A 56,889-nucleotide genomic window follows, 5' to 3' on the forward strand; every position below is an offset into this window, starting at 1 on the left:
GCGGATCGATCCCCGCCTGAAGCCAGCCTGCGCGCGCTCCAAGMGGCTGCCGGCCAGCGGCCGGCACTACCGTGCCTGTCTGCCGGAGGAACCTGAGCCCCTCCGGCAACACAGTTGCTACACGGACGTACTTGCGGCGTCCCCGCACTCCGACACCGCCCCGCCAACCCACGGATAGCTCGCTGTTGCTGTTGCCGTTGCTTCGGCTTGAAGCAGGTGCAGGGCTGCAAGCCCTGCCGAACAACCCCTTACCTACGCGGCAGGTAGGTAACCAGTGACAGGTCGTGCCGGCTCTCCGGCACCAGCGCCACGTACTGCAGGTCCAGCAACCCGCGCGTGGGATGGTTCAACTTCTTCGCACCTTCATCGAACCGCCGCACGTCGTGCTCCGGCCACCACTTGCGGAACTCCTCGCTATGCGCCGCGATGTCCTCCACCAGCGCCAGGAACGGTGTCTTGTCCGGCGCCTGCGCCATCGCCGCGCGGAAGCCGGCCAGCAGGCCGCGGGTCATTTCTTCCCAGTTGAGGATCAGCGTGCGGTACGGCGGGTAAAGGAACATCAGCCGCAGCGTATTGCGCTCATGCGGCGCCAGCTGGCTGTAGTCCACGAACAGCTCGGCGATGGCGGGGTTCCAGGCCAGGATGTCGAAACGGGTGTTGCGCACGTACGCCGGGATCGGCTGCATCGCTTCCACCAGCTGGCGCAGACCATCAGTCACGCTCTCGTCCGGTGATTCCAGCGGCACGCCATAGCCCGAGAGCGCGAACGCATAGGCGCGCTCGTCATCGCTCATGCGCAGCACCTGCGCCAGGCGCTCAAGCACCTCGGGCGAGGCACGCACTTCACGGCCCTGCTCGATCCAGGTGTACCAGCTCACGCTCACCCCGATCGCCAGCGCCACTTCCTCGCGCTTCAGGCCCGGGGTACGCCGGCGCCCGGCCGGCAGGCCGAGCGTGGCGGGGTCGACACGGGCGCGGCAGGCCTTGAGGAAGCCGCCGAGTTCCTTGCGTTCACTTTCGCTGCGCATCATCGGCCCGTCCTACCCTTTGTAGCGTCGAGCCATCCTCGACGCATCTGCCACCGCGCGAACAGCAGCCGAGCATGGCTATGCCGGTCGTCCTGACCGGCACCCTGCGGGCCGTCGCAAGCAACGTTGGCAGCGGCTCCTGCCGCTGCCTTCGGCTCTACAGAAAGCCGGTTCAGCCGCCCTCGGCGTTGCGCACGAGGGCGATGATATCCGCGCAGGCGCGCCGATCAGGCATCGACGCGCTTGGAGCCCACGGCCAGGCCGGCCTTCAGGCTGGCCTCGACGAACTCGTCCAGGTCGCCGTCGAGCACCTTCTGCGTATCCGAGCGTTCGATGCCGGTGCGCAGGTCCTTGATACGGCTCTGGTCGAGCACGTAGTTGCGGATCTGGCTGCCCCACCCGATGTCGGACTTGGTGGCTTCCACCGCGTCCTTCTCGGCGTTGCGCTTCTGGATCTCCAGCTCGTACAGCTTGGCGGCCAGCATCTTCATCGCGTTGTCGCGGTTCTGGTGCTGGCTGCGGCCGGTCTGGCACGCCACGACGATGTTGGTCGGGATGTGAGTGATACGCACCGCCGACTCGGTCTTGTTCACGTGCTGGCCACCGGCACCGGACGAACGGTACACGTCGGTACGCAGGTCGGCCGGGTTGATGGTGATATCGATGTTGTCATCGATTTCCGGCGACACGAACACCGAGGTGAAGCTGGTGTGGCGGCGGTTGTCCGAATCGAACGGCGACTTGCGCACCAGGCGGTGCACGCCGGTCTCGGTCTTCAGCCAGCCATAGGCGTAGTCGCCTTCCACGCGCAGCGTGGCCGACTTGATGCCGGCGACGTCGCCACCGGAGACTTCCATCAGTTCGGTCTTCCAGCCGCGCGATTCACACCAGCGCAGGTACATGCGCAGCAGGATCTCGGCCCAGTCCTGGGCTTCGGTACCACCGGCACCGGCCTGGATGTCGACGAACGCCGCCGCATTGTCCATTTCGCCGGAGAACATGCGCTGGAATTCCAGCTTCTCCACGTGCGCCTGGTGCTTGTCCAGGTCGGCGACCACGGCCAGCGCGGTGTCCTCGTCCTGTTCGGACTCGGCCAGTTCCAGCAGCTCGGTGGCGTCGGTCAGGCCATCCAGCACCGAGGCGATGCCGCCCACGGTCTTTTCCAGGCTGGAACGTTCGCGGCCCAGGTTCTGGGCGTACTCGGCGTTGTTCCAGACATCGGGGCTTTCCAGCTCCCGCGTTACTTCTTCAAGACGCTCTTTCTTGGCGTCGTAGTCAAAGATACCCCCGAAGCGACAGCACGCGATCGGTCAGATCGGTGATGCGCTGGCGGACAGGATTCAGTTCGATCATGTCGGCGGTTATGCATTCAAAAGATGACTGCCAATGATACCGCAGGCCGGGCATGCCGGCATGAGGGGGGCCGGCCGGTAGAGTCGACTGTTAGTCGACTATCGCGCGCAGCGCGGGCTTCACCGGAACCTGAACGAACAGCAGTCGACTAACAGTCGACTCTACCCGCCGGCCCCACCCGCCCCGCCCAGCGCCTGCCGCAGCAGCGGCAGCTGGCGCCGGCTGCAGGGCACCTTGGCTCCGTCGGCCATGTGCAGCAGGGCCTCGCCCCCGTCCAGCGGCTCGATCGAGCGCAGCTGGCCGCGATGGATCAGCCAGCTGCGGTGCGGGCGGAGGAACTCGCCCGGATCCAGCCGCTGCTCCAGCACCGCCATGGTGATCCGCAGCGGATAGTCATGTCCGCGCACCCGCAGGTTCACGTAGTTCCCGGCCGCCTGGGCGTACTCCACATCTGCGGTGGCCACCAGGAACTCCTTGCCCAGCTTGCGCACCAGGAAGTGCTGGGGGCGCTCGACCGACGCGACCGGTGGGCCGTCGTCGGGCTCGGCCAGCAGGTGTGCTTCCCCCTGCCGCTGGCGACCGAACCAGGCCACGGCGTGCACGGCGATCACCAGCAGGCTGTAGGTCTGCACGTCCTTGAAGAACTCGTAGAACCATTGTGCCGGCCAGTCGCCGTAGGTGTAGTGCTGCCCGACCAGACTGAAAGCCAGCTTGCGCAGCAGCACCATGGCGCTGACGTGCAGCAGCCACCAGCCGATACCGCCCAGCACGTAGAAGCCGATGCGGCGCTTCCACGTGTCTGCGTGCAACGGCCAGCGACGAGCGGCGGCGTGCAGAAGCGCCAACAGGCCCAGGCTGGCCAGCGCACTGCTGAACTCCTCGATCGAGACAGTCCCTGCGGAAAAGGGCTGCGCGTCGCGCAATGCCCGCATCCACTGCGCCAGCACATTGCCTGCGGCGGTGCCCAGGAAAAGCAACGACCAGAATGCGACGGCAAGCCCGGGGCGACGCGTTCGTTCTGCAACTGGGGCGGTCAGCGCCGCCGAATCTCCATTCTCCATGCCTCCATTGTTGCCCATCCGGCTCCATGCGCATCAGCCATTGGTCCCAGCCACCCCACCACTGGCCCCTGAACGTCCGCCATCGCGCCCCATCCACTGGCATCCGGGCCTTGGCTGGCAGAGCGTGCAGCTTCCTCCCGAAGCCCGCCGCTCATGCACCGTCGCCACGACTTGGACACCCTGCGCATCGCCGCCTTCGCCCTGCTGATCCTCTACCACGCCGCCATGGCCTACGTGGCCGGCTGGGACTTTCACCTCAAGAGCACCTACACCTCCGAATGGCTGCAGTGGCCGATGATCGCGCTGAATCGATGGCGCATGCCGCTGCTGTTCGCCATCAGCGGTATCGCGCTGGGCCTGTCCCTGCCCGACCGGGGTCGGTTGCAGCACACCCTCCGCCGTGGCTGGCGCCTGCTTCTGCCATTGCTGTTCGGCATCGTCGCCGTCGTGTCCCTGCAGGCCTACTACGAAGCGCTGGACAAGGGCGACGTGGCACCGGGGCTGGCCCGGTTCCTGTGGCGCTACTGGCAGTTCCAGCCGTGGCCGGGCGCGCATTTCAGTGGTGCCGCCTACGGCTTCACCTGGAACCACCTGTGGTATCTGGCCTACCTGCTGCCTTACACCGTACTGGCGGTGGTACTGGCCAGCCTGCTGCGTCCACTGCGCAAGCTGCTGCCAGGCTGGCAGCCGAGCGACCGCCTGCTGAGCGCCTCACTGCTGGTAGTGCCAGTGGCCTGGCTGGCCTGGTCCCTGCTGGTACTGATGCCGCGTTGGCCACCCACCCACGCCCTGCTGGACGACGTTTATGTACATGCCGAATCGCTGCCGCTGTTCCTCGGCGGCTTCCTGGCGGCGCGCTGGCAGCGCGGCTGGGATCTGCTGGTGCGCGGGCGCCATGTAACCCTGGCCCTGGCGGTGCTGGGGCTCTGCCTGGAGCTGGGCATCCGCGCACTGTCCCGCCTGCCACATGTGGGCGATCTGGATGCCTGGGTGCTGGCCCTGCCCTGGGCCCAGACCGAACGCGTTGGCCGCGCGCTCTATACATGGTGCATGCTGCTGACGCTGTTCGGCTGGGCGCGCGTGTTGCTGGACCGTCCCTGGCCCGGCCTTGCCTACTGCCGCGAGGCGGTGTTCAGCTGGTACATCCTCCACCAGACCGTGCTGATCGTCCTGCTGTACGCGCTGCGACCGATGCAGCTGGGCCCCTGGCTGGAACCTGCGCTGCTGGTGGCCGGTACCGTGAGTGGCTGCCTGCTGATCCACGAACTGCTGATCCGCCGCGTGCGCTGGCTGCGTCCGCTGTTCGGCCTGCGCGCCGCAACCGCACAGTAGGCGCTGCATTGTTGTAGAGCCGAGCCCATGCTCGGCTGCTTCCTGTCCACCAACCGATAATCCGCTATCGTCACCGACGGTTCGCGTCGCGACGGCGCAATGAGGACAACGGATGTTCCAGACCCATTGGCACCTGTGGCTGCAACAGACCTTTGATGCAGGCTGGATGCTGGCGCTGATGCAGTTCATCAGCCTGCTCGGCTATGAAATGGCCTATACCGCGCTGATCCTGGTGTGTGCATTCGGGGCACGCCTTCGCGCTGGCCTCTGCGTGATGCTGGCGGTGCTGCTGATGGCCTGTGCCACGCATGCCATCAAACAGGCCGCCGCCCTGCCCCGCCCCTCCGACGTGGATGCGGCAGTGCTGGACAAGGGCGAGCCTTCGCACCCGTTCGTGGTGAATGGTGGCGGACACACCTTCTGGTCGCTTCCCGATGCGCAGGCCACGGCGATGCTGCGCGCCCAGCCGCATGCAGACTATGGTTTCAACAGCGGCCACGTAGGCATCACCACGGCCGCAGGTGTTGCGCTGCTGCTGGCGTTCGGCGTCCGCCGCCGCTGGCTGCGCTGGACGCTGATGCTGGGCTGGCCCCTGCTGATGGCAATATCGCGCATGTACCTGGGCCGGCACTTCCTTGCGGACGTACTGGCTGGCTGGTTGCTCGGCCTCGGCATCGCCGTGCTGGCCTGGCTGTTGATGCCAGGGCTGCGGGGTGCGCGGCGCTGGCAGCAGCCGGTACTGCTGGGCCTGGGCGTGGCGTTGGCATGGGCCTCGTTGTGGACGCACCTGGTTGCGCTGGGCGAAGCCTCGCGGCTACTGGCACTCACCCTGCTGGTGGCGTGGCTGCAGTGGCGCGGCTGGCCGGCCGATCCGCAGGGCATGGTGCAGCGGGTGCTTCGCGTGCTGGGCGTGGTGGTGATCTACCTGATGGCGCGGCCGGTCATTGATTGGCTCGCGGACAGGATTCCCCTGCCGGATGCGCCGGTTACAGAGCTGCTGTGGCACACAGTCGGCACGCTGCTGATCCTCGGCGGTGGCGTGGCACTGGCGCGGTGGATTCCGCGCCAGCGTCGCCCCCCTCAGTAGATCCACGCCATGCGTGGATAAACCGGGCACCGCAGCCACGCATGGCGTGGCTCTACTTCAGTGCCCCGCCGCGCAACAAGCTTCAGTAGATCCACGCCATGCGTGGATAAACTGGGCACTGCAGCCACACATGGCGTGGCTCTACTTCAGTGCCCCGCCGCGCAACAAGCTTCAGTAGATCCACGCCATGCGTGGATAAGCAGGCGAAGCAGCGCCGGGCCATGCCCGGCGGACGCGGAGGATTCCACGCAGCCACGCATGGCGTGTCTCTACTTCGCTGGGCATGGCCCAGCGCTACCGCACCTCGAATTCGCCCACCAGCACGGTTTCGGCGCGATCCTTCAACCGCATCGTCACCATCTGGTCCTTCTGCTTGGCCGTGCCCCAGTGGGTGGTCAGGCGCAGCATCAGCGTCGTCGCCCCCGTCACCAGCTGCTGGCGGCTGCCGAAGTAGTTGGCCTCCACCTTGTACTTGCCCGGCTTGGCGTTGCGCAGCGAGAACTGCTCCGGGCCATAGCCGCCGGTGAAGTCCTGCGACATCTGCCCGCCCTGGTAGGTCAGGCGGTTGCCGTAGTACGCGCGCTCGCCGTTCGGATCGGTCACCCACAGGTCCATGTCGCTGTTGTCGGCATCCCACGACAGCACCACGCGCAGGTCCAGCGGCATGGCCTGCAGCAGGCGCGGGTCGATGCTGCGGGTATCCAGCCGCGGCGTGCTGCGTGCCACCAGGTTGGTCAGCTCGTCCAATGCGATCAGGGCAATGCCATCAAAGCGGCTGTCCCACGGCCGCACCACCACCTGGTACAGCGGTGCCAGCGCCTGCTGCGGCTTGCCAGCCGCTGCAAGTGCCAGGCCAAGATCGCGGAAACTCTGCGGCTCTTCCTGGCCCATCGCCAGCACCTGCTCGAACACCGGCACCGCCAGCGCGGGGGCATCGGCCTGCATCAGCCGGTAGCCGAGCACGCGCAGCAGGTGGCGATTGTCCAGGTCCATCTCGGCCAGGTTCGACAGCACGCGCAGCGCCAGTTCGCGCTGGCCCTGCTCCAGCAGCAGGTCGGCCACGTCGAGGAAGAATGCGCTGCTGTCGGCATGTGCATCGCGCTCGGCCAGGTAGCGGTCATACAGCTGCGACGCCGGCCCCTGGCGCAGGCGCCGGGCGACGGTCGAATCCGGCTGCCAGGCCGCAAGCTGGATGCCGAGCTCGCCCTCGTTGGCGGCAGCGGGCGTGGCGACACGGCCGCCAGTGACCGTGATCAGATCCAGCGCCTTGTTGGACGCAGACGCCGAGCGACGTGAACGCGCGCTGCTGGCTTCCATGCGCTGCTCGGCCGCCGCCATCGGCGCGGGGGCGGGCGGAGCGGCGGGTGCAGGCGCGGCGAGCATCGCCACCGGTGCCGATTCCATCGCATAGTCCGCGGAGGCCACTTCCAGTGCCCTGCCCTTTGCCTGCGGCGGCGTGTCCTTCGGCCAGCTGCGGTTCCACCACTGCTGGCGCTCCTTCCAGCGTGCCGTCACTTCATCCAGGCGCTGGCGATCTGCAGCGGCGCGATCCGCCAGCTGCACTGCGAATCGTGCATCGTACTCGGCGCGCAGCTTGCCCGAAGGGCGGATCGCATAGCGCAGGTAGTCCTCCAGGGTCTCCAGCACGATCAGCGAGGTGTCCGGCCCGACCAGGCCAAACTGCTGCGACAGGCGCTGCATCGCCTCGCGGTTGCCACGACGGTCGGCGGCCAGCTGCTGCAGGCGCGCCTGCGCCCACAAACCGGCCAGCAGTTCACCGTCATTGCTCTTCTGCGTCGCCGGCAGCGCTTCCCACTCGCCGCCGCCCACGCGCACACGCATCGGCACGCCATCGGCGGCCAGTCGTGCGTGCAGCCACAGCCAGCCCTGGGCCTCACTGCGTCGATCGATCACCACGTCCTGTACGCCACGGCCCGCATCGACCTGCACGTCCAACGGCGACGACAGCAACTCACGCACGGCCGATTCGACATCCTTGCCCAGCGCGACGAAGCGACCGCCATGCGCCTCGCTCCAGCCACGCAGGCGCGTGCTGTCGGTACGGGCACCGGCGCTGCTGATCGCGAACAGGCGCTGCCCCGGTGCCAGCGTCGGCATTTGTTCCGGCCCATAGGTCAGCAGGCCATCGCTGACCAGCAGGTATTCCTTCACACTCGGCTGCGGCTGCCACTGGGCCAGCGCGCTGGCACCGTCAGGGCGCACCGCCTGCAGTGCTGCGCGCAGCTCACTCCAGTTGCCTGCGCGGATACGGAAGCGACGCACCGGTTCGGCGCGGTCGCGCAGCACGGTCAATGCCACCGTGCCTTCACCCATCGCGGCGAAGTAACGATCCAGCAGCGCGAACTCACGCGTGCGATTGCGCTGGCCCGCCGAGCCGGAGCCATCCCACAGCAGCCCGACCTCGCTGGGCAACGTGCGGGGCGTGCTGCTGGTCGACACCGGCAGCTGCGCCAGCAGGTAGTGCCCATCCTGCCAGGGCGCCACCTGCACCTGTGCCTGACGTGCTGCGGGCAGGATCCACTGCAGCTGCGCCGGCAACTGCGCGCCCTTGCCCTGCCAGTGCAGCCGGCCCGCGTTGATGCGGAACGGAGCCGCACCTGCGCTGGTCGTGGTGGGCGCCTGCAGTTCCAGTTCGACCGCGGCTGCTCCGGCCGCGAACTGCAGCGGCAGCGTCCACTGCCAGCCTTGGCCGGCGAAGGCCAACGGCTCGCGAATCACAAGCTGCACGCGACGGCTGCCACCGGCCGGCAGCGGATAGATGCGCAGGCGGAACTGGTTGCCGGCGGTCTGTTCCAGCAGGCCCGGGTCGACACCACGTCGGGCAATCTCTTCGAACACCTGGCGGCCACGGTCCTTGGGCACCGGCACGGCGTCGCGCAGTTCACCGTTGATATCCAGCGCGAAGCCGCTGATCTGCTGGCCATCGGCCAGCGGGAACTGCAGCTCACCCTCCAGTACGCGCCGGTTCGGGTTGTGGAATTCCAGGGTGATCCGGGTCTGGGCGATGCCGGCCTGCACTTCGCCTTCAATGCGTGCGCGCTGCAGCTGCACCGGTTGTTCAGCGGCCGGCGCGATCAGCAGCGGCATGGTGGCCTGCGGCCGGGAGATCCGTGGCGACTGCGCGCCAGCGGGCCAGGCCACAAGGGCCAGCAACAACACAGTGCAGCATCGGGCGAAGACCATGACAGGGCTCCAGTGGGATCGTGGACCATTGAACGCACGGACAACCGGAACGGGGTTGGACGATGCACAGCTTTTCTTTGCCCCCACCCACAGGCACCATGCCCCACGCTCCCACACGCGCAAGGATGCCGATGCGATTGCCCCTGCTGGCCACTCTGTTGGCACTGGCCTGCCCCCTGACCGCCCTTGCGGCAGCCCCGGCCAAAAGCCTGTATTTCCAGCACCACGACTGGGTCGTGGCCTGCGACAACACCCTGACCTGCCGCGCCGCTGGCTATGCCACCGACGATGACAGCACCCTGAGTGTGCTGCTCACCCGCAAGGGCGGCCCGGGCCAGGCCTTCCAGGGTCGCCTGTCGCTGCAGCCGGAAGAGGGCCAGCCCCAGCCCAAGGGCGCACTGCATCTGCGCATCCAGCAGCAGGATCTGGGCGTTCTGGCACCTGCAAAGGGCGAAGGCACGCACATGTTGAATGCCGCGCAGACCAGCACACTGCTGTCCGCGCTGGTGCGCGACGGTGGAGTCAGCGTGACTGATGGCGCCGGCCATCGCTGGCCGTTGTCGGACAAGGGGGCGGCAGCGGTGCTGCTGAAGATCGATGAGTACCAGGGACGCCTCGGTACACCCGGCGCGGTGATGCGCAAGGGCAGTACGCCTGAATCCGGCGTTCCCGCCGCGCTGCCGGTGCCCGTTGTGCGCAAGGCCGCTACCCTGGACTCGACCCCGGACGACCCGGCGTTTGCGAAACTGGCCGCCTCACCCGCCCTGCGCGCGGCTCTGCGCGCCACGCTGGAGGACGACAGTTGCGAAGGCCTTCAGGAAGCCGATGCCGATACTCCGCTGAGCAACTCGCCGCTGGAGGTCCGCCGCCTGGACGCACAGCACGTGCTGGTCAACGTGCCCTGCTGGCGAGCGGCCTATAACAGCGGCGATGGCTACTGGGTGGCCCGCCCACAGCCGCCGTTCCAGGCAAAGTGGGTGACCAGCGATGCCATCGACTACGACGATGGCCAGATCATTGCCGCGCAGAAGGGCCGCGGCCTCGCTGACTGCATTTCGCACGCAGCCTGGACGTGGGACGGGACGAACTTCATCGCGACGTCCGAGGTGGCGCCGGGTCTATGCCGCGGCGTGCCTGGGGGTACCTGGGAACTGCCGACGCTGGTGACCGAAGTCCGCTGATCCCCCAGAAAGGGGACGGAGGGGATTAAGTCGCAAGTGGCAAACAAGGCACAAGCGACTTAATCCCCTCCGTCCCCTTTTTCATGCGGGGAGGCTGTGCTCGATGATCAGCTGGATGGCGCTGCCGCCGCGGTAGTCATCGCAGGCCAGCCGGTAGGCGAGATGCACGTGGCGGCCCGGTGCATTGCCGTGCCAGCCGCCGAAATGGATCGCGTTGATCGTGCCGGGTACGCCTGGCAGGCGCAGTTCCAGCTTGAGGTGGCGCTCTTTCAACACGCGCCAGTTGGCCACTTCGAAGTGGCCATCGAACAGCGGTTCCGGGAAGCCTTGGCCCCATGGCCCGGCCAGGCGCAGCGCATCGGCGTGGCGATGGTCGAGTTCGTCCGCCGCCAGTTCACCGTCGCTGAGGACCTGCTGCTGCAGCGCGGCCGGGTCGAGCATTTCCAGCACGACGGCGACGAAGGCCGCCTTGAAATCATCGACATGATCGAGCCGCAGGCTGAGGCCGGCCGCCATGGCATGTCCACCGAAGCGTTCGATCAGGCCCGGATGGCGTGCATCGACCAGTGCCAGTGCGTCACGGATGTGCAGGCCGGGAATCGAGCGCGCCGAGCCACGCAGGGTGTCGGCACCCGGTTCGGCCGGGGCGAAGGCGATCACCGGGCGATGCAGGCGATCCTTCATCTTCGACGCGACCAGGCCGACCACGCCCGGGTGCCAATCGGCATCGAACAGGCAGGCCGCCACCGGGCGCTGGCCGGCCATGTCCAGCACCACGCGGGTCAAGGCCTGCTCGGCGTCGTCGGTCATCGACTGCTGCACGGCGCGGCGTTCCGAATTGATCTGTTCCAGCGTCTGCGCGATCTCGCGCGCCTGGCGCGGGTCTTCGGTCAGCAGCAGCGCGATGCCCAGCGCCATGTCCTCCAACCGGCCCGCGGCATTCAGGCGCGGGCCGAGTGCAAAGCCGATGTCGGTGGCAGTCAGCCGCGCAGCGTCGCGGCCGCTGGCTTCGATCAAGGCACGCAGCCCGACACAGCCCTGCCCCGCGCGCAGCCGGCGCAGGCCCGCGCTGACCAGTGCACGGTTGTTCGGATCCAGCGCCACCAGGTCGGCAACGGTGCCGACCGCCACCAGGTCCAGCAGCGTGGTCAGGTCAGGCCCCTTGCCATCGGCAAAGACACCGGCCTCGCGCATCTGCCGGCGCAACGCCATCAGCACGTAGAAGATCACGCCGACACCGGCCAGCGACTTGCTGGGGAAGGCGTCGCCGTCGAGATTGGGATCGACGATGACATCGGCCGGCGGCAGCTGCGGGCCGGGCAGATGGTGGTCGGTGACCAGCACCTGCCAGCCACGCGCCTTGGCCTCAGTCACACCCGCATGGCAGGCAATGCCGTGGTCGACCGTGACCAGCAGGTCCGGCTGCAGCGCGGCCAACTCATCCACCAGCGAGGGAGACAGGCCGTAGCCGTGCACCATGCGGTTCGGCACCGCGTGGAAGACATGCTGCGCGCCGAGCATGCGCAGGCCGCGCACGCCGACCGCACAGGCAGTGGCGCCATCGCAATCGAAATCACCAACCACCAGGATGCGCTTGTCGTTGGCGATGGCCTCGACCAGCAGGCCCACCGCATCGTCGATGCCGGTCAGCAGATCTGGCGCGTGCAGATTGCTCAGCTTCGGCTGCGCCAGCTCCGGTGTACCGGCGCCACGGCTGGCGTAGAGCCGTGCCAGCAACGGCAGCGTGCCGTCCGGCCAGCTGCCGGGTGCGACCGCATCACGGCGGCGGATCATCGGCGTATCAGTGGACGGCTGCACAGCATCGGCGGCAAGGGACATCGGCATCGCCGGTTACGAAAGACAGAGGGATGATACCGCGCGCGGGAGAGGCTGGCGGGATCGCGCCCGGCAGCTGCGGTAGTGCCGGGCGCCGGCCGGCAACCCCGGCAAACATCGGGGGTCCGAGCCGTTTTCCGATGGAAAACGGATCCGCCCCCGATCAATCGTGAAGCTGGCGCGGCTTCTTCCAGAACTGCCAGCGCTGGCCACGGTCCAGCTGGAACTGCAGGCCGTCCTCGAAATCCAGCACCAGCCGCTGCAGCTCGCCACGCTTCAGCGCGGCCAGCAGCGGACGGATCGCATCATTGCCCAGCTGCTGCAATGAACGCAGCTGGCGCAGGTCGACCAGCGCATCCACCGCCTGCTCGCCATCCACGGCGACGCCAGCCGCCAGGGCCAGGCCCTGCAGCAATGCATCGCGGCTGCGCACCTGCGCGTGCGGCGTGCTGACCGAGACCGGCATCACGCCGCCACCCCAGAACCACAGCGAATTGATCGGCTGCTGGCCCTGCGCGGCACGCTGCTGGTTCCAGGAATGGTTGTGCAGCACCACCTGCGCCTCGGTCATCAGCGCCCGCCAACGGCGGCCGCCCTCGCCTTCGGGCAGGTGCGAGAACAGATCATCGCCCAATACTTCGTCCGGACTGTCGAAGTCCGGCAGGGCCAGGTCGATCGGAAGCCGCAGGTACCAGCGCGAAGGGTCCGGTGCGTCAAGCACGAACCCGGCATCGGCAAACAGCGGCTGCAGCACCGGCAACAGCGCAAGGCAGTCCGCCAAAGTCGGCCGCAGCGTCTCGCCGTAGGCCATCATCCGCGCGCCGTGCATGTCCGGCACCATGCAGGCCGGGTCGGCACGCAGCCAGCTGGCGCCGGCCGCATCACCGACGTCGCGCTGGCGGGTCAACGCGGCCACCGGCCAGTGCGGCGCGGCAACCGTGAAGTGGCGCGTCAGTTGTGCGCGTTCGCCCGATGCGACCTGCACTGTCGTGGCACGGCCGAGCGCACGCGCCACATCGTCCGGCAGCGCAGCCGCGGCAAAGCGGCTGCGTGCGGGCAACAGCAGGGTCGCCGTCGCCACGTGGTCAGTCCACGTAGCTGACGCTGACGATCTCGTACTCGCGCTGGCCAGCCGGGGCGTCGATCACGATCGAATCGCCTTCCAGCTTGCCGATCATCGCGCGCGCCACCGGCGAGGAGATGGCGATCAGGCCCAGCTTGATGTCCGCCTCCAGGTCACCGACGATCTGGTACTTCTTCTCTTCGTCGGTTTCCACGTCGGCCAGCGTCACGCTGGCGCCGAACACCACCTTGGAGCCGGCATTGAGCTTGCTCACGTCGATGATCTCGGCGTGCGACAGCTCGCCTTCCAGCTGCTTGATGCGGCCTTCGATGAAGCCCTGTTCCTCGCGCGCGGCGTGGTACTCGGCGTTCTCCTTCAGGTCGCCATGCTCACGCGCTTCGGCGATGGCCGCAATGACCTTCGGGCGCTTGACCGACTTCAGGTGATCCAGCTCGTCGCGCAGCTTCTGCGCGCCCTTCATCGTGATGGGGGCTCTCATGCATTCAACTCCTTGTGCAGCTCCTGCAGCGACCAGACGGGGCCGGTGCCGCGGAATTCCAGTGAATCCACCAGCGCCTTGGCGCCGGCAATGGTGGTCGAGTAGGTGACGCGATGCTGCAGCGCCTCGCGACGGATCGAGAACGAGTCGTTGATCGCCGAACGACCTTCGGTGGTGTTGACGATGTAGACGATCTCGCCGTTCTTGATCGAGTCGACGATGTGCGGACGGCCTTCGACCACCTTGTTGATGATCTCGCAGTCCATGCCGTGCTGCTGCAGCCATGCAGCGGTGCCACGGGTGGCGACCAGGCTGTAGCCACGCGCCAGCAGGGCCTTGGCCACCGGCAGCACGCGCTTCTTGTCCGGATCGCGCACCGACACGAAGGCCTTGCCGATCGGCGGGGTCTTGATGCCGCCCGCTTCCTGCGCACGCGCGAAGGCGGCGTTGAAGGTACGGCCCACGCCCATCACCTCACCGGTGGAGCGCATTTCCGGCCCGAGGATCGGATCGACGCCCTGGAACTTGGCGAACGGGAAGATCGCTTCCTTCACCGAGTAGTAGTCCGGCACGATTTCCTTGGTCGCGCCCTGCTCGGCCAGGGTCTTGCCAGCCATGCAGCGGGCAGCGATCTTGGCCAGCGGCATGCCGGTGGCCTTGGACACGAACGGCACGGTGCGCGATGCACGCGGGTTCACTTCCAGCAGGTAGATGGTGTCGGCACCTTCGTCGCTGGTCTGGATCGCGAACTGGGTGTTCATCAGACCGACCACGTTCAGGGCCTTGGCCAGTTCCACCACCTGGCGGCGCAGCTCGGCCTGGGTCTCAGCCGACAGCGAGTACGGCGGCAGCGAGCACGAGGAATCGCCCGAGTGCACGCCGGCTTCTTCGATGTGCTCCATCACGCCGCCGATCAGGACGTTGCCCTGGGCGTCGGCAATGATGTCGACGTCGCACTCGACGGCGTTGTCGAGGAAGCGGTCCAGCAGCACCGGCGAATCGTTGGACACCTTCACCGCGTCGCGCACGTAGCGGGCCAGGTCGGCTTCGCCATAGACGATTTCCATCGCGCGGCCACCCAGCACGTAGCTCGGGCGCACCACCAGCGGGTAGCCGATCTCGCGGGCCAGCAGCAGGGCTTCCTGGTCGTTGCGGGCGATGCGGTTCGGCGGCTGCTTCAGGCCCAGCTTGTCCACCAGCTGCTGGAAACGCTCGCGGTCTTCGGCCAGGTCGATCGAATCCGGGCTGGTGCCGATCACCGGCACGCCGTTGGCTTCCAGCGCGCGCGCCAGCTTCAGCGGGGTCTGGCCGCCGTACTGCACGATCACGCCCTTCGGCTGTTCCAGTTCGACGATTTCCAGCACGTCTTCCAGGGTCAGCGGTTCGAAGTACAGGCGGTCGGAGGTGTCGTAGTCGGTCGACACGGTTTCCGGGTTGCAGTTGACCATGATGGTTTCATAACCATCCTCGCGCAGGGCCAGTGCCGCGTGCACGCAGCAGTAGTCGAACTCGATGCCCTGGCCGATGCGGTTCGGGCCACCGCCCAGGATCATGATCTTGTCGCGATTGGTCGGCGCGGCCTCGCACTCGTCCTCGTAGGTCGAGTACAGGTAGGCGGTACCGGTGGAGAACTCACCGGCACAGGAATCGACGCGCTTGTAGACCGGACGCACCTTGTGCGCACGGCGCAGCGCGCGGATGGCCGCTTCGTTGGTGCCGGTCAGCTGCGCCAGGCGCGCGTCGGAGAAACCGGCACGCTTCAGCTTGCGCAGGCGCGCAGCGTCCAGCGCGTCGATGCCATCGGCGGCGACGGCGGTTTCCGCAGCGATGATTTCCTCGATCTGGTCCAGGAACCAATGATCGATGAACGACAGCGCGTAGATTTCTTCCACGCTCATGCCGGCACGGAACGCGTCGGCGACGAAGAACAGGCGCTCCGGGCCCGGGGCCTTCAGCTCGCGACGCAGGGTCTGCAGGTCTTCTTCATTGCCCAGGTCCAGGCCGGTCGGGTCGAAGCCGACCTTGCCGGTTTCCAGGCCGCGCAGCGCCTTCTGCACCGACTCCTGGAAGGTGCGGCCCATTGCCATCACCTCGCCCACCGACTTCATCTGGGTGGTCAGGCGCGCATCGGCGGCCGGGAACTTCTCGAAGGCGAAGCGCGGGATCTTGGTGACGACGTAATCGATGGACGGCTCGAACGAGGCCGGGGTCAGGCCACCAGTGATTTCGTTCTTCAGTTCGTCCAGGGTGTAACCCACGGCCAGCTTGGCGGCGACCTTGGCGATCGGGAAGCCGGTGGCCTTGGAAGCCAGCGCCGAGGAACGCGACACGCGCGGGTTCATCTCGATGACGACCACGCGGCCGGTCTTCGGGTTGATGCCGAACTGCACGTTCGAGCCACCGGTATCGACGCCGATCTTGCGCAGCACGGCGATGGAGGCATCGCGCAGGCGCTGGTATTCCTTGTCGGTCAGGGTCTGTGCCGGGGCCACGGTGATCGAGTCACCGGTATGCACGCCCATCGGGTCCAGGTTCTCGATCGAGCAGACGATGATGCAGTTGTCCGCAGTGTCGCGGACCACTTCCATCTCGAACTCCTTCCAGCCCAGCACCGACTCTTCCACCAGCACTTCGGTGGTCGGCGACAGTTCCAGGCCACGGCTGACGATCTCGACCAGCTCTTCGCGGTTGTAGGCGATGCCGCCACCGCTGCCGCCCAGGGTGAAGCTGGGGCGGATGATGGTCGGGTAGCCGACGCGGGTCTGGATCTCCAGCGCTTCGTCCAGGGTGTGGGCGACGGCGGCGGTCGGGCATTCCAGGCCGATCTCACCCATGGCCACGCGGAACAGCTCGCGGTCTTCGGCCATGCGGATCGCTTCGCGCTTGGCGCCGATCAGTTCGACGTTGTACTTCTCCAGCACGCCGTGGTCGGCCAGGTCCAGCGCGCAGTTCAGCGCGGTCTGGCCACCCATGGTCGGCAGCAGCGCGTCGGGCTTTTCCTTGGCGATGATCTTCTCGACCGTCTGCCAGTTGATCGGCTCGATGTAGACGGCGTCGGCCATCTCCGGGTCGGTCATGATCGTGGCCGGATTGCTGTTGACCAGCACCACGCGGTAACCCTCGTCACGCAGGGCCTTGCAGGCCTGGGCGCCGGAGTAGTCGAATTCGCAGGCCTGGCCGATGACGATCGGGCCAGCACCAATGATGAGGATGGTCTTGAGGTCAGTGCGCTTGGGCATTTTCTTCTCTAGGTCAGTACAGCGTGACAAGGGGGGTGATCGCACGCTGTCGATCAGGAATCTTGATCCGCAGCGCCGCGCCGGGGGCAGCAGCGATGCGGGGGCTTACGGTCCATCGCGACGCCACCGGCGGGCCGGCGGCGTACTGATCACGCCTTGGCCTGCTCCATCAGCACCACGAAGCGGTCGAACAGCGGGCCGACATCGGTCGGGCCCGGCGACGCTTCCGGATGGCCCTGGAACGAGAAGGCCGGCACGTCGGTGCGGGCGACGCCCTGGTTGGTGCCGTCGAACAGCGAACGGTGGGTCACGCGCAGGGTGGCCGGCAGGGTCGCTTCGTCGATCGCAAAACCGTGGTTCTGCGAGGTGATCATCACCCGGCCGTTGTCCAGGTCCTGCACCGGGTGGTTGGCACCGTGGTGGCCGTGGCCCATCTTCATGGTCTTCGCGCCCGAGGCCAGGCCCAGCAGCTGGTGGCCCAGGCAGATGCCGAAGGTCGGGATCTTCACGTCGATGAAGGTCTTGATCGCTTCGATGGCGTAGTCGCACGGTTCCGGGTCACCCGGGCCGTTGGACAGGAACACGCCATCCGGCTTCAGCGCCAGCACTTCGGCAGCCGGGGTCTGCGCCGGCACCACGGTCACTTCGCAGCCACGCTCGGCCAGCATGCGCAGGATGTTGGTCTTCACGCCGAAGTCGTAGGCCACGACCTTGAACCTGGCCGGCACGCTGACGAAGGCATTGGCATCCAGGTCCAGCTGGCCCTCGGTCCAGGTGTAGGTCTTCTCGGTAGTGACGACCTTGGCCAGATCCATGCCCTTCAGTCCCGGGAACTTGCGGGCGGCTTCCAGTGCCTTTTCCACGTCGATGTCGCCGGCCATCAGCGCACCGTTCTGCGCGCCCTTCTCGCGCAGGATGCGGGTCAGCTTGCGGGTGTCGATGCCGGCGATGGCAACCACGCCACGCTGGATCAGCCAATCCTGCAGCGACACCTGGCTGCGCCAGTTGCTGGGACGGCGCGGAACATCGCGCACGATCAGGCCGGCCGACCACACCTTGGACGCTTCATTGTCCTGGTCGGTCATGCCGGTGTTGCCAATATGCGGATAGGTCAGCGTGACCATCTGCCGGGCGTAGGACGGGTCGGTCAACACTTCCTGATAGCCGGTCATGGCGGTGTTGAACACCACCTCACCGACGGACAGGCCGGGCGCGCCTACGGATTCGCCCTCGAATACGGTGCCGTCTTCGAGGACGAGGATTGCGGCTTGGGTCACGGGAATCTCACTTTGGCTACCGAGGGGGCTGCCGAAGTCACGCCTGCGCTTCACGGAAATCCGGTTGCAAAAAAGCGCGGACGTACGGTCTGGGACCGGTCCGGCTTTCGTGATTCGGCGAGTGCGAATTGTAGCGCTGCCGGGGCGCTCGCGCCAGCGGTTATGTCGCTTTATGAACAGGCGATTGCGTATTCATTTCAATCCGGCGGCGTATGCGGGGTCCGCAGCCAGATCGTGCCGGACGCTGGCCGGCAATCTGCATGCCATCGGGCGCCTGGTAGTGCCGGCCGCTGGCCGGCAACCCCCATGCCTTCGGGCGCCCGGCWGCTGCCGGCCAGCGGCCGGCACTACCGCCTTACTGCAGCAGATCCCGCACCCGGTAGCTGCCCGGGGCGCGGCCCTGCAGCTGGCGGGCTGCAAACAGCGCGCCGCGGGCAAAGATGTCGCGGTTGGTGGCCCGGTGCACCAGTTCGATGCGCTCGCCCAGCCCGGTGAACTGGACCAGATGCTCGCCGACGATGTCACCGGCACGCAGGCTGGCGTAGTGAGGCTCCGCCCCGCCCCGCTGCGCGGCGGCGCCCAGGGTCAGCGCGGTGCCCGACGGCGCATCCTTCTTCTGGGTATGGTGCGATTCGACGATGTCGCAGTCCCAGCCGGCCACCGCCTGCGCCGCGCGTTCGACAAGTTCATCCAGCACCGCCACGCCCAGGCTGAAATTCGAGGCCCAGACCAGCGGGATGGTCGTTGCCGCGGCTTCCAGCGCCTGGCGCTGCGTGCTGGAGATTCCAGTCGTGCCCGAGACCAGGCCCGCGCCACGCTCCACGCACAGCGCCAGCATCGGGTCGAAACCCTCCGGCAGGCTGAAATCGATCGCCACGTCGAATGCTGGCGCACCGGACAGCTCACTGGCAGCGAAGAACGGTACGCCATCAACCACGCGCTGGGCCGGCGCACGACCGGTCACTGCGGCGGCGATCTGCAGGGTTTCAGGGTGTTCGGCGGCCAGCCGCAGCAGGGCCTGGCCCATGCGCCCGGAGGCGCCGTGAATGAGCAATCGCAGGGGAGTCTGGTTCATCCCCGCAGGCTAGCGGCAGCACGCCCGCTCCGGCAAGCGCCATCGCTGCTACGCTGCATGCCCTTTCATGCAATGGATGGCAGTTCCCTCATGCAGATCAGCGAACAGCTGGTGCTGGTCACCGGTGCCGGGCGTGGACTTGGCCAGCACATCGCCCGCGCCTTCGCCGCACAGGGCGCGCGCGTCATCGTCAACTACCACCGCAGCGAAGGCGCCGCGCGTGCTCTGGCTGCCGAACTGGGCGGACAGGCGATCGCGCTGCCGGCCGACGTCACCGATCGCGACCAGGTCGATGCGATGCTGCAGCAGGCACTGGCCCACTTCGGGCAAGGCGTGACAACCGTGGTCAACAACGCGCTGGCGGCGTTCTCGTTCAATGGCGATGCCCGCGACAGCGCCGCCGGCATCGGCTGGCCGGCCTTCCAGGCGCAGTTCGAGGGCAGCGTGCGTGGCGCACTGAACACCGTGCAGGCCGCCCTGCCCGGCATGCAGGCCCGGCGCTTCGGCCGTGTGATCAACATCGGCACCAACCTGTTCCAGAACCCGGTGGTGCCCTACCACGACTACACCGCCGCCAAGGCCGCACTGCTGTCGCTGACCCGCACCCTGGCCGGCGACCTCGGCCCGCATGGCATCACCGTAAACATGCTGTCCGGCGGCCTGCTGCGCACCACCGATGCCAGTTCCGCCACGCCGGAAGCAGTATTCGACTACATCGCCGCCAACACCCCACTGCGCAGCGTCACCACCCCGGCCGAGTTCGCCGATGCTGCGCTGTTCTTCGCCAGCCCGTGGTCACGCGCGGTGACCGGCCAGAACCTGGTGGTGGATGGCGGACTGGTGCGGGACTGAGCCGATGCGCATCTCCGAAGTCAGCCGCCTGACCGGTGCCAGCGCCAAGGCCATCCGCCTGTACGAGGCGCGCGGGCTGCTGCCGCCGGTGCCACGTCTGAACCGCTATCGCGACTACAGCGAACAGGACGTGGCCTGGGTGCAGCTGATCCGTCAGGCGTTGGGGCTGGGCATCACCCTGGCCGCGATATCCCGCCTGCAGGGCCGCGACGGGCGGCTCGACTGGCCTGCGGTACTGGCCTTGCTGGAACAACAGCGCACTCGCATTGCCAGTGAGCGGGCGCGGCTGGAACAGGTCGACCTCGCCCTGCGGCAGGTCCGCGATGAACTGCAGCAATGGCTGCACTCCGGCGGCACTGATTGCGTCCTGCAACCCAGCGGCTGCCCCACCGGCGTTTGACTCTGCCCCTGGGGCAGACTGCACCCTCGCGCACTTTCCATTGCCCGAGGTTGCCGTGTCCCGTTCCATCCTGATCCTGTTGGGCCATCCCGACCGCGACAGCCTCTGCGGCGCGCTCGCCCAGCGCTATGCCACCGCCGCCGAGAATGCTGGCCACCGGGTACGCCTGATCGCATTGGGTGACCTTGAGTTCGATACCGTACTGCATCACGGCTATCGCCAGGTCCAGCCACTGGAAGCCGATCTGCAGGACGCCGCCGATGCGATCGAGGCCTGCGATCATCTGGTGCTGGTCTATCCCACCTGGTGGGGCGCGATGCCGGCGCTGCTGAAGGGCTTCTTTGATCGCGTGCTGCTGCCGGGGTACGCCTTCCGCTACCGGCGCGATTCGGTGTGGTGGGACCGGTTGCTGGCCGGGCGCAGCGCACGGGTGATCACCACGCTGGATACACCCCCTTGGTACTACCGCTGGATCTACCGCGACGCGGGCATCACCCAGATCCGCGCCCCCCTCCTGGAATTCTGCGGCATCCGCCCGGTGCGGGTCAGCCGTCTCGGTGCGGTGCGCAGCAGTACCCCTGCACAACGCAGCAAGTGGCTGGCGCTGGCAGCAGAGCTGGGAGCGCGGGCCGGGTAGATGCACGCCATGCGTGGATGAAATGCGGGCCGCGTTCCATGTGTCGCGTTTGCCAATTGACCGCCAGGCACTGCGCCTCAAGGCTGCAGGCCCCGCTTCCGGCCCAGGCAACGCCCATGAAATCCTCGACCGTCTTCAGCAAGTGCGCCCGGAAGACCGGCTTTGCCGGCACGTCGACGACCCGCTACCGCTTGCTGGATGCCGCCCTGCTTGTCGTCAATCACCAACGCGCCAGCGAAACCCGCGGCTTCTATGTGAATGCCGGGCTCTACTTTCCTGAGCTGCTCGAGCATCCCCTCGCGCCTGAAGACCTTGAAACGGCTTACAGGTACCGCTCCAGCATCCCCACGCCCCATGTCGACTGGCGGATCGAAGAGACGCCGGGCCTGCGCCGGGCGTTCATCCAGCAGGATCTTGACGACCTGCTGGAGGCCGGCAACCGCGACGCGCTGAAGGCCCTGCTGCTCGATGCCCTTGCCGACGTGGCGGGCTTCGCGGCAACCCATGGAAACCGCGAGTCGGTGCGGCGGTTGAATCAGGACGGGAACTTCCGGGCGATCATCCGCAGAGAGGTCTAGTAGATCCACGCCATGCGTGGATGGACTCCAGGAGTGTGCGAACCAAGGTTCGCACCTACCAAGACACATTCAGTGCTGTTTGGGCGGCGTCGGCCCGCAGCTGTCACAGCCACCACAGGCACCAGCACCGCCACTGGCCGGCGGTGCGATCTTCCGCCCCAGCGCCTGCATCCAGCCGGCGCGGCCGGGCTTCAACAGGGCCAGTGCCAGCGCCCCGCGCAGCTTGCGCACGGTGCCGGGGAACTGCTTCTTCAGCACCACCCAGGCACTGACCAGCACGGCCACCGCGATGATCAGGTACTGCAGCAGCAGGCCGGTATCCATCAGCCGCCTCCCAGCGCCTTGGTCACCTGGTAGGTGATCAGCGCGGCCACGTAGGCCGCAGCAAACAGGTAGAACGCCGAGAAGGCCATCGTCTTCCACGAATTGGTCTCGCGCTTGATGGTGGCCAGCGTCGAGATGCACATCGGGGCGTAGATGTACCAGACCAGCAGCGACAGCGCGGTGGCCAGCGACCAGCCGTCGCTGATCAGCGGGGTCAGCGCCTGGCTGGCGGCATCGTCATCGGCCGCCGACAGCGCGTACACGGTGGCCAGCGAGGACACTGCCACTTCGCGCGCGGCCAGGCCCGGAATCAGCGCGATGCAGATCTGCCAGTTGAAGCCCAGCGGCGCGAAGAACACGGCCATCGCATGGCCGATCTGGCCGGCGTAGCTGTAGTCGATGGCCGGCATGGTGGCGCCAGCCGGGGCCGCCGGGAACGACAGCAACACCCACAGCAGGATGGTCAGCGCCAGGATGATGCCGCCGACGCGCTTGAGGAAGATCATGCCGCGCTCGTACAGACCCACCGCCAGATCGCGCACGTGCGGCAGGCGGTACGACGGCAACTCCAGCATCAACGGGTGCTCGCTCTTGTCGCGGCGCCACTTCTTCATGATCCACGACATCGCCAGCGCGCTGAGGATGCCGGCCGCGTACAGGCCGAACAGCACCAGGCCCTGCTGGTTGAACACGCCCCATACCGTCTTCTGCGGGATGAACGCACCGATCAGCAGCGCATACACCGGCAGGCGCGCCGAGCAGGTCATCAGCGGCGCCACCAGGATCGTGGCCAGCCGGTCACGCGGGTCCTGGATGCTGCGGGTGGACATGATGCCCGGCACCGCGCAGGCGAAGCTGGACAGCAGCGGGATGAACGAGCGGCCGGACAGGCCGGCAGCGGCCATCATGCGGTCCAGCAGGAACGCCGCGCGCGGCAGGTAACCGGATTCCTCCAGCACCAGGATGAAGAAGAACAGGATCAGGATCTGCGGCAGGAACACCACCACGCCACCGACGCCGGCGATGATGCCGTCGGTCAGCAGGCTGGCCAGCGGGCCTTCCGGCAGCACGCTGCCGACAAAGGCACCAAGCCAGGCGAAACCGGCCTCGATGCCGTCCATCAGCGGCGTCGCCCAGGCATACACCGCTTGGAAGATCAGGAACATCACCACCGCCAGGCTGATCAGGCCGAACACCGGGTGCAGCAGCCAACGGTCCAGCGCGTCGTCGATCTTCGCGGTCCGCGCCGGCATGCGCACGGCCACCGACAGGATCTCGCGCACCTTGGCGTGGTAATCGATGCCACCTTCCGGGCCCGGCACCGGCGCATCCAGGTGCGGCACCATCGCGTCCAGGCGCTCGACCAGGGCCTTGGCACCCTGCTTGCGCACCGCCACGGTTTCCACCACCGGCACGCCCAGCTCGCGCTCCAGCGCGGCCACATCCACCTGGATGCCACGGCGCTGGGCGGCATCGATCATATTCAGCGCCACCACCATCGGCTTGCCCAGTTCGCGCAGTTCCAGCGCGAAACGCAGGTGCAGGCGCAGGTTGGTGGCGTCGATCACGCACAGCAGCACGTCCGGCGCGGCTTCGCCCGGGTAGAAGCCCCGGCACAGGTCGCGGGTGATCGCTTCATCCAGGCTGGCCGGCTGCAGGCTGTAGGCACCGGGCAGATCGAGTACGGCGAACTCGCGGCCGGACGGCGCACGCAGGCGCCCTTCCTTGCGCTCGACGGTGACGCCGGTGTAATTGGCGACCTTCTGCCGGCTGCCGGTCAGCTGGTTGAACAGTGCGGTCTTGCCGCTGTTGGGATTACCGACCAGCGCAATGCGCAGGGGGGCGGTAGTGGCAGTGGCGGTCATGCACGTCGTTCCTGGCTGGCAGCGTCGACAACGACGCGCTTGGCTTCACTGATCCGCAGCGCGAACCGGGTGAACCCGACCTGCACCAGCAGCGGTTCGCCCCCCACCGGACCCTTGGCCACCAGGCGCACTTCCTCGCCCTTCACGAAACCCAGCTCGCGCAGGCGACGGGCGATGGCATCGTTGGCATGCAGGTCCTGCACGGACTCGACCACGGTCGAGGTGTGCAGCGGCAGTTCGGACAGCGTCATCTAGCGTATTCTCTGCTGGATGTAAATGGTTCTCGATTCTAACATTCCCGCGTCGCGTCATGGCCCATGACCAATGGCCCGCTATGATCCATACAGGTATGGAGTGACCCTGGAATCCCATGAACGATGCTTTGCAGATCGAGCGCAGCGGCGCCGCCCTCACCCTCTGGCTGAACCGGCCGGAGCTGCACAACGCCTTTGACGCCGGCCTGATCGCCCGCCTGACCGCCGCACTTGAGGCCGCCGGCCGCGATGATTCGGTGCGCGCAGTGGTACTGGCCGGCCATGGTGCCTCCTTCTCGGCCGGCGCCGACATGCAGTGGATGCGCGGCATGGCCGCCGCCAGCGAGGCCGACAACCGCGAGGACTCGCTGGCCCTGGCGCGGCTGATGCGCACCCTGGACGAGCTGCCCAAGCCGACCCTGGCCCGGGTCCACGGCGCGGCCTTCGGTGGCGGCGTCGGCCTGGTCGCCTGCTGCGACATCGCCATCGCCAGCACCTCGGCACGCTTCGGCCTGACCGAAAGCCGCCTCGGCCTGCTGCCGGCGGTGATCTCGCCCTACGTGATCGAGGCCATCGGCCCGCGCCAGGCGCGGCGCTGGTTTGCCACCGGCGAGCACTTCGACGCCGATACCGCACTGCGCATCGGCCTGGTCCACCAGCTGGTCGAGCCCGAGCGCCTGGACGAGGCGCTGGAGCGCCAGCTGGCCCTGCTCGACAAGGCCGGCCCGATTGCCTCGTCCACCGCCAAGCAGCTGGTCCGGCAGGTCCGCGACAGCCATGACCGCGACGCCCTGGATCGGGATAATGCCGCCCTGATCGCGCGCCTGCGGGTGTCCGCCGAGGGCCAGGAAGGCCTGGGCGCCTTCCTCGACAAGCGCGCGCCCCACTGGGTCACGGAAGCCTGAACATGCTCGATCATCTTGGTTTGACCAGCGCCGACCTGGCGCGCAGCAAGACCTTCTTCCTGCAGGCACTGGCGCCGCTGCAGATCGGCGTGGTGATGGAAGTGACCGCCGAACAGACCGGCGCGCACGACCACATCGGCTTCGGCAGCGACGGCAAGCCGTTCTTCTGGCTCGGCAATGGCGGCACGGCCAGCCACGGCGTGCACGTGGCCTTCGCCTGCACCAGCCGCGACCAGGTGGACGCCTTCCATGCCGCCGCCCTCGCCGCCGGCGGCCGCGACAACGGCGCGCCGGGCCTGCGCCCGTGGTACCACCCCGACTACTACGGCGCCTTCGTGCTCGACCCGGACGGCAACAACATCGAGGCTGTCTGCCATCGCCCCGCCAGCGAGGTGGCCGCATGAGCGACTACGTCCGCATCGTCGAGGTCGGCCCGCGTGACGGCCTGCAGAATGAAAAGCAGATGGTGTCCACCGCCGACAAGATCGAACTGATCAACCGCCTGTCGGCCACCGGCCTGCGCAGCATCGAGGCGACCAGCTTCGTCAGCCCGAAGTGGATCCCGCAGCTGGCCGACGCCGCCGAGGTCTACGCCGGCATCCAGCGCCGGCCCGGCATCCACTACCCGGTGCTGGTGCCGAACGAACAGGGCTACGACCGCGCCCGTGCGGTGGGCGTGGAGGAAGTGGCGGTGTTCACCGCCGCGTCCGAAGCCTTCAACCGCACCAACACCAATGCCGGCATCGACGAATCGCTGGCCCGCTTCGAGCCGATCCTGCGCCGCGCCGCCGCCGATGGCATGCGCGTGCGCGGTTATGTCTCGACGGTGCTCGGCTGCCCCTACCAGGGCGAGGTGCCACTGGCCGACGTGGTGCGGGTGGCGCGCGCCCTGCACCAGATGGGCTGTTACGAAATCTCGCTGGGCGACACCATCGGCGTCGGCACCCCGCGCAAGGCACGGGCGATGCTGCAGGCGGTTGCCGCCGAGATTCCGATGTCGGCACTGGCCGTGCACTTCCACGATACCTACGGCCAGGCCATCGCCAACATCGCCACCTGCCTGGAAGAAGGCGTGCGCGTGGTCGACAGCGCGGTGTCCGGTGCCGGTGGCTGCCCGTATGCCAAGGGCGCCAGCGGCAACGTCGCCAGCGAGGATGTGGTCTACCTGCTGCAGGGCCTGGGCCTGGACAGCGGCGTGGACCTGCCGGCCCTGGCCGAGACCGGCCGCTGGCTGGCCGGCCTGCTCGGCCGCGCCACCGCCAGCCGCACCGGGCAGGCGCTGGCCGCCGCCGGTTGATGATGGCACTGCGCCGCCCTTGCCGGGCGGCGCAGTGCACAACGGCGACGGTCGCGGCTTCCGTTAGAATCGGCGGTTCTCGAACCTGCAGGACCGTTCAATGCAGCTGTCTTCCGTACGTGCCGTGATCACTGGCGGCGTCTCCGGCCTCGGCCTGGCCGTGGCCCAGCACCTCGTCGCCCAGGGCGGCAAGGTGGCCCTGTTCGACCTCAACGACGACAAGGGCGCTGCCGCCGTTGCCGGACTGGGCGCCGACAAGGCCCGCTACTTCAACGTCAACGTCAGCGATGAGGCGGCGGTAACCGCGGCCATCGACCAGGCCCACGATTTCCTCGGCGGCCTCAACGTGGCGATGAACTGTGCCGGCATCCTCGGCGCCGGTCGCGTGCTGGGCAAAGAGGGCCCGATGCCGCTGGCCGGTTTCCAGGGCACGGTGATGGTCAACCTGGTCGGCAGCTTCAACGTCGCCAAGGCAGCGGCCAACCGCATGCAGCACAACGAAGCCAGCACCGACGGCGAACGCGGCGTGATCATCAACACCGCCAGCATCGCCGCCTATGAAGGCCAGATCGGCCAGGCCGCCTATGCCGCCAGCAAGGGCGGCGTGGTCTCGATGACGCTGCCGATGGCACGCGAGCTGTCGCGCTTCGGCATCCGCGTCAACACGATTGCCCCGGGCGTGTTCTGGACGCCGATGGTCGATGGCATGCCCGAGGCCGTGCAGCAGTCGCTGGCCGCGTCGATCCCGTTCCCGTCGCGCCTGGGCAAGCCGGAAGACTTCGCCAGCCTGGTCGGATTCATCCTCGGCAACACCTACCTCAATGGCGAGACCATCCGCCTGGACGGCGCTACCCGCCTCGCTCCGAAGTGATTCCCCCGGGCGCCGGGACGGCGCCCTCCCCCAACGACCAACATCATCATGAAAGCCAACGACATCAAGAAGGGCAACGTCGTCGAGTACAACAACGGCGTGTACCAGATCCGCGACATCGAGCGCAGCTCGCCGCAGGGTCGCGGCGGCAACGTCCGCTTCCGCTTCATCATGTACAGCGTGCCGGGCGGCAACAAGCTCGATGCCAGCTTCGATGCCGACGACAACCTGGTCGAGGTCGAACTGCTGCGCCGCCAGTCCACCTATTCGTACAAGGATGGCGATGCGTTCGTGTTCCTCGATGACGAGGACTACACCCCGTACACCCTGGATGCGGACGTGATCGGCGACGACGCCGGCTACATCACTGATGGCCTGACCGGCATCTACGTGCAGGTGATCGACGAGCAGCCGGTGGCGATCCAGCTGCCGGCCTCGGTGGTGCTGGAAGTGATCGAAACGCCGCCGGAACTGAAGGGCGGCACCGCCACCAAGCGCCCGAAGCCGGCCAAGCTCAACACCGGCATCGAGATCATGGTGCCGGAGTACATCGTCAACGGCGAACGCGTGCTGGTGAACACCGCCACCGGCGAATTCGCTGGCCGTGCCGACTAAGCGCCTTGCGCTGATCGCTTGCCTGTCCCTGCTTGCGGCGTGTTCGCCGCAGGCAGCGGACAGCGCTGCCAACGCAACGCCGAAGGCCACGCCGGCCGTGACGGCCGCACCTGCGGTGGAGGCACCGGCCGCCGTCGAGGCCACCGCCGAAGCGGAGCCCGCTACCGACCGGCCCTCGGGCGATGAGGACCTGGACAAGGCACGTGCAGCCGCGGGCTGCCCGGTCCCGGAGGATGTGTATGACATCGACGACGTGCGCATCTACTGTGCGATGCCAGCCGATGTGCAGCTCTTCCTCGCGCGCGAGAACACCTGCCAGCACTTTGCGGGTGAAGAACCCTACGACGACGAGCGCCGCCGCGAACTGGAAGAGGCCAGCGCCCAGTACTGCGAGGGCCGCGAGAAGATCTTCACCGATCTGGTCGCGCGTCATCGCGGTGACTGCGCTGTCCGCGCAGCGCTGATCGGAATCAACACACGCTATGACCTGGACTTCGATCTCGACCTGAAGCCCTGCGAGGGCTGACCCGTCGATGATGTAGAGCCGAGCGTGGGCTCGGCTCTACAGATGGCTTACGGCTGCTTCGCGCCGAAATTGCCGCAGCCGTGGTACTGGCGCGTGCCAACAGTCAGCATCACCTTGGCCTCGAACGCCTCGCCACTCATGTCGTCCTGGCAGGTGGTGCGCTGGAAGCTGAGCTTGACGTCGGTGCCATCGGACGCCTTGCCACTCCATCCATCGGCACCTTCGGTGGGTTTGGCCACGTCGAAGCGTCGCTCGCCGTAATCGACTTCCACCTGCAGGCCTGGCGTGTCGCCATCTACGACCGCGAGCCACCCCGGTTCATTGCCGGTGGCACGGAACGCGGCATTGCCGGCACTGCCATCGCCTTCAGTGGCTTCAACCGCATGGCACTCGCGGTCGGCCTCGCCCTTCAGGCTCAACAGGCCGTCATCGCTGCCCTTGGTCCAGAAGCTGTTGCCCTGGCCATCGCCATACTTGGCGCCGGACGCCGCCCGCTCGGAGGTCATGGCGAAGGTGCGCTCGCCGATCACCACCGTGGCGGCGTCTTCACCATTGAAGGTCGCACGCACGTTCAGGTCACCACACTGGTAGGTGGTCTCGTTGCCACCCGCGGTGCTGGCACTTGGCTGCGGCGTGGCAGGCGGAGTGTCATTGCCGCCTGCGGCGGGCGGCTGGGCAGGCTGGCACGCGGCCAGCACCAACCCGAGGGAGGCTGCCAACAGACTGGGAACTACACGCATGGCTCGACTCCTTGTCGACATTACAGAGTTGCTCGACCCTACCACCTGCCGGTGAGCGGGGCCTGAAAGCGGCCTGACCGTGCTCATCTGGCCAGTACCGCCATCGACAACAGTTGTGCGCCCGCAGCACCGGAACTACAGGTCCACACCCGCAGCAGGCGCAGTTCCAGTTCGTGCTCACGGCCCTGATTGCACACCGACAGGCGCACGTCGCTGGACAACAACGCCAGGCGACCGCACAACAACGTTTCCGCCGCCTGCAGCCGCAGACCCCGCACCTGCAGGTTGCCCGCCAGCCAATCACCCAGCCAGGGCAGATCCAGCATGCGGCCTCCGTTGCCATCCATCATGAACAGCGCAGGCGATACCAGCGCGATCATTGCCGCGTGGTCATCCTCCAGCAACGCCTGGCACAGGCACTGTTCCAGCGCCGCCAGCTGCGCCTCATGCAGGTCTTCAACGATGTTCCGTTCCATCCACGGATCCTTCCGGCATCGGCCGGCGCCTGCGCAGGCGCTGCGCGATCCACTGCCGCGCGCCCTGCACCACTACATAGAAGACCGGCACGAAGAACACCGCCAGCACGGTCGCACTGACCATGCCGCCGAACACACCGGTTCCGATCGCCTGCTGGGTTTCCTTCGACGCCCCCTGCGCCAGCATCAGTGGCACCACGCCCAGCGCGAAGGCCAGCGAGGTCATCATGATCGGCCGCAGGCGCAGCCGCGCCGCCTCCAATGCCGCTTCCACCAAGCCGCGGCCCTGCTGCTGCAGCTGGCGCGCGAACTCGACGATGAGGATCGCATTCTTCGCCGACAGCCCGATCACGGTGATCATGCCGACCTTGAAGAACACGTCGTTGGGCATGCCGCGCAGCAACACCGCCGCAACCGCGCCGAGCAGGCCCAACGGCACCACCAGCATCACCGCCAGCGGAATCGACCAGCTCTCGTACAGCGCCGCCAGCACCAGGAACACCACCAGCATCGACAACAGCAGCAGCCACGGCGCCTGCGCGCCCGATTCGCGCTCCTGCAGCGACTGACTGGTCCACTGCAGGGCAAAACCGGACGGCAGCTTTTCGGCCAACCGCTCCATCTCCGCCATCGCCTGGCCGGTCGACACGCCAGAGGCCGGGGCGCCGGACAGGTTCAGCGCCGGGAAGCCCAGATAGCGCTGCAGCTGCAACGGCGCCTCGGTCCAGTGCGGGGTCACCAGTTCGGACAGCGCCACCATGCCACCCTCGCTGTTGCGCACGTACAGCTTCAGCACGTCTTCCAGTTCCATGCGATGCGGCGCATCGGCCTGCAGGATCACCTGCTGCAACCGGCCCTTGTTGGGGAAATCATTGACGTACTGCGAGCCCATTGCCGCCGACAGCGTGCTGCTGATGTGCTCGAAACCTACGCCCATCGCCTCGGCCTTGGCGCGGTCAATGTCCAGCCGCACGCTGGTACCTGCTGGCAGGCCATCGGCATGCACCTCCGACAGCAGCGAGCTGGCCTCGGCCAGCTTCAGCAGCTGCTGCAGGGCCGCGCGCAGTTCAGCCTGGCTCTGCCCGGTACGTGCCTGCAGCGCCAGCGAGAACCCGGACGAACGCCCCAGGCTGTCGATCGCCGGTGGCATCACGCTCATCACCTCGCCCTCCGCGAGCGTGGCCATCGCCTTCTGCGCGGCTTCCACCTCACCGGCCGCAGTGGCGCCTGCACGCTCGCCCCAATCCTTCAGCATGGTGTAGGTCAGCGCCGCGCTCGGGCCGGAACCGGAGAAGCTGTAGCCGAGGATCGACTGGTTGGAGCCGATGCCCGGGCGCGAGGCCACATGCCGTTCATAGGCTTCGACCACCGCCAGCGTGCGTTCGGCGGTGGCTTCGGCCGGCAGCTGGATCGAGGTCATGAAATAGCCCTGGTCCTCTTCCGGAAGGAACGCGCCCGGCAGCCAATGCAGGCCCAGCAGCAGCGCAGCTACCAAGGCAGCGAACACGCCCATCACCCGCCCGCTCCGTTGCAGCACCGAGGCCACGCCACGCTGGTAGCGCCCGGTCATCTTCTCGAAGCCACGATTGAAAGCGCCGAACAACCCGCCACGACCATGATGGCCATGGGTGTTCGGGCGCAGCAGGGCCGCGCACAGCGCCGGGGTCAGGCTCAGTGCCAGCAGCGCCGAGAACAGGATCGACACCGCCATCGCCACGGTGAACTGGCGGTAGATCGCGCCCACCGAACCGCTGGCGAACGCCATCGGAATGAACACTGCGGTCAGCACCAGGGTGATGCCGATCACCGCGCCGGTCAGCTCGCGCATCGCCTTGATGGTGGCCTCGCGGGGTGGCAGGCCTTCCTCGGCCATGATCCGCTCCACGCCTTCGACCACCACGATCGCATCGTCAACGATGATGCCGATCGCCAGCACCATGCCGAACATGGTCAGCACGTTGATCGAGAAGCCCAGCGCCAGCATCACCGCGAAGGTGCCCAGCAGCGCGATCGGTGCGACCAGCGCCGGGATCAGCGTGTAACGCCAGTTCTGCAGGAACAGGTACATCACCGCGAACACCAGCAGCATCGCTTCCAGCAGCGTCTGCACCACCTTCTGGATCGAGATCTTCACGAAGGGTGCGGTATCGAACGGAATGCTCGCCTCCACGCCGCGCGGCAACAGGGGCGCCAGTTCGGCCATGCGCTCACGGACCGCCGACGCCGTGCGCACCGCATTCGCGCCCGGGCGCAGCTGCACGCCTGCGGCGGTGGCCGGATGGCCATCCTCGCGGGTGCCCCAGGCATAGCTCTGCGCGCCCAGTTCAACGCGGGCGACATCGCCCAGCAGCACCCGCGAGCCGTCGGCCCCAGCACGCAGCACGATGGCCGCGAACTGTTCCGGCGTGGACAACTGGCCGTCGGCGCTGAGCGGCACGGTGATGCGCTGGCCTGGAACACCCGGCGAATCACCGATGCGCCCCGGCGAGATCTCCAGGTTCTGCTGCTCGATGGCAGCAGCCACGTCACCCATGGTCAGCCCGTAGCCGGTCAACCGGGTCGGGTCCAGCCACACGCGCATCGCCTGCTCGGCACCGAACAGCTGCACGCGGCCGACGCCTTCGATGCGGCGCAGCTCTTCGATGATGTTGCGCGCCATGAAGTCGCCCAGTGCCGCCTCGCTGACGCTGGCGTCCGGCGAACGCAGGCCGACCAGCATCAGGAAGCCGGAATCGGCGGCCTCCACGAACAGGCCGTTCTGGCGCACGCTGCGCGGCAGGCGTGGTTCGATCGCCTTGATCCGGTTCTGTACGTCCACCTGCGCCAGCTCAGGGTTGGTGCCCGGCTTGAAGGTCGCAGTAATCGAGGCTTCGCCGGAGGTGTCCACCGACGATTCGAAGTACAGCAGGTGCTTGACGCTGGACAGCTCGCGCTCGATCAGGCCGACCACCGCATCATTCAACGTCTGTGGGCTCGCACCCGGGTAGCTGGCATAGATGCTGACGCTGGGTGGCGCGACTGCCGGATAACGCTCAACGGCCAGCCGCGGGATCGCCAGCACGCCGGCCAGGATGATGAAGATCGCCAGCACCCAGGCGAACACCGGGCGATCGATGAAGAAACGTGCCATGTTGGATTTTCCTGGAGGAGCTGGCCCGGGAAAGGCTCAGCCCTTGCTGCCGGCCTGCACCGCACCAGCGCTGGCGACCGGCTTCTGCCAGTCGCGTGCATCGACCACCACGCCTTCCTGCAGGCGCTCCTGGCCCTCGACAACCACCTTTTCTCCCGCCTTCAGGCCAGTGCGCACCAGCCACTGGCGATCGACGCTGCCATCGACCTCCAGCGTGCGGATCACCGCCTTGCCATCGCCCGCGATCACCCAGGCGTAGGCCTGGCCGCCGGCGCTGCGCAGCACCGCCTGCTGCGGCACGGTCAGTGCGCTGGCCGGTGCACCGCGCGGCACCTTCGCACGTACGTACATCCCCGGCAGCAGCTGCCGCTGAGGGTTGTCGACCAGGATGCGCAGGATCACATCGCCGGTGCGGGCATCGACATTGATACCGGAGAACAGCAGCTGGCCGCGTTCGGACAGTGGCTTGCCCGCCGCACCGATGATGGTCACCGGCAGTTCGCCACGGCCGGCGCTGCGCTGCAGCGACTCCAGCTGCGCCGCCGGCTGGCGCACGTCAACGTAGACCTGGTCGATCTGCTGCACCACTGCCATTGGTTCGGCATCGGCAACACCGACCAGTGCGCCCTCGGTCACCAACGCCTGGTCGATACGGCCGGCAATCGGTGCACTGACCGTGGCATAGCGCAGGTCGAGCTGGCGACGGGACAGAATCGCGCGCGCTTCGTTCACCGCTGCGCGCGCCTGTTCGTACTCGGCACTGGCATCGTCGCGGTGCTGTTGGCTGACCGCCTGCGCGGCCGCCAGCGCATGCAGGCGCTGCGACTGCACGCGGCTGCGGCCCAGCGCCGCTTCGCTGCGCTGAAGGGCCGCCAGCGCCGAATCCACGTCGGCACGGAATGCCGCCGGATCGATCTGGAACAGGGCCTGGCCGGCGCTCACTTCAGCGCCCTGGTCAAACAGGCGGCGCTGCACGATGCCGCCCACCTGGGCACGGATCTGCGCGGTGCGCACGGCGGCCACGCGGCCGGGCAGTTCGTCATCGCGCTGTACCACCTGCGGGCCGACGGTGACCACGCTGACCCGCGGTGCGGCTTCGGGCGTGGCTTCGGGGGTGGAGCAGGCCGTCATGGCCAGGGCGAGGGCCGCGATCAACGCGACCGGAGTCCTGAAGGTTCTCATTGCTGTGCACAATGCCGCGCAGGCGGCTGATAGGTTCTGAAGCGTGCAGTCTGCGGGGCGATGATGGGGTTTCGATGGAGGAACTGTGGAGATACGATGGAGGCAAGCACCTTAAGGCCCCGCCCCTGCATGCACGCCTCCCCTGCCCTCGCCGCCCTCGTCCTGATCGTCGAGGATGAGGCCGAGATCGCCGATATTCTTACCGCCTACCTGGAACGCGAGGGACTACGCACCCTGCGCGCCGCCGATGGCCACAGCGCGCTGGACCTGCACCGCAGCGCCCGCCCCGACCTGGTCCTGCTCGACGTGCAGCTGCCGCGACTGGATGGCTGGAGCGTGCTGACCCAGCTGCGCCAGCGCGGCGAAACGCCGGTGATCATGCTGACCGCGCTGGACCAGGACCTGGACAAGCTGACCGCGCTGCGCATGGGCGCCGACGACTACGTGGTCAAGCCATTCAATCCGGCCGAAGTTGCCGCGCGCGTGCGCGCCGTGCTGCGGCGTACGCTGCGCACCTCACGCGTGGACACGCCGACCGCGCTGCGCGCGGGCCCGTTGCTGATCGACTCGGCCACCCACGCCGTGCACGTCGAAGGCGAAGGCTACAGCCATGAAGTACTGCTTACCCTCACCGAGTTCAAGCTGCTGCACTGCATGGCGCTGGCGCCGACCCGCATCTTCAGCCGCAGCGAACTGATGCACGAATGCCTGCCGGAAAGCGAGGCACTGGAGCGCACCGTCGACAGCCATGTCAGCAAGCTTCGCCGCAAGCTGGACGAAGTCGGCATGGTCAACGTGCCCGCCAGCGTGCGCGGCGTCGGCTACCGGCTGATGGCCGACCGCTGATGCCCCCCCTGCGCCGCTCCGGGCTGAGTCGCCACATCATTGTTTCGATGTCGCTGATGGTGATCGGCGTCATCGTGATGATGATCCTGTCGTCGTGGCTGCTGTACGCAGTGCTGGTCGAGTTCTTCCCCGGCAGCACCGAGGAACCCGAAGGCTGGCTGCCGACCGGGCCGGAGCTGGCGTGGATGGTCGGAGTGATCCTGACCGGCCTGGCGCTGGCCATCGCCGCCTCGTTCCGTCTCGCCCATCGCATCCTGTCACCCCTGAATTCACTGGTGGACAGCGTGCGTGCGCTCGCTGGCGGCGACCTCGGGGCACGTGCCAGCGTCGAAGAAAATTCGCCGGGCGAGGTGGCGACCCTGGTCGAGGACTTCAATGCGATGGCGCGCCGCCTGCAGCACATGGAGAGCGAGCGTGCGATGTGGCATGCGGCCATCGCCCATGAACTGCGAACCCCGGTGACGATCCTCCGCGGTCGCCTGCAGGGCCTGGCCGAGGGCGTGTTCCAGCCCGACCAGTCGCAGTTCCGCAGCCTGCTCGCGCAGGTCGAGGGCCTGTCGCGGCTGATCGAGGATCTGCGCGTGCTGAGCCTGTCCGACAATGCGCGGCTGGATGTTCGCCGTGCACGCACCGACGTGGTGGCCGAGGTGCATTCGGTGATGACCCTGGTCGACCCGCAGTTCCGTGCCGCCGGTTTCGTGCTGGAGCTGGAAACCAGCCGTGAGGAACACAACGCGCACTGCGATCCCACGCGCCTGCGCCAGGCATTACTGGCGCTGCTGGAGAACGCGCGCCGCTACGCCAGCCCGGGCAAGGTGAGGATTTCCGTGCACGACACGCCCGGACACGTGCAGGTGGCAATCGAAGACGAGGGCCCGGGCATCGACCCGGAACTGCACACGGATATCTTCACCCCGTTCATGCGTGCCGATGGCTCGCGTTCGCGCCAGGGCGGCGGCAGCGGGCTCGGCCTGGCGGTGGTCAAGGCCATCGCCGATGCACATGGTGGCCGCGTCTACTGCACGCCCGGCAGCGCCGGCGGCAGCCGCTTCGTCATCGAGCTTCCGCGCCAGTAACCGCTGGCGCGGCCTGTTCGCGCAGGTGCGCGCCGAGCCTGGCGAGATTGGCATCGATCGCGTCCATTTCCTCGCGTTGCGGCGCTGGCAGCGTCTGGCGCAGCTGCACGCGCAAAGCCCGCCATGCAGGGATTGCCTGCGCACTTGCGGTGGCCACTGCCCCGGCCAGTACCGCCTGCTCGTCGGCCAACGGCAGTCCATAGCCACCATCCCGCAGCAACGTGCCGGGGCGCAGCCACTGCCCGCTCTGTTCCAGCAGCCCGTGCAGATCGTGGGATTCGCTGCTGCCCGGCGCAGCCAGCAGCTGCCGCTTGAGCACGTCACGCGCGCGCAGTTCGGCGCGGCGTTGCGCGGCCTGCTCCAGCAACAGCAGCGCGGCGCTGGCGCGCAGGTCGCCCTGCAGCAACCAGGGCGCACGCTGATGCGCGGGCAGCTTCAGCCAGCCGCGCACGTCGCGCACCGGCAGGTCCAGCTGCGAAGCCGCCACATCGAACAACTGCTGGTAGTGGTCGCGTGCCGAGGCGAAGTAGTAGCCCTGCGCCTGCGCGGCGCTGCGATCCGCCATCACCTGCTGGTCAAGCACCTGCAACTGCGCCAGGCGGCGCTTCAACCCGCGCGGACTCAGCTGGGCCAGACCGGCCCGCCCAAGGCGCGGCACGCCCGCCTGAAGCAGCTTGGCGGTTTCCACCGCGCAGTTGTTGCTGACGAAGTAATAGCGCCCATCATAGCTCCAGTGCACCTGCGCGGTGCGCTCGAGCAGGCTGGCGATCTCGTCGCGTCGCAGCTGCAACGGCAGCGATTGCAGGCCGCGCAGTTCGACCTTGGTGTATTCGTCCACCACCTGCTGCAGCGGCAACACGAACAGCCGCGAAGGATACCCCCCGGTCAGTCCGCGCCAGTTGGAAATCTGCACGTCGCCGACGAAGGCGCGGAACGACAGCACGCGATGGTACTCCAGGTCCAGGCGGCAGTCCGGCCCCGCTGCGCGGCCGGGCCGGCAGATCACCAGCCGCAGCATGCTGTGCCCCCAGCGGCTCATCGGTTGTGCGCTGCCTTCGGCGAACAGGTAGTCCACTGCGTAGACACGCGATGGGTCAAGCTGAAGCAGCGACGCTGCGCCCTCTTCCGCATCGGCCTGCAGCAAGGGCAGCGTCGCCTCACACTGCGGCCGTGGCAGTGATGGCGGCGTTCCGAAATGGGCCTGGAACCACTGCGCCAGCGCCGGGCGCCTGCAGGCGAATTCGGCATCGAGCAGGTAATGCTCGGCGTTCACCGCCAGGTATTCGGCGGGACTCTTCAGCTCATAACCATCCGGGCTGCGGTCACGGAAGTCGTTGTCGCCGCGCCCCATATGCCAGGGCTTGCGCTGCCACCCCGCCAGATCGCGCCAACGGGGGCTGCGCGACCATGCCGCGCCGCTTCGATCCGCCACATGGGTCAGTTCGTGCACCAGCGCGCTGCGCCTTGCCCGGCGTGCACCCGGCAGGCCGTCTTCAAGCAGGTCTCGACGCAGGGCAATGCCGCCAGCGAAGGCGCGGCCGTGCACGTCAGCCGGCAGGTCGTCACTCCAGCGCACCTGCACCTGAGCCGGCAATGCGCGCAGCAGGCCCTCCGGCAGCAGTGACTGCACGTCGGCCAGGGTCTGGCTGGCGAGCTGCTGCTGTGCCGGATCGAGACCGGAGGGATCGAGCTCCAGACGATCAGCTGCGTGCGCGACGTGGGCGATCAGCAGTAGAGCCACGCCATGCGTGGCTGCATTCCACCGCCTGAACCACGGTAGAGCCGAGCCATGCTCGGCTGCCGTTGCGATCCGCGTACGCTGGGCGTTCGGCCGAGCATGGCTCGGCTCCACAGAAAGCGATGACGCGGAGGTCATGCCGCCCGGATCAACGCGCCAGCAGCGCGCGTGCCAGTTCCAGGTCGCTCTGCTGCTGTGCGGCGGTGCTCTGCTCGCGCAGGTGGACCAGTGCGGCCTGCAGGCGCGCACCACGGATCTGGCCGTCGCTGGCAACGAATGCAGCGGCATCATCACGTGCAGCCTGCACCACCTTGTCGTCGCCCGAACTGCTGGCCGAAGATCCCGACGATGCACCGGTGGCGGAACCGGCCGAGGTGCCGGCGAAGCTGGAAGCGAAGCCGGCCAGCGGCAGGGACAGCAGGGCGAGCAGCAGAAGCGGACGGGTCATCGGTGCGAAGCCGGTTGTGAAGGTGCGTGGAGCGTAACGGGTACGTGAAGGATTTTCCCGGCTCAGAGGTCGAAGAGCTTGCCGGGATTCAGCCGCGCTTGGGGATCGAACGCGCGTTTGACCGCCTTCATCAGGGCGATCTCGGCCGGGCCTCGGGTGCTGTCCAGGTAACCCTTCTTGACCAGGCCGATGCCGTGTTCGGCCGAGATGCTACCGTCGAAGCGCGCCAGCACCTGTGCCAGAAGCTTGGTCACGTGTTCGCACTGCGCCACGAAATCGGCGTCGCCGGTGTCATCGGGCTTGAGCACGTTGATGTGCAGGTTGCCGTCGCCGATATGGCCGAACCAGACCACGTCGAAGTGCGGATAGGCCTGCCCGATCAGCGCCTGGGTCTCGGCCAGGAATGCCGGCATCGCCGAGATCCGCACCGAGACGTCGTTCTTGTAGGGTTTGTAGCGCGCCAGCGATTCGGTGATGCCTTCGCGCAGGCGCCACAGCTGGGCCGCCTGGGCGTCGCTGGCACTGATCACGCCATCGCTGACCCAGCCGTTGCCCATGCAGTCCTCGAAGGCGGCCATCGCCGCCGCCTCCTGCGCCTCGTCATTGGCCGCGAATTCGGTCACCACGTAGTACGGGTGCACCTCATCGAACGGCGCCTGCGCGCCGTGCGCCAGCACATGCTGCAGCGCCCGGTCGGTGAAGAACTCGAAGGCCTGCAGCTGCAGGCGCGCGCGGAACGCAGCGAATACCTGCATCAGAACCTCGAAGCTGGGCAGCGCCAGCAGCATCACGTTGCTGGCCGGCGGCGGGTCGGTCAGCTTCACCGTCGCCTCGACGATCACGCCCAAGGTGCCTTCCGAACCGATCAGCAGCTGGCGGAAATCGTAGCCACTGGAGTTCTTGATCAGCCCCTTGTTGAGCTCGAGCAGTTCGCCACTGGCAGTGACCACCTTCAGCCCGGCGATCCACTCGCGGGTGTTGCCGTAGCGGATCACGCGGATGCCCCCTGCATTGGTGGCGATGTTGCCGCCGATCGTGCAGGAACCACGCGCGGCGAAATCCACCGGGTAGATCAGGCCGTGGTCCAGCGCGGCATTGTGGACGGCTTCCAGCGGCATGCCGGCCTGCACCACCAGCGTGCGATCGACCGCGTCGTAGGCCAGTGCCTTGTTCATCCGCTCCAGGCTGAGCACCAGCTCGCCGTTGGCCGCCACTGCGCCACCGGACAGGCCGGTGCGGCCGCCGGACGGCACCACGGCCACGCCCTCGCCTGCGCTCCAGCGCATCACCGCCTGCACTTCCTCGACCGTGGCCGGCAGTGCGATCGCCAGCGGCGCCGGCATCCAGCGCCGGGTCCAGTCGCGCCCGTAGTGCTCCAGGTCGGCCGGGTCGGTCTTCAGCTTCAGGCCGGGACAGGCCAGCTGCAGCGAGGCGATGCGGGAATCGGTCATGACGGTCCAGCGCGGGGCGTGAAGAACGGGCAAGCGTGCCAGCGGCACGCGCCAGCGTCCAGCCCCGCAGCCGTGCAGATAGCTACGGATGCAACCAATTGCGCACTGCACCATGGGCGGCACGATCTGGCATAGTGGTTGGCCCCTGTCCCACTGGCCGTGTTGCCCCATGTCGCCGAAGAAGACCTCGTTCCCGAAGCAGGATATCCGCGTGCTGTTGCTGGAGGGGGTCAGCCAGACCGCCGTGGAGGTGTTCAGCGCCGCCGGCTACAGCCAGATCGAAGCGCACACCAAGGCTCTGCCCGAGGACGAACTGAAGGCGCGCATCGCCGAGGCGCACATCGTCGGCATCCGCTCACGCACCCAGCTCAGCGCCGAGGTGCTGGCCGAGGCCAAGCGCCTGATCGCGGTGGGCTGCTTCTGCATCGGCACCAACCAGGTCGACCTGGATGCGGCCGAACTGGCCGGCATTCCGGTGTTCAACGCGCCCTATTCCAACACCCGCAGCGTGGCCGAGCTGGTGATCGCCGAGGCCATCATGCTGACCCGCGGCATTCCGCAGAAGAACGCCGAGTGCCATCGCGGCGGCTGGTCGAAGTCGGCCAGCGGCAGCCATGAAGTGCGCGGCAAGACCCTGGGTATCATCGGCTACGGCCACATCGGCACCCAGGTCGGCGTGCTGGCCGAATCGCTGGGCATGCAGGTGATCTTCCACGACGTGGAAACCAAGCTGGCGCTGGGCAATGCCCGTGCCGCAGCCAGCCTGGACGACCTGCTGGCGCGCGCCGACATCGTCACCCTGCACGTGCCGGAAACCCCGTCCACGCAGTGGATGATCGGCAGCACCGAGCTGGCGAAGATGCGCAAGGGCGCGCACCTGATCAATGCCGCGCGCGGCACCGTGGTCGACATCGATGCACTGGACGCGGCCCTGGCCAGCGGCCACGTCGGTGGCGCCGCGCTGGACGTGTTCCCGGTCGAGCCGAAGGGCAATGGCGATGTCTTCGAATCGCCGCTGACCCGCCACGACAACGTGATCCTGACCCCGCACGTGGGCGGCAGCACGCTGGAAGCACAGGACAACATCGGCATTGAAGTAGCGGCCAAGCTGGTGCGCTACAGTGACAACGGCAGCACCCTGTCGGCGGTCAACTTCCCGGAAGTGACCCTGCCCGAGCACGCCGACAGCCTGCGCCTGCTGCACATCCACCAGAACGTGCCGGGCGTGCTGTCCAAGGTCAACGAGATCTTCTCGCGCCACAACGTCAACATCGACGGCCAGTTCCTGCGTACCGACCCGAAGGTGGGTTACGTGGTGATCGACATCACCGCCAGCGAGGAACAGGCCGCCGCCGTGCGTGACGAACTGGCCGCGATTCCGGGCACGCTGCGGACGCGCATTCTGTACTGACGCGGATCCCGCCATGCACTTGTAGAGCCGAGCCCATGCTCGGCTGCGGTTCCGGCCCGCATTGAGCCGAGCATGGGCTCGGCTCTACAGGTTGCTAGCGTGCCAGCCACCTGCGTGCCATGCGCTGCATGGATTCGTCCGATTCCGGATCGGCGGCGACCTCGGTCACCGGCCGCCAGGCCAGTTCCAGCGATTCCTCGCTGAGCACGAAGGCCTCGCCACCCAGCGCGCGGATCACGAAACGTACGTCGTAGTGCCAGTGTCCCGGCACGTCCTTGCGTTCCGGAATCCAATGCTTGTCCAGATCGAAGATGGCCGGGTCTTCCAGCACCAGGCCGCTCAGGCCCGACTCCTCCTCGGCCTCCTTCAGCGCGACCTGGGCCAAATCGCGGTCGCCGTCGGCATGGCCGCCCAGCTGCAGCCACCGCTGCAGCTTGCGGTGGTGGGTCAGCAGCAGGCGCTGGCCATCGGCACTGACCAGCCAGCAGCTGGCGGTGAAGTGCCCGGCCAGCCGTTCGCGCCGGAACGGATCTTCCGGATCGTCCAGCAATGTGCCGAATTCGGCAGCCAGTGCGTCGTGGGCGGGCTCGCGGCGAGCATAGTCCAGCAGCAGGCCACGCAGGCGATCATCAAGCGCGGCAAGGGTTTCGGCGGTCTGGCTCATGAATGGGCGGCGTTTGGAAAAATACTGCTCATTATCGCCGTTCATTGTTGCGATTGCGCTTGTGCGTTGGCTTCAGCTTTGGCTAAGGTACAGCGGGCCGTTCGCGCGGCCTTCACCATTCCAGGGTTGCCGGCAACGTATCGGCGGCCCACCCAATCCGATCACTAGGAAGTACTGCATGCTGAAAGCTCTGTTGAGGGTCAAGCCGGTTGAACCGGCCGGGCACGTCGATGCCGGCGAACCCATCGAAGGCAGCCTGGACGGCGAAGCCACGTTGAAACGGACCCTCACGGCTAAACACCTCATCCTGCTTGGCGTGGGTGCGGTGATCGGCGCAGGCATCTTCGTGCTGACCGGCCAGGCCGCAGCCAACCACGCTGGCCCGGCAGTGATGCTGTCGTTCGTCATCGCTGGTTTCGCCTGCGCCCTGGCGGGCCTGTGCTACGCCGAATTCGCGGCGATGATGCCGGTCTCCGGCAGTGCCTACTCCTACTCGTACGCCACCCTCGGCGAAGGCATGGCCTGGTTCATCGGCTGGTGCCTGGTGCTGGAGTACCTGTTCGCCTCGGCCTCGGTCGCGGTGGGCTGGTCGGCGTACCTGATCAGCTTCATCACCACCACGCTGCACATGCCGTTCCCGGATGCATTGAGCGCGGCCCCGATTGCCTGGACCGGCAGCGAGTTCATCGCCTCGGGCAAGCTGTTCAACCTGCCGGCGGTGCTGATCGTGGCGGCGGTGTCCGGCCTGCTGTACGTGGGCGTGACCCAGTCGGCCTTCGTCAACGCGATCATCGTGGCGATCAAGGTCACCGTCATCTGCCTGTTCATCGGCATCGGCGCGGCCCACATCGACCCGGCCAACTGGCAGCCGTTCATCCCGGAAAACACCGGCGTGCCGGGTGAGTTCGGCTGGAGCGGCGTGTTCCGCGCGGCCACCATCGTGTTCTTCGCCTACATCGGCTTCGACGCGGTCTCCACCGCCGCCGGCGAAACCAAGGACCCGCAGCGCAACATGCCGATCGGCCTGCTTGGCTCGCTGGCCGTGTGCACCATCGTCTACATCATCGTCTGCGCGGTGCTGACCGGCATGATGCCGTACCACCTCCTGGGCACCGACAAGCCGGTGGCCACCGCGCTGGAACCCTACCCGACCCTGGCCTGGCTGAAGACCCTGGTCGAGATCGGCGCCATCGCCGGCCTGTCCTCGGTGGTGCTGGTGATGATGATGGGCCAGACCCGCATCGCCTACACCATCTCCCGCGACGGCCTGCTGCCGAAGTTCTTCGGCAAGGTCCACGCCCGCTTCCGCACCCCGTACGTCGCCACGATCGTTGTCGGCGTGATCGCCGCCGCACTGGCCGGCCTGGTGCCGCTGAACGTGCTGGGCGAACTGGTCTCGATGGGCACCCTGCTGGCCTTCGCCACCGTCTGCGTCGGCGTGCTGGTGCTGCGCTATACCAAGCCGGAGATCCACCGCCCGTTCCGCGTGCCGGCGGTGTGGATCATCTGCCCGCTCGGTGCAGCCACCTGCCTGTTCCTGTTCTGGCAGGCGTTCGTGGTGCACTGGCACCTGTTCGTGGGCTGGACGCTGCTTGGCCTGCTGATCTACCTGGGCTACGGCATCCGCAACAGCAAGCTGGCCAAGTCGCCCTGATCCGCCTACGGGCCGGCCTCGTGCCGGCCCGTCCGTTTTCCCCGCGCGCCGCCCGTGGCGCGCTTCGACAAGACCACCACACATGTTCAAGCAACTGTGGGCCACCAAGCACCCGCATGCCGCCCATGAAGACGCCAACGGCCTGAGCCTGCGCCGCCACCTCGGCCCCTGGGGGCTGACCGCCCTCGGCATCGGCGCGGTGATCGGCGGCGGCATCTTCGTCATCACCGGCCAGGCCGCCGCCAACCACGCCGGCCCGGCGATCATGCTGTCGTTCGTGCTGGCCGCCATCTGCTGCGCCTTCTGCGCACTGGCCTACGCCGAATTCGCCTCGATGGTGCCGGTCTCCGGCAGCGCCTATACCTACACCTACGCCACCTTCGGCGAGCTCTCGGCCTGGTTCATCGGCTGGATGCTGGTACTCGAATACGGCGTCTCCGCGTCGGCGGTGGCGGTCAGCTGGACCGGCTACTTCCTCAGCCTGCTCAGCCAGTTCGACATCCACCTGCCAGCCGCGCTGGTCAGTGCACCACTGGACGCACAGCTGCGCCCGACCGGCGCGATCGCCAACCTGCCTGCTGCGGCCCTGGTGCTGCTGCTGACCTGGCTGTGCTACGTCGGCATCAGCAAGTCCTCGGCGATGAACATGGCCATGGTCGTGCTCAAGACCGGCCTGATCGTTCTGGTCATCGTGGTCGGCTGGAAATACGTGGATACCAGCAACTGGACGCCCTTCATCCCGGCCAACGAAGGTCCCGGCAAATACGGCATGGAAGGCGTGCTGCGCGGTGCGGCGATGGTGTTCTTCGCCTACATCGGCTTCGAGGCGGTGTCGGTGGCAGCTCAGGAGTCGAAGAATCCGCAGCGCGACATGCCCTTCGGCATGATGTTGTCGCTGGTGATCTGCACCGTGCTGTACATCGCGATGGCCGCGGTGATGACCGGCCTGGTGCCGTACCAGCTGCTGGGCACCGACGAGCCGGTGGTGACCGCGGTGGCCGCGCATCCGCAGCTGGGCTGGCTGCGCTGGGTGGTCGAGGTCGGCGCGCTGGTCGGCCTGTCCTCGGTGGTGCTGGTGATGATCATCGGCCAGCCGCGCATCTTCATGATCATGGGCCGCGACGGCCTGCTGCCGCCGGTGTTCACCAAGATCCACCCGAAGTACCGCACCCCGCACATCAACACGGTGATCACCGGCATCGGCATCGCCCTGCTGGCGGCGCTGTTCCCGCTGGACATCCTCGGTGAGCTGACCTCGATGGGCACGCTGATCGCGTTCGCCGCCGTGTGCGCCGGCGTGCTGATCCTGCGCCGCACCCAGCCGGACCTGCCACGCCCGTTCCGCATGCCCATGGCCTGGCTGATCTGCAGCCTGGGCGTGCTGAGCTGCCTGGCGCTGCTGTCGGCGATGACGATGCACAACTGGATGCTGATGGGCGTGTGGACCTTCGTCGGCTTCGTGATCTATTTCTGCTACGGCTTCAGGCACAGCCGCCTGCGGGGTAAGTGAGGGGATTGCAGGGCCTCCGGCCCTGCACCCGCCTTTGAAGCCGGAGCAACGGCAACAGCTGGGTTGAGGGTTTGGCGGGGCGGGTTGGTTCGCGGGGGACGCCATGAACCCGTCCCAGGGGGCTTGGCCGCGGCTTGCTCGCGTGCGCTGTCCTGCGCACACGGCAAGACCGGGGTTGGGCCTCCTGCCCAACCCGCCCGAGGCATGCCTCGGGCCCATGCCGCGGACACCCCCGCAAACCCAACCCGCCCCACCTTCCACAGTCTCCTGGCGCGTCCAGTAGATCCACGTTGGTGGGTGTCGACCTTGGTCGACACGGTAGATCCACGCCATGCGTGGATGCTGGTCATTGCCAGCGACCAAGGTGCCCGACGATGATCATCTGCGGCCAAACCAGATGGTTTTCTGTATCCAGCCTGCGCCACCCATGCAGCCCATGAAGTGCTCGTGATTCTCCTTGGCGTTGACGTCCACGGTGTAGCGCTCGGTCTTTGGCATCAGCATCTTCTTGTATTTGCCATCCACGTCGCATGTCTCGCCTTCCTTGCAGACCGTCAGCACCTCGATCTCCTCGGTGCGCTCGACAACGTCCATCTTCTCCGGCCACTTCTCGTTGGCCTCTGCCCTGCAGCGCCACCGCGACTCATCCAGCGGATCAGCATGATCACTGAAGCGGGCCCATTCGGTCGCACAACCGCTGGTCAACAGCGCAATCCCCGCAGCAACGGCCATTCGCATGCGCGTCTCCATCTTTCTTTCCCTGCCCTATCGCGGCGTCAATGTGCCACTTCCGGTTTCGGTTTCGGTTGCCAGAGCCAGCGATCCTGTTACGACCCGCCCCAGCACCACATGCATCCAGTGTGCGCGCCATGACGGCTGCTCTGGTGCATGTCCAGGACGTAGCTCCTGACTTCCGGCCGCTGGACGCGACTGCAATTTCCATCCACGCCGCACTTGTTCCTGTCCTCCTCCCTGCACGTCTCCAGCTTCTACACCTGCACGGTTCGCAGGGCCACTTCATTCTTCACTGGCCACTGTTGCCTCGACGCCGTTGAGCAGTAACCGGTCGAGCAGCCGTAGGCGGCTGCGCCCGCCTCGGCTAGCGGCGATTGAACCAGATGAGCTGCTGCTGCCAGCCGGCACCGGCCATGCAGGCATTGAACTCGCTGCTGCGGTCGGACGCGTTGACGTCCACGATGTAACTCTCCTCTTTCGGCATGGGTACCATGTTGTACTTGCCGTCAATGGCGCAGACTTCATCAAGCCTGCAGGGCACCTTGCGGTCCTCGTAGACGGTGCGCGTGGCCACTTCATTCCTGACCGGCCAGTGATCGTCTGCCCGTGCCCTGCAACTCGCGTGGGCGGGGCCGAATGACCGCGCGCCCGCATCCATCTTCACCCATTCCATCGTGCAGCCACTGCTGGCCAGCATGATGCCGATCACCCCCATCATTCCCATCGCGCGCGTGATCATCGAAGTACTCCTTTCCCTGGCGCTCGCCGGAACTCCTGCGGCACTTCGATGGTGTTTCGCAGCACGAGGGCTGTCCACGACCGGAACCGATTCCAGCGCAAGCGCAGCTTCCCCCATTCAGCTCGCGCTATGCCTGACTCGATCCAAAGCCCCTCCACTGGCTGTGGGCACAACCGCGCCGCGTGTTCGGTGCAACAGCCCAGCGCCACGCCACAGGCCCAGCCATGGGTCGGATCACGTAAAATGGCGGCCATGGACACCCCCACCTTCCCGTACGACACCGCGCGCCTGAGCGAACTGGCCCAGCTGCTGATCGACAACGTCCGCGAACTGGCCCACGCCGGCTGGACCCCGGCCACCAGCAGCAACTTCTCCCACCGCCTGGACGACCGCCACGCCGCGATCACCGTCTCGGGCAAGGACAAGGGCCGCCTGATCGAGGACGACATCATGGTGGTGGACTTCGACGGCAAGGCCGTCGGCCGCCCGCTGCGCCCCTCCGCCGAAACCCTGCTGCACACCCAGCTGTACCGCCGCTTCCCGGAGATCGGCTGCGTGCTGCACACCCATTCGCCGGTGCAGACCATCGCCTCGCGCCTGTACGCGCCGCAGGGCCATGTGCACCTGGAAGGCTACGAGCTGCTGAAGGCCTTCGCCGGCAACAGCACCCATGAGATGGCCGTGGATGTGCCCGTGTTCGCCAACACCCAGGACATGAACGTGCTTTCGAAGCAGGTCGATGACCTGCTCGACCGGCAGAACCTGTGGGGTTACCTGATCGACGGCCACGGCCTGTACGCTTGGGGCCGTGACATGGCCGAGGCACGCCGCCACCTGGAAGCATTCGAATTCCTGTTCCACTGCGAGCTGGAACTGCGCAAGCTGCGCGGCTGAACCCGGGCGCAGGTGCAGATGCCGATCCGGAATCTGCACCTCGTGTCCACCCTGCTACCCTGTCTTCCCCCCGAGACGTTCAAGCTGCCGCCATGAGCCGACTGCGCATCTACGACGACACCCGCCCCGAATCGCCGCTGCTGGACACCCAGGACGGCGCGGTCATTGCTGCCGAACTGCAGAAGATCGGCGTCACCTTCGAACGCTGGCAGGCCACTGCACCGGTCGCACCCGGCGCCAGCCAGGAGGAAGTGTTCGCCGCCTACCGCGCCGACATCGATCGCCTGGTCGCCGAGAACGGCTTCAAGAGCGTGGATGTGGCCTCGATCGCCCCGGACAACCCGAACCGGGCCGAGCTGCGCAAGAAGTTCCTCGACGAACATTTCCACAAGGAAGACGAAGTGCGTTTCTTCGTCGCAGGCTCCGGCCTGTTCACCCTGCACGTGGAAGACAAGGTCTACGAGATCGAGTGCGTGAAGGACGACCTGATCGCCGTACCCGATGGCACCACCCACTGGTTCGACATGGGCGATGAGCCGAGCTTCGTGGCGATCCGCTTCTTCACCGAGCCGGATGGCTGGGTCGGTCACTTCACCGGCACCGACATCGCGCAGAAGTTCCCCCGTTACGTACCCACCCAGGCGTCCTGATCCATGCAGCCCCGCGTCATCCTGACCGATATCGAAGGCACCACCAGCAGCATCTCGTTCGTCAAGAACGTGCTGTTTCCCTATGCCCGCAAGGCCTTGCCCGCGTTCGTCGCCGAACACGGGAAGCAGCCGGAGGTGCGTCGCTGGCTGGATGCAGTGGCCACCGAGATCGGCGGCGCCTGCCAGGACAGCCTGGTGGCCGAGACGCTGCAGGGCTGGATCGACCAGGACCGCAAGCACACCGCGCTGAAGGCACTGCAGGGCCTGATCTGGGACGAAGGCTACCGCCGGGGCGATTACACCGCCCACTTCTACCCGGAGGTGGCGCCGATGCTGAAGGGCTGGCATGCCTCGGGCCTGCCGCTGTACGTGTACTCCTCCGGCTCGGTGCCCGCGCAGAAGCTGTTCTTCGGCTTCAGCGACGCCGGTGACCTCAGCCCACTGGTATCGGGCTGGTTCGACACCGAAGTCGGCGGCAAGCGCGAGGCCGACAGCTACCGCCGCATCGTGCAGGCCATTGGCGTGCCGGCCGGCGAGATCCTGTTCCTGTCAGATGTGGTGGAAGAACTGGATGCTGCCCGCGAAGCCGGCCTGCAGACCCGCCTGATTGATCGCCTGGATGACTACCCGCTGCCGCGCACCGGCCAGGCCGCCAACGGCCACGAGCGGGTCGAGAACTTCCAGCAGATCCAACTGTAAAGCGCCACCCCGCTGCGCTCGCCGGGCATGGCCCGGCGCTACCGGGCGAAGGCTCTGGTATATGCCAACCTTGGTTGGCGTTCGCTGCGTACGTCAGAAGCGTGCCAACCAAGGTTGGCAACTACCAGAGCGGTGCCGCCCTCAACGGTCGTTGAGGGTTTTTACTTTCAGGGCTTCGCGCAGCGTCACCAGGTCCACCGGGCCGCGTACGGCGATATCGCGGGCTTCGCCCGGCAGCAGGTCCAGCAGGTTGTCTTCAACCCGCACATCCAGCGCGCCGAAGTCGATCCACGTCGCGCGCACATACGCCGCGCTTTCCAAGCGCAGACGGTAGTGGTCGCCTTCGATGGACAGCGTGGCCTTCAGCGTCTGCCGCGGCAATATCTGCTCCTTCGCCTCGACGAAACCAACCACCTGGCGCGCACTGACCTTGCCATCCTGCAGCAGCTCGAACACCGCCACGGTGCGCTTCGGGTCGGCACCAGCCAGCAGCTCGGCATCGCGGAAATCACCGATCGAGGTGACACCGGCAGCGGCCAGCGTCACCGCTTCCTCGCGACGACGCAGCACCTTGCCGTCCAGATCCATCACCCGCAGCCGCCAACGTGCCTCCTGCGCGGCGCCATCATTGATCAGGCGCACCCGCGTGCTGCCCTCGTCGCGCAGCGCAGCAACCGTCACCGGCGCGAAGAAACGCCGCGCGGCAAAGTGCAGCGCCTTCCAGCGACCGAAGTAGTCCACGCTGGACCATGAAGCGCCCGGCCACACATCGTTGAGCTGCCAGTACAGCGAGCCCATCGTGTATGGCCGCGAGGCGCGGTGATGCAGCGCCGCCAGGGCGATGCCATCGGCCTGCATCACCTGGCTCAGGTAGACGAAGTCCTCGAAGTCCTTCGGCGAGCCGTAGCCCAGTTCGATGTAATGCAGCAGGCGGCTGTTGCCCTCGCCGGCCATGAATTTCTGGTGTGCACGGATCACCGGGCTGTCGATGCGCTGCTCGGCACGGGTGGCGATCTGGTCCACCGTCGCCACCGACGGCCACGCCTGCAGGCCGTACTCGGACATGAAGCGCGGCGTCTCGCGCAGGTAGGCCTGCACCGGCAGCGCCGGATTGCCCCAGACCTGCCAGTAGTGCTTGTCACCGCGGGTCGAGTCGTTCGCCTTTTCATCCAGATCGTTGCTGGGCGAACTGGACCAGTACGGCACGCCCAGCCCCTCCTCGCCCACCACCTGGCGCAGGTCGTGGCCGAACAGGTCGACGTAGCCCTGCCAGACCTTCGCCGCAAATGCCGGGCCAGCTGCCTTCAGGTCGCGGCCGTGGCCCCAGTCCTTCCAGGCGGTTTCTTCCTCGTTGTTGCCACACCACAGCACGATGCTGGGGTGATGGCGCAGGCGCCGCACGTTGTCGCGCGCCTCGGCGACCACGCTTGCGCGGAAGGCCGGATCGTAGCCCGGCTGCATGCCGCCGCCGAACATGAAGTCCTGCCAGACCAGCAGGCCCAGCTCATCGGCGATGTCGAAGAACGCATCGTCCTCGTAGTAGCCGCCGCCCCAGTTGCGCAGCATGTTCATGTTGGCGTCGCGCGCGGCCACCAGCACCTGACGCAGGCGCGCGGCATCGACGCGCGCGGGGAAGGCATCGAACGGAATGACGTTGGCGCCCTTGGCGAAGATCTCCACGCCGTTGATGACGAAGGCAAAGCCCTGCCCGCCCTTGTCGTCATTTTCGCGGCGCAGTTCGACCGTGCGCAGGCCGATGCGCTGCTCGCGGACCAGCTCCGGCCTGCCACCGTCGCCCAGGCGGGCCTGTACCGTGTAGCGGTCCTGCGCGCCATGACCCACCGGCCACCAGCGCCGGGGATCGGCCAGTTCAACCGGAACCTCGATGCTGTTCTGGCCGGGCTTCAGCAGCACCGTGCGCTGCACCTGTGCCACGCTGCGGCCCTGCGGATCGCGCACATCCGCATTGACCACCGCAGAACCGGCTGCACTCCCCTGCTCCACCTGCAGCAGCACCGCCAGCTTCGCCTGTTCCGCGCTCAATGCATCGGTGCGCACGGCCAGATCGGTCAATCGATGCGTATCCCAGGTCTGCAGGTCGACACCGCGCCAGACGCCGGCGGTGACATAGCGCGGGCCCCAGTCCCAACCGAAGTGGTAGGCCGGCTTGCGCGCGAAGTTGCCCACCATCGCGTCTTTGGGCTCATCCCCATAAGGCGAAGGATAGTTGCCGGCGATCCTGTGTGGCATTGCCTGCACACCCGGCAGCAGCGTGCGGATCGGTGAGCGGAACACGATCTGCAGTTCATTGCCGCTCGCGCGCAGGCGCCCTTCCACGCGCGCGCGCCAGCTGCGGTGCGCGTTATCCGCGCGCAGCAGCGGCTTGCCATTGAGGCTGACCTCGGCGTAGGTATCCAGCCCGTCAAAGCGCAGTTCCGCATTCGGCTTGGCCAGCGTCGCCGCATCCACGTCAAAGCGGGCGCGGTACTCCCAGGCAGCCAGGCCGATCCATTGCAGCTCGGCCTCAGGCGCACCGACGTACGGATCGCGGATCAGCCCATGCGCCAGTAGGTCGGTGTGCACGCTGCCCGGCACCTTCGCCGCCCGCCATTGCTGCAGGCCCGGGTGGGCTGCACCCTCGGCGTCGCCGGGAAGCATGCGGAATTCCCACTGCGCCTGCAGCGGAGCTGCGGCCACCGGGAAGGAGATGGCTGCAATCAGCAGCAGGAGCAGACGGACAACGAGGGAAATGCGATGCACGTGGCGCTCCTGTTTTTCCGCCGGGCGTGACCCGGCGCTACCGATTTCGGATTGCCAGGCATGGCCTGGCACTACCGCCTTCGAACGATCTTCAACGCACGACGTTCAACACTTCGTAGCACGCGCCCATGGTGTGGTAATCCACCTTGCCGGCCGGGCTCTTCTCGTCGCTGTACTTGCGGTTGTCGGCATCGAGGATGCGGAACCAGGCGCCGTACTGGTGGTCGACGAAGTGCTCCCACGAATACGCCCAGATGCGCTCGTACCACTGCCAGTAGCGGTCATCGCCGGTGCGCTTGGCCATCAGCGCGGCGGTCGCCAGCGTCTCGGCCTGCACCCAGAAGTACTTGTCGTCGTCGCAGACGAAGCTGTCGCCACCGATCGGTGCGCCGTCCATGCCCGGCTGCCGGCGCGATTCCGGTGCGAAGCCGTAGTACAGGCCACCCCGGGCGTCATCCCAGCTGCGCGCCACGGCCACGTCAAACAGGTGCTGCGCGGTCGGCACCAGCCAATCGGCCTGCACGTGGCGGTCCAGGATCAGCAGCAGCTTGGCCCACTCGGTCTGGTGGCCGGGCTGGAAGCCCCACGGGCGGAACAGGTGCTTGGGGTCGTCCAGGTTGTAGTCCCAGTCGATTTCCCAGTTGGAATCGTAATGTTCCCAGACCAGGCCACCGGCCTTGGCGGCCTGGCGGCGGGTCATGTTGTCGGCCAGCTGCAGCGCGCGCTCGACATAACGCTGCTCGCCACTGGCCTCGAACGCCGCCAGCATCGCCTCGCACATGTGCATGTTGGCATTCTGGCCGCGGTAGCCGGTGAAGTTCCACTGACCGTCAGCCTCGTCCTTGTACAGGCCGTGCTGCGGCTCCCAGAAGCGCGCTTCCAGCAGCTGCCAGGTCTCGTCCATCCAGGCACGGGCCTGCTCGATGCCGGCCTTCAATGCGCAGCTGTAGGCCAGCAGCACGAAGGCCACGCCGTAGCAGTGGTTCATGTCGTCCTCGACCTTGCCGTCGCGCAGGGTCCAGGCATAGCCGCCGGTAACCGGATTGCGATGCACTTCGCGCAGGTAACGTACGCCGTGCTCGACGGCGTCGCGGTATTCGGCGTTGCCGAATTCGCGGTAGGCCATCGCGTAGTTGAAGACGAAGCGCGTACTGCTCACCAGATGGCGGTGGCTGGCATCGTAGATGCTGCCGTCATCCCGGAAGTAGTGGAAGAAGCCACCGTTCGGATCGATGCAGCGTGGGTGGTAGAACGCCATCGTGTCGGCGATATGCGCACGCAGGAACGCGGGCGAACGGAAATCGGGCGAGGTGCTCATGCGGTAATGTCCTGGGCCTGCAGCAGCTGCTGCACTTCATCGAGCGAGGGCATCGCGGCGAACGCGCCCTTGCGGGTAACAGCCAGCGCGCCGACCGCGGCACCGAAGCGCAGCGTGGCGGTGATCGCCTCCGGGTCCTGGCAGAACGCGGCAAAGCCTGCGCCGGCCCCTCCACGCTCCAGCAGGCCGACCAGCACGCCACCGACGAAGGCATCGCCGGCGGCCGTGGTATCGACGGTGGCCACGCGGAAGCTGGTGACCGTGCCGTGGTTGTCGCGCGTGTACCAGTGCAGCGTGGCCGCACCATCGGTAACGATTACCCAGCGCGCCTGCGCGGCCAGCAGGCGCTTGAGCACCACCGCCTCGCCGTCGGCACCCAGCGGTGCCGCCAGGTAGTCCAGCTCCTCGCGCGACAGCTTGACCAGGTCGGCGCGCTCCAACGCCTGCCACAGGCGCGGCGTCGGATCTTCGTTGGCCGGCCACAGAGCCGGGCGCAGGTTGAGGTCCAGGCTGACCACCGCACCGGCGGCACGGGCGCGCTCCATGCCGGCGAAGGTCGCCTCGGCGATGGACGGCTCGGTCAGGCTGTTGGAGCAGACGTGGAAGCACTGCGCGCTGTCGAAGCACACGGCCTGGAAGTCGCTGTCACGGAACAGCAGATCGGCGGCCGGCGGGCGGTAGAAACTGAAGCTGCGCTCGCCGCCAGCATCCAGCGCGACGAAGGCCAGTGCGGTCTTGGCCGCATCGGTACGCACGATGTAATCCGTGCCAACGCCGTGTTCGACCAGGCTATCGGCCAGGAAATCACCGAACATGTCGCGGCCCAGCATGCCGACGAACTGGGTCTTCGCACCCAGCCGTGCGGCGGCTACCGCGACGTTGGCCGGCGCGCCGCCGGCGTACTGCAGGAACGCCCGCGGCGTGTCGGCAGAGGCCGGCGGCTGCGCTAGTAGATCGATCAAAATTTCGCCGAAGCAAACGATGGAACCCATTCCGGACTCAGCCTCCCTGCGTTGCGGAGGCCGGCGTACGCGCGCCGACCAGTCCGTAGAAAATGATGTAGCCGTAGCACAGCAGCGGCAGGATGAAGCTGGCCTGCACACCGATGTGGTCGGCCAGCACGCCCTGCAGGTACGGCACCACGGCACCGCCGACGATGGCCATGATCAGCAGGCTGGAGCCCTTGTTGGTCAGCGGGCCCAGGCGCTCGATGCTCAGCGCGAAGATGGTCGGGAACATGATCGAGTTGAACAGGCCGATCGCCACCACCGAGTACAACGCGATGCTGCCGGAGGTCAGCATGGTCGTGGCCAGCAGGGCCACGTTGACCAGCGCGAAGATCGCCAGCAGGCGGCTGGGCGAGAAGCGCGCCAGCAGCGCCGAGCCGGCGAAGCGGCCGATCATCGCCATCGTCCAGTAGGCCGACACGTAGTGCGTGGCTTCCTGCTCGCTGAAGCCGCCGATGCTCGGCATCGACAGGTAGTTGACCAGGAAGCTGCCGATCGACACTTCGGCGCCGACGTAGAAGAAGATGCCCAGCACGCCCAGCAACAGGTGGCGCTTGCGCAGCGCGTCCAGATAGCTGTGATGATGGCCCTGGTCGGCCTGCTCGGTGGCGTCGCTCAGCGCCGGCAGTCGGAACAGGAACACGAACAGTGCCAGCAGTACCAGCGCCACCGCCAGGCCCACGTAGGGGCCCTGCACGGCCTGCGCCTCGGCGGCGCGGTAGGCCAGCTGTTCGGCGGCCGGCAGCGCGCTCAGTTCATCGGCGCTCTTGACCGTGTTGGACAGGATCAGCATGCCGCCGAAGATCGGCGCAATGGCCGTGCCCAGCGAGTTCAGCGCCTGCGCCAGGGTCAGGCGGCTGGAGCTGGTCTGCTCCGGGCCCAGCAGCGCGACGTAGGGATTCGCAGCGACCTGCAGCACGGTGATGCCGGTGGCCAGCACGAACAGTGCGCCGAGGAAGGCGCCATACACGCGCAACTCGGCCGCCGGCCAGAATCCCAGTGCGCCGATGCCGGCGATCACCAGGCCGGCCACGATGCCCTTCTTGTAGCCCAGCGCCGCCACCAGGCGACCGGCCGGCAGCGACATCAGGAAATAGGTGCCGAAGAAGGTGAACTGCACCAGCATGGCCTTGGCGTAGTTCAGCTCGAACACTGCTTTCAGGTGCGGGATCAGGATGTCATTGAGGCAGGTCAGGAAGCCCCACATGAAGAAGATCGTGGTAACCACGGCCAGCGCCTTGCCGTTGGTGACGGCGGGTGCGTTGCCCGAAGAACCCGATGGACGGGGCGTTGCGGAGATCGGCATGCGGTACGCGCCTCGATGCGCGGAAGGTCGTTGTTGCGTGGAAGGGGTGTATGGAAGGAATCAGTTCGGTCGAGCGGCACTGCTTTCGCGGATGCGCAGCTGCACCGGCGCGACCGTGCGCCGTGGCGGCGCATCCGGTTCGTCCAGCCGTTGCAGCAGCAGCGCGGCCGCCTGCCGGCCCCGCTCGCGCGGATCGGCAGTGAGCGTGGTCAACGGCGGCACCGCCACCGACGCCTCGGAAATATCATCGAAACCGGTAACGGCGAAGTCGCCACCCGGACGGATGCCACGCGAGTTCAAGCCCAGCATCAGGCCCAGCGCGACGGTGTCGTTGTAGCAGACCGCCGCACTCGGCCGATGGCCATCGGCAAACAGCTCATCGGTGCGCGCCGCGGCTTCCAGGCGGTTCGGTGCCGACTCGATCATCCAGCCCGGCGGCAGCGACAGGCCGGCCTCGGCCAGCGCCTGCTGGAAACCGGCGCGGCGCTGGTGGCACGAACTCGATGCAGCATGGCCGCCGAAAAAGGCGATCTGGCGATGGCCGCGCTCGATCAGGTGGCGCGTGGCCAGATAGGCGCCGTGCTGGTTGTCCAGGGTCAGGAAGTCCCAGTCGGCCCCTTCCAGTTCGCGGTTGAACAGCAGCACATTGGCATTGGCGCCCAATGCCTGGCGCAACTGCGCGGTGTCGCTGCCTTCGGCCGGAGACAGGATCAGCCCGGCCGGGGTGTGCTCCATCAGCGTGGACAGCACTGCCTGCTGGCGCTCCGGCGATTCGCCCGTGCTGCCGAGCAGGGTCACGTAACCACGCCCGCCCAACGCCTCGTCCACGCCGGACGCGAATTCGGCGAAGAACGGGTTGGACAGATCGTTGATCACCAGCGCGATGCTCGACGAGGTGCGACGGCGCAGGTTGGCGGCCGCCCGGTTGTAGACATAGCGCTGCCGGCGCAGCTCGGCCTCGACCTTGGCGCGGGTATCGACGTTGACCAGCGGGCTGCCGCGCAGCACCAGCGACACGGTTGCCCGTGACACGCCGATGGCACGCGCGATGTCGGTCACCGTCACCGCCTTGCCGGCGCGCTTGCTGGAACTGCTGCCGTTGTCGTTCATCGTCTTCCCGGACTCCGCTGGAGGCTCAAGCCTAATGGATCAGGGCCGTGTCGTGCCGTGCCGTTCGCTGGGTCACCGCGAACGGCACAGTCCGGCTCAGCGCAGCTGGCTGCCCGGTGCCGCGCACCAGGACACCGGCAGGTCCTTCACCGCCGTACCCCAACCCTGCTCCGGCGCCTTCGCGTCGAGCGCGAACTGCAGACGCGGGCCCTGCTGCAGGCGGTTCCAGTCCAGCCACACCGGCGCATGCGCCTGGCCATCGACCTTCACACCCTGCACGTACTGCAGGCGGCGGCCATCGGCACCCGGCGCGTCGATCCGCAGCGTGCGGCCATTGCCCATGTCCACTTCCACCTTGCTGAAACGCGGGGTATGCAGCAGGAACTGGCCGCTGCCCGGCACCGCCGGATACACACCGATGGCACTGAACAGGTACCAGGCCGACATCGTGCCGAGGTCATCGTTGCCGGTCACGCCATTGGGGGCGTTGGTGAACAACTGCTGCGCGGCACGCACCACGGCGGCGGTCTTCCACGGCTGGCCGATCAGCGTGTACAGCCACGGCGAGTGCAGGTCCGGCTCGTTGTTCGGGTTGTAGCGGAACTGGTTGTAGTAGCTGTACGGCCCGACCACCCACTCCTTGCGGGCGGCATTGAGCGGATCGGCCTGCAGCGCGTCCATCGCGAAGAACGCATCGAGGCGGCGACCGGCCTGTTCGCGGCCATCCATCGCTTCGACCAGGCCCGGTACGTCCTGCTGCGCCAGCCACTGGTACTGCCACGCCGTGCCTTCATGGAAACCATGGTGCGAACGCGGGCTGTAGTGGCCATCGGCCGGCGTGTACCACTGGCCGTCCTCGGTACGCGGGCGCGGGAAACCGGTGAAGCCGGTCTCGGCGTCGCGCACCTGCGGGTCCCACACCTTGCGCCAGTTGCGGCCGCGCTCACGCAGCGTCGCCGCGTCCTGCGCGTGGCCCAGGCCATCGG

50 protein-coding genes (1 of these 50 only partly in view) are annotated in these 56,889 nt (G+C 67.2%); 21 read left to right on the top strand and 29 right to left on the bottom strand.

Annotated elements, in window-relative coordinates:
• Positions 1-248: 248 nt before the first annotated feature.
• The 3 genes from D7T59_RS15955 to D7T59_RS15965 all read right to left on the bottom strand — a co-directional run bounded on the left by D7T59_RS15955 (position 249) and on the right by D7T59_RS15965 (position 3,460).
• A complete protein-coding gene (locus D7T59_RS15955; protein ID WP_180852809.1) occupies positions 249-1,031 on the bottom strand; it encodes a helix-turn-helix transcriptional regulator in 783 nt (260 codons plus the stop codon).
• 224 nt (positions 1,032-1,255) lie between these two features.
• Positions 1,256-2,381 (bottom strand): peptide chain release factor 2 gene (prfB, locus tag D7T59_RS15960; protein ID WP_099551678.1). Its coding sequence is split into 2 segments (ribosomal slippage): positions 1,256-2,305 and positions 2,307-2,381, totalling 1,125 coding nucleotides; the frame shifts between segments, so codons are not numbered across the junction.
• A 161-nt stretch (positions 2,382-2,542) separates the two neighbouring features.
• The gene (locus D7T59_RS15965; protein ID WP_180852810.1) at positions 2,543-3,460 is read right to left on the bottom strand and encodes a LytTR family DNA-binding domain-containing protein; all 918 of its coding nucleotides are present in this window, start codon (positions 3,458-3,460) and stop codon (positions 2,543-2,545) included.
• Positions 3,461-3,595: 135 nt separating this feature from the next.
• On the opposite strand from D7T59_RS15965, the gene D7T59_RS15970 reads away from it, so the two are divergent.
• On the top strand, positions 3,596-4,774 hold the full coding sequence (locus D7T59_RS15970) for an acyltransferase family protein (RefSeq protein WP_180852811.1): 1,179 nt from the start codon (positions 3,596-3,598) through the stop codon (positions 4,772-4,774).
• A gap of 112 nt (positions 4,775-4,886) precedes the next feature.
• Positions 4,887-5,861, top strand: coding sequence for a phosphatase PAP2 family protein (locus tag D7T59_RS15975; protein WP_180852812.1), 975 nt, complete (start codon positions 4,887-4,889; stop codon positions 5,859-5,861).
• 294 nt (positions 5,862-6,155) lie between these two features.
• Here D7T59_RS15975 and D7T59_RS15980 read toward each other — a convergent pair whose 3' ends face one another.
• Positions 6,156-9,065: a VIT domain-containing protein gene (locus tag D7T59_RS15980; RefSeq protein ID WP_180852813.1), complete on the bottom strand. Its 2,910-nt coding sequence runs from the start codon at positions 9,063-9,065 to the stop codon at positions 6,156-6,158.
• Positions 9,066-9,196: 131 nt separating this feature from the next.
• Here D7T59_RS15980 and D7T59_RS15985 point away from each other — a divergent pair, with 131 nt between their 5' ends.
• Positions 9,197-10,246, top strand: a complete 1,050-nt coding sequence (locus D7T59_RS15985; protein ID WP_180852814.1) for a DUF1176 domain-containing protein — start codon at positions 9,197-9,199, stop codon at positions 10,244-10,246.
• 81 nt (positions 10,247-10,327) lie between these two features.
• Here D7T59_RS15985 and recJ read toward each other — a convergent pair whose 3' ends face one another.
• The 6 genes from recJ to dapB all read right to left on the bottom strand — a co-directional run bounded on the left by recJ (position 10,328) and on the right by dapB (position 19,235).
• Positions 10,328-12,085, bottom strand: a complete 1,758-nt coding sequence (gene recJ, locus D7T59_RS15990) for a single-stranded-DNA-specific exonuclease RecJ (protein ID WP_180852815.1) — start codon at positions 12,083-12,085, stop codon at positions 10,328-10,330.
• Between the two features lie 160 nt (positions 12,086-12,245).
• Complete coding sequence (locus D7T59_RS15995; RefSeq protein ID WP_164137810.1) at positions 12,246-13,163, bottom strand: phosphoglycerate mutase; 918 nt, start codon at positions 13,161-13,163, stop codon at positions 12,246-12,248.
• Positions 13,164-13,167: 4 nt separating this feature from the next.
• On the bottom strand, positions 13,168-13,632 hold the full coding sequence (greA, locus tag D7T59_RS16000; protein WP_026347191.1) for a transcription elongation factor GreA: 465 nt from the start codon (positions 13,630-13,632) through the stop codon (positions 13,168-13,170).
• Between the two features lie 8 nt (positions 13,633-13,640).
• Entirely contained in the window at positions 13,641-16,883 is a 3,243-nt protein-coding gene (gene carB / locus D7T59_RS16005; protein WP_180852816.1) for a carbamoyl-phosphate synthase large subunit, read from the bottom strand.
• A 149-nt stretch (positions 16,884-17,032) separates the two neighbouring features.
• Positions 17,033-18,160: a glutamine-hydrolyzing carbamoyl-phosphate synthase small subunit gene (gene carA, locus D7T59_RS16010; RefSeq protein WP_054171664.1), complete on the bottom strand. Its 1,128-nt coding sequence runs from the start codon at positions 18,158-18,160 to the stop codon at positions 17,033-17,035.
• A gap of 355 nt (positions 18,161-18,515) precedes the next feature.
• The gene (dapB, locus tag D7T59_RS16015) at positions 18,516-19,235 is read right to left on the bottom strand and encodes a 4-hydroxy-tetrahydrodipicolinate reductase (RefSeq protein WP_180852817.1); all 720 of its coding nucleotides are present in this window, start codon (positions 19,233-19,235) and stop codon (positions 18,516-18,518) included.
• Positions 19,236-19,325: 90 nt separating this feature from the next.
• On the opposite strand from dapB, the gene D7T59_RS16020 reads away from it, so the two are divergent.
• The 4 genes from D7T59_RS16020 (at position 19,326) to D7T59_RS16035 (ending at position 21,702) form a co-directional block, all read left to right on the top strand.
• Positions 19,326-20,087: a 3-oxoacyl-ACP reductase gene (locus tag D7T59_RS16020; RefSeq protein ID WP_430543921.1), complete on the top strand. Its 762-nt coding sequence runs from the start codon at positions 19,326-19,328 to the stop codon at positions 20,085-20,087.
• 4 nt (positions 20,088-20,091) lie between these two features.
• The gene (locus tag D7T59_RS16025; RefSeq protein WP_180852818.1) at positions 20,092-20,487 is read left to right on the top strand and encodes a MerR family transcriptional regulator; all 396 of its coding nucleotides are present in this window, start codon (positions 20,092-20,094) and stop codon (positions 20,485-20,487) included.
• Between the two features lie 55 nt (positions 20,488-20,542).
• Positions 20,543-21,124 (top strand): NAD(P)H-dependent oxidoreductase, encoded by a 582-nt coding sequence (locus D7T59_RS16030; RefSeq protein ID WP_180852819.1) that lies wholly within the window; start codon positions 20,543-20,545, stop codon positions 21,122-21,124.
• A 116-nt stretch (positions 21,125-21,240) separates the two neighbouring features.
• The gene (locus tag D7T59_RS16035) at positions 21,241-21,702 is read left to right on the top strand and encodes a DUF4304 domain-containing protein (protein WP_180852820.1); all 462 of its coding nucleotides are present in this window, start codon (positions 21,241-21,243) and stop codon (positions 21,700-21,702) included.
• Positions 21,703-21,771: 69 nt separating this feature from the next.
• Here the strand turns inward: D7T59_RS16035 and D7T59_RS16040 are convergent, their stop codons facing one another.
• Genes D7T59_RS16040 through D7T59_RS16050 form a run of 3 tightly spaced genes read right to left on the bottom strand, consistent with a single transcriptional unit; the run spans position 21,772 to position 24,142 of the window.
• The gene (locus tag D7T59_RS16040) at positions 21,772-22,026 is read right to left on the bottom strand and encodes a DUF6587 family protein (protein WP_180852821.1); all 255 of its coding nucleotides are present in this window, start codon (positions 22,024-22,026) and stop codon (positions 21,772-21,774) included.
• A complete protein-coding gene (gene feoB / locus D7T59_RS16045) occupies positions 22,026-23,891 on the bottom strand; it encodes a ferrous iron transporter B (RefSeq protein ID WP_180852822.1) in 1,866 nt (621 codons plus the stop codon). Before feoB ends, D7T59_RS16040 begins: the two co-directional genes overlap by 1 nt.
• Positions 23,888-24,142 (bottom strand): FeoA family protein, encoded by a 255-nt coding sequence (locus tag D7T59_RS16050; protein WP_180852823.1) that lies wholly within the window; start codon positions 24,140-24,142, stop codon positions 23,888-23,890. The genes feoB and D7T59_RS16050 overlap by 4 nt, the downstream gene beginning before the upstream one ends.
• A gap of 119 nt (positions 24,143-24,261) precedes the next feature.
• Between D7T59_RS16050 and D7T59_RS16055 the strand changes: the two genes are divergently transcribed.
• The 6 genes from D7T59_RS16055 to D7T59_RS16080 all read left to right on the top strand — a co-directional run bounded on the left by D7T59_RS16055 (position 24,262) and on the right by D7T59_RS16080 (position 28,359).
• Positions 24,262-25,050: an enoyl-CoA hydratase/isomerase family protein gene (locus D7T59_RS16055; protein WP_164137819.1), complete on the top strand. Its 789-nt coding sequence runs from the start codon at positions 24,262-24,264 to the stop codon at positions 25,048-25,050.
• A gap of 2 nt (positions 25,051-25,052) precedes the next feature.
• Positions 25,053-25,454 (top strand): VOC family protein, encoded by a 402-nt coding sequence (locus D7T59_RS16060; protein WP_164137820.1) that lies wholly within the window; start codon positions 25,053-25,055, stop codon positions 25,452-25,454.
• Entirely contained in the window at positions 25,451-26,347 is an 897-nt protein-coding gene (locus D7T59_RS16065; protein WP_180852824.1) for a hydroxymethylglutaryl-CoA lyase, read from the top strand. Before D7T59_RS16060 ends, D7T59_RS16065 begins: the two co-directional genes overlap by 4 nt.
• Positions 26,348-26,447: 100 nt before the next feature.
• Positions 26,448-27,218 (top strand): SDR family oxidoreductase, encoded by a 771-nt coding sequence (locus D7T59_RS16070; RefSeq protein ID WP_180852825.1) that lies wholly within the window; start codon positions 26,448-26,450, stop codon positions 27,216-27,218.
• 48 nt (positions 27,219-27,266) lie between these two features.
• On the top strand, positions 27,267-27,833 hold the full coding sequence (gene yeiP, locus D7T59_RS16075) for an elongation factor P-like protein YeiP (protein WP_005409468.1): 567 nt from the start codon (positions 27,267-27,269) through the stop codon (positions 27,831-27,833).
• Positions 27,823-28,359 carry a hypothetical protein gene (locus D7T59_RS16080; RefSeq protein ID WP_180852826.1) on the top strand — a complete coding sequence of 179 codons (537 nt, stop codon included), beginning with the start codon at positions 27,823-27,825 and terminating at the stop codon, positions 28,357-28,359. The genes yeiP and D7T59_RS16080 overlap by 11 nt, the downstream gene beginning before the upstream one ends.
• Before the next feature lie 47 nt (positions 28,360-28,406).
• Here D7T59_RS16080 and D7T59_RS16085 read toward each other — a convergent pair whose 3' ends face one another.
• From D7T59_RS16085 to D7T59_RS16100, 4 genes are all read right to left on the bottom strand, one after another.
• On the bottom strand, positions 28,407-29,099 hold the full coding sequence (locus D7T59_RS16085; RefSeq protein ID WP_180852827.1) for a COG3650 family protein: 693 nt from the start codon (positions 29,097-29,099) through the stop codon (positions 28,407-28,409).
• 83 nt (positions 29,100-29,182) lie between these two features.
• The gene (locus D7T59_RS16090) at positions 29,183-29,575 is read right to left on the bottom strand and encodes a nuclear transport factor 2 family protein (RefSeq protein WP_180852828.1); all 393 of its coding nucleotides are present in this window, start codon (positions 29,573-29,575) and stop codon (positions 29,183-29,185) included.
• Positions 29,556-32,705, bottom strand: coding sequence for a multidrug efflux RND transporter permease subunit (locus tag D7T59_RS16095; protein WP_180852829.1), 3,150 nt, complete (start codon positions 32,703-32,705; stop codon positions 29,556-29,558). The genes D7T59_RS16090 and D7T59_RS16095 overlap by 20 nt, the downstream gene beginning before the upstream one ends.
• A gap of 36 nt (positions 32,706-32,741) precedes the next feature.
• Positions 32,742-33,887 (bottom strand): efflux RND transporter periplasmic adaptor subunit, encoded by a 1,146-nt coding sequence (locus D7T59_RS16100; protein ID WP_180852830.1) that lies wholly within the window; start codon positions 33,885-33,887, stop codon positions 32,742-32,744.
• Positions 33,888-34,016: 129 nt separating this feature from the next.
• Between D7T59_RS16100 and D7T59_RS16105 the strand changes: the two genes are divergently transcribed.
• Both D7T59_RS16105 and D7T59_RS16110 read left to right on the top strand, forming a co-directional pair.
• The gene (locus D7T59_RS16105) at positions 34,017-34,733 is read left to right on the top strand and encodes a response regulator (protein WP_180852831.1); all 717 of its coding nucleotides are present in this window, start codon (positions 34,017-34,019) and stop codon (positions 34,731-34,733) included.
• The gene (locus tag D7T59_RS16110; RefSeq protein WP_180852832.1) at positions 34,733-35,809 is read left to right on the top strand and encodes an ATP-binding protein; all 1,077 of its coding nucleotides are present in this window, start codon (positions 34,733-34,735) and stop codon (positions 35,807-35,809) included. The genes D7T59_RS16105 and D7T59_RS16110 overlap by 1 nt, the downstream gene beginning before the upstream one ends.
• Here D7T59_RS16110 and D7T59_RS16115 read toward each other — a convergent pair.
• From D7T59_RS16115 to D7T59_RS16125, 3 genes are all read right to left on the bottom strand, one after another.
• Positions 35,787-37,685: a DUF7844 domain-containing protein gene (locus tag D7T59_RS16115; protein WP_180852833.1), complete on the bottom strand. Its 1,899-nt coding sequence runs from the start codon at positions 37,683-37,685 to the stop codon at positions 35,787-35,789. The genes D7T59_RS16110 and D7T59_RS16115 overlap by 23 nt on opposite strands.
• Positions 37,686-37,695: 10 nt before the next feature.
• Entirely contained in the window at positions 37,696-37,995 is a 300-nt protein-coding gene (locus D7T59_RS16120) for a DUF2388 domain-containing protein (protein ID WP_111113400.1), read from the bottom strand.
• Between the two features lie 62 nt (positions 37,996-38,057).
• Complete coding sequence (locus D7T59_RS16125) at positions 38,058-39,446, bottom strand: FAD-binding oxidoreductase (protein ID WP_180852834.1); 1,389 nt, start codon at positions 39,444-39,446, stop codon at positions 38,058-38,060.
• A 169-nt stretch (positions 39,447-39,615) separates the two neighbouring features.
• Between D7T59_RS16125 and serA the strand changes: the two genes are divergently transcribed.
• Complete coding sequence (gene serA, locus D7T59_RS16130) at positions 39,616-40,857, top strand: phosphoglycerate dehydrogenase (protein ID WP_164137831.1); 1,242 nt, start codon at positions 39,616-39,618, stop codon at positions 40,855-40,857.
• Positions 40,858-40,951: 94 nt separating this feature from the next.
• Here serA and D7T59_RS16135 read toward each other — a convergent pair whose 3' ends face one another.
• A complete protein-coding gene (locus D7T59_RS16135) occupies positions 40,952-41,566 on the bottom strand; it encodes an NUDIX hydrolase (protein WP_164137832.1) in 615 nt (204 codons plus the stop codon).
• Between the two features lie 133 nt (positions 41,567-41,699).
• On the opposite strand from D7T59_RS16135, the gene D7T59_RS16140 reads away from it, so the two are divergent.
• Both D7T59_RS16140 and D7T59_RS16145 read left to right on the top strand, forming a co-directional pair.
• Positions 41,700-43,175, top strand: a complete 1,476-nt coding sequence (locus D7T59_RS16140) for an amino acid permease (RefSeq protein ID WP_164137833.1) — start codon at positions 41,700-41,702, stop codon at positions 43,173-43,175.
• An 82-nt stretch (positions 43,176-43,257) separates the two neighbouring features.
• Positions 43,258-44,685, top strand: coding sequence for an amino acid permease (locus D7T59_RS16145; RefSeq protein WP_053442936.1), 1,428 nt, complete (start codon positions 43,258-43,260; stop codon positions 44,683-44,685).
• A gap of 378 nt (positions 44,686-45,063) precedes the next feature.
• On the opposite strand, the gene D7T59_RS16150 is transcribed toward D7T59_RS16145, so the two are convergent.
• Positions 45,064-45,423 (bottom strand): hypothetical protein, encoded by a 360-nt coding sequence (locus tag D7T59_RS16150; protein ID WP_180852835.1) that lies wholly within the window; start codon positions 45,421-45,423, stop codon positions 45,064-45,066.
• Positions 45,424-45,784: 361 nt separating this feature from the next.
• On the bottom strand, positions 45,785-46,159 hold the full coding sequence (locus tag D7T59_RS16155) for a hypothetical protein (RefSeq protein WP_099551650.1): 375 nt from the start codon (positions 46,157-46,159) through the stop codon (positions 45,785-45,787).
• A gap of 252 nt (positions 46,160-46,411) precedes the next feature.
• Here D7T59_RS16155 and D7T59_RS16160 point away from each other — a divergent pair, with 252 nt between their 5' ends.
• The 3 genes from D7T59_RS16160 to mtnC all read left to right on the top strand — a co-directional run bounded on the left by D7T59_RS16160 (position 46,412) and on the right by mtnC (position 48,402).
• A complete protein-coding gene (locus D7T59_RS16160) occupies positions 46,412-47,053 on the top strand; it encodes a methylthioribulose 1-phosphate dehydratase (protein WP_164137917.1) in 642 nt (213 codons plus the stop codon).
• A 92-nt stretch (positions 47,054-47,145) separates the two neighbouring features.
• Positions 47,146-47,703 (top strand): 1,2-dihydroxy-3-keto-5-methylthiopentene dioxygenase, encoded by a 558-nt coding sequence (locus D7T59_RS16165; protein WP_099485066.1) that lies wholly within the window; start codon positions 47,146-47,148, stop codon positions 47,701-47,703.
• A gap of 3 nt (positions 47,704-47,706) precedes the next feature.
• A complete protein-coding gene (mtnC, locus tag D7T59_RS16170) occupies positions 47,707-48,402 on the top strand; it encodes an acireductone synthase (RefSeq protein ID WP_180852836.1) in 696 nt (231 codons plus the stop codon).
• Between the two features lie 141 nt (positions 48,403-48,543).
• Here the strand turns inward: mtnC and D7T59_RS16175 are convergent, their stop codons facing one another.
• The 6 genes from D7T59_RS16175 to D7T59_RS16200 all read right to left on the bottom strand — a co-directional run.
• Positions 48,544-51,162, bottom strand: a complete 2,619-nt coding sequence (locus D7T59_RS16175) for a glycoside hydrolase family 2 protein (protein ID WP_180852837.1) — start codon at positions 51,160-51,162, stop codon at positions 48,544-48,546.
• Positions 51,163-51,253: 91 nt separating this feature from the next.
• Positions 51,254-52,480 (bottom strand): AGE family epimerase/isomerase, encoded by a 1,227-nt coding sequence (locus D7T59_RS16180; protein WP_164137921.1) that lies wholly within the window; start codon positions 52,478-52,480, stop codon positions 51,254-51,256.
• Positions 52,477-53,472: a carbohydrate kinase family protein gene (locus D7T59_RS16185; protein WP_164137922.1), complete on the bottom strand. Its 996-nt coding sequence runs from the start codon at positions 53,470-53,472 to the stop codon at positions 52,477-52,479. The genes D7T59_RS16180 and D7T59_RS16185 overlap by 4 nt, the downstream gene beginning before the upstream one ends.
• Before the next feature lie 7 nt (positions 53,473-53,479).
• Positions 53,480-54,793 carry an L-fucose:H+ symporter permease gene (fucP, locus tag D7T59_RS16190; protein WP_099555230.1) on the bottom strand — a complete coding sequence of 438 codons (1,314 nt, stop codon included), beginning with the start codon at positions 54,791-54,793 and terminating at the stop codon, positions 53,480-53,482.
• Between the two features lie 60 nt (positions 54,794-54,853).
• Positions 54,854-55,903, bottom strand: coding sequence for a LacI family DNA-binding transcriptional regulator (locus D7T59_RS16195; protein WP_049434977.1), 1,050 nt, complete (start codon positions 55,901-55,903; stop codon positions 54,854-54,856).
• A gap of 96 nt (positions 55,904-55,999) precedes the next feature.
• A protein-coding gene (locus D7T59_RS16200; protein WP_180852838.1) for a GH92 family glycosyl hydrolase crosses the window boundary here: on the bottom strand, positions 56,000-56,889 show its 3' portion. The gene runs 1,576 nt beyond the window's last position; the window shows 890 of its 2,466 coding nt (coding positions 1,577-2,466); its start codon lies beyond the right edge, outside the window; it ends in the stop codon at positions 56,000-56,002.

Source organism: Stenotrophomonas maltophilia, from assembly GCF_013464915.1.
Classification (GTDB): Bacteria; Pseudomonadota; Gammaproteobacteria; order Xanthomonadales; family Xanthomonadaceae; genus Stenotrophomonas; species Stenotrophomonas maltophilia_AT.

Bases quoted from the DNA above. Each gene is read 5' to 3' on its own strand.
- D7T59_RS16150 (WP_180852835.1), bottom strand. From the start codon at position 45,423: ATGCGAATGGCCGTTGCTGCGGGGATTGCGCTGTTGACCAGCGGTTGT.
- fucP (WP_099555230.1), bottom strand. From the start codon at position 54,793: ATGCCGATCTCCGCAACGCCCCGTCCATCGGGTTCTTCGGGCAACGCA.
- yeiP (WP_005409468.1), top strand. From the start codon at position 27,267: ATGAAAGCCAACGACATCAAGAAGGGCAACGTCGTCGAGTACAACAAC.
- D7T59_RS16180 (WP_164137921.1), bottom strand. From the start codon at position 52,480: ATGAGCACCTCGCCCGATTTCCGTTCGCCCGCGTTCCTGCGTGCGCAT.
- carB (WP_180852816.1), bottom strand. From the start codon at position 16,883: ATGCCCAAGCGCACTGACCTCAAGACCATCCTCATCATTGGTGCTGGC.
- D7T59_RS16125 (WP_180852834.1), bottom strand. From the start codon at position 39,446: ATGACCGATTCCCGCATCGCCTCGCTGCAGCTGGCCTGTCCCGGCCTG.
- D7T59_RS16095 (WP_180852829.1), bottom strand. From the start codon at position 32,705: ATGGCACGTTTCTTCATCGATCGCCCGGTGTTCGCCTGGGTGCTGGCG.
- D7T59_RS16135 (WP_164137832.1), bottom strand. From the start codon at position 41,566: ATGAACGGCGATAATGAGCAGTATTTTTCCAAACGCCGCCCATTCATG.
- D7T59_RS16060 (WP_164137820.1), top strand. From the start codon at position 25,053: ATGCTCGATCATCTTGGTTTGACCAGCGCCGACCTGGCGCGCAGCAAG.
- D7T59_RS16050 (WP_180852823.1), bottom strand. From the start codon at position 24,142: ATGACGCTGTCCGAACTGCCGCTGCACACCTCGACCGTGGTCGAGTCC.
- dapB (WP_180852817.1), bottom strand. From the start codon at position 19,235: ATGAACCAGACTCCCCTGCGATTGCTCATTCACGGCGCCTCCGGGCGC.
- D7T59_RS15955 (WP_180852809.1), bottom strand. From the start codon at position 1,031: ATGATGCGCAGCGAAAGTGAACGCAAGGAACTCGGCGGCTTCCTCAAG.
- D7T59_RS16035 (WP_180852820.1), top strand. From the start codon at position 21,241: ATGAAATCCTCGACCGTCTTCAGCAAGTGCGCCCGGAAGACCGGCTTT.
- D7T59_RS16025 (WP_180852818.1), top strand. From the start codon at position 20,092: ATGCGCATCTCCGAAGTCAGCCGCCTGACCGGTGCCAGCGCCAAGGCC.
- D7T59_RS16145 (WP_053442936.1), top strand. From the start codon at position 43,258: ATGTTCAAGCAACTGTGGGCCACCAAGCACCCGCATGCCGCCCATGAA.
- D7T59_RS16195 (WP_049434977.1), bottom strand. From the start codon at position 55,903: ATGAACGACAACGGCAGCAGTTCCAGCAAGCGCGCCGGCAAGGCGGTG.
- D7T59_RS15985 (WP_180852814.1), top strand. From the start codon at position 9,197: ATGCGATTGCCCCTGCTGGCCACTCTGTTGGCACTGGCCTGCCCCCTG.
- D7T59_RS16070 (WP_180852825.1), top strand. From the start codon at position 26,448: ATGCAGCTGTCTTCCGTACGTGCCGTGATCACTGGCGGCGTCTCCGGC.
- D7T59_RS16020 (WP_430543921.1), top strand. From the start codon at position 19,326: ATGCAGATCAGCGAACAGCTGGTGCTGGTCACCGGTGCCGGGCGTGGA.
- D7T59_RS15975 (WP_180852812.1), top strand. From the start codon at position 4,887: ATGTTCCAGACCCATTGGCACCTGTGGCTGCAACAGACCTTTGATGCA.
- serA (WP_164137831.1), top strand. From the start codon at position 39,616: ATGTCGCCGAAGAAGACCTCGTTCCCGAAGCAGGATATCCGCGTGCTG.
- D7T59_RS16100 (WP_180852830.1), bottom strand. From the start codon at position 33,887: ATGAGAACCTTCAGGACTCCGGTCGCGTTGATCGCGGCCCTCGCCCTG.
- D7T59_RS16115 (WP_180852833.1), bottom strand. From the start codon at position 37,685: ATGACCTCCGCGTCATCGCTTTCTGTGGAGCCGAGCCATGCTCGGCCG.
- D7T59_RS15970 (WP_180852811.1), top strand. From the start codon at position 3,596: ATGCACCGTCGCCACGACTTGGACACCCTGCGCATCGCCGCCTTCGCC.
- D7T59_RS16110 (WP_180852832.1), top strand. From the start codon at position 34,733: ATGCCCCCCCTGCGCCGCTCCGGGCTGAGTCGCCACATCATTGTTTCG.
- D7T59_RS15965 (WP_180852810.1), bottom strand. From the start codon at position 3,460: ATGGGCAACAATGGAGGCATGGAGAATGGAGATTCGGCGGCGCTGACC.
- D7T59_RS15980 (WP_180852813.1), bottom strand. From the start codon at position 9,065: ATGGTCTTCGCCCGATGCTGCACTGTGTTGTTGCTGGCCCTTGTGGCC.
- D7T59_RS16160 (WP_164137917.1), top strand. From the start codon at position 46,412: ATGGACACCCCCACCTTCCCGTACGACACCGCGCGCCTGAGCGAACTG.
- D7T59_RS16140 (WP_164137833.1), top strand. From the start codon at position 41,700: ATGCTGAAAGCTCTGTTGAGGGTCAAGCCGGTTGAACCGGCCGGGCAC.
- D7T59_RS16040 (WP_180852821.1), bottom strand. From the start codon at position 22,026: ATGGATACCGGCCTGCTGCTGCAGTACCTGATCATCGCGGTGGCCGTG.
- D7T59_RS16155 (WP_099551650.1), bottom strand. From the start codon at position 46,159: ATGATCACGCGCGCGATGGGAATGATGGGGGTGATCGGCATCATGCTG.
- recJ (WP_180852815.1), bottom strand. From the start codon at position 12,085: ATGTCCCTTGCCGCCGATGCTGTGCAGCCGTCCACTGATACGCCGATG.
- feoB (WP_180852822.1), bottom strand. From the start codon at position 23,891: ATGACCGCCACTGCCACTACCGCCCCCCTGCGCATTGCGCTGGTCGGT.
- D7T59_RS16185 (WP_164137922.1), bottom strand. From the start codon at position 53,472: ATGGGTTCCATCGTTTGCTTCGGCGAAATTTTGATCGATCTACTAGCG.
- D7T59_RS16055 (WP_164137819.1), top strand. From the start codon at position 24,262: ATGAACGATGCTTTGCAGATCGAGCGCAGCGGCGCCGCCCTCACCCTC.
- D7T59_RS16165 (WP_099485066.1), top strand. From the start codon at position 47,146: ATGAGCCGACTGCGCATCTACGACGACACCCGCCCCGAATCGCCGCTG.
- D7T59_RS16105 (WP_180852831.1), top strand. From the start codon at position 34,017: ATGCACGCCTCCCCTGCCCTCGCCGCCCTCGTCCTGATCGTCGAGGAT.
- D7T59_RS16085 (WP_180852827.1), bottom strand. From the start codon at position 29,099: ATGCGTGTAGTTCCCAGTCTGTTGGCAGCCTCCCTCGGGTTGGTGCTG.
- D7T59_RS16090 (WP_180852828.1), bottom strand. From the start codon at position 29,575: ATGGAACGGAACATCGTTGAAGACCTGCATGAGGCGCAGCTGGCGGCG.
- mtnC (WP_180852836.1), top strand. From the start codon at position 47,707: ATGCAGCCCCGCGTCATCCTGACCGATATCGAAGGCACCACCAGCAGC.
- D7T59_RS16120 (WP_111113400.1), bottom strand. From the start codon at position 37,995: ATGACCCGTCCGCTTCTGCTGCTCGCCCTGCTGTCCCTGCCGCTGGCC.
- D7T59_RS16065 (WP_180852824.1), top strand. From the start codon at position 25,451: ATGAGCGACTACGTCCGCATCGTCGAGGTCGGCCCGCGTGACGGCCTG.